The following is a 53,757-nucleotide window of genomic DNA, read 5'->3' on the forward strand; positions in this document are numbered from 1 at the left end:
CTGGGAAAGGTCGCAGCAGGTCTGCGGTTTCAGACATATTATCCGATTACTCCTGCCGCGGACGAAAGCACCTATCTCGAAAGATATGAACGTTTCAGCACTTCCAATGGCGATGGTGAGAAGGGGAACATTGTTGTCGTGCAGACAGAAGATGAGATAGCAGCAGTAACCATGGCCATCGGAGGTGCGATAGCCGGCGTGCGCACCGCAACATGTACTTCAGGGCCGGGATTCTCACTCATGGCTGAAGGCATCGGCTGGGCAGGGATTAATGAAGTACCAGTCGTGATCACGAATTACCAGCGTGCGGGTCCTTCAACGGGAATGCCGACCAGGCATGAACAGGGCGACCTGAAATTTTCGATGTATGGTGGACATGGTGATTTTCCGAGAATTGTTCTGTGCTCAGGAGATCTGGAGGAATGCTTCTATGACGCGAACAGGGCATTTAATTACGCCGAGAAGTACCAGCTGCCTGTTATTCATCTGATTGACAAGGCTATGGCCAACAGCACTGCAGTGATGAATTATTTCGAACCTTCGAAGATGATCATTGACAGGGGCCTGTTCCTCGGTGATGGAACTCCCTTTGTGATGAAGGAAGGGGAGGTTTACGAACGCTTCAAATTCACAGAAAACGGCATCAGCCCGCGCGTTCCTGCAGGTACGCCCGGTGCGATTTTCTGGAATACCGGCGATGAACATACTGAACTTGGGCATGTTACCGAAGATCCTGTAATCAGGAACAGAATGATGGAAAAGAGGATGGGCAAACTCTCCCTTGCGCTTAAGGAGATACCGCAGTCGGAACAGTTCAATTATTTTGGCGACAAAAATCCGGATTTGCTCATTGTCAGCTGGGGTTCCACGAAAGGATCAATACTGGAGTCAATGGAGAAGATTCGTTCCGAAGGCCAGAAGAAACTTGGCTTTCTGCAAATGAGGCTGGTCCATCCGTTCCCATCGGAATCGGTAATGAGCATTCTGAAAGGGGCTAAGAAATTTGCAGTTATGGAAATGAACTATGTTGGCCAGCTTGCCGATGTTATATGCGAATACACTGGCATCTCATCGAATTTCAGGATTGTAAAGTACAATGGCAGGCCGATTACTGTAGACGAGGCATATGATTCTATTAAGAAAATACTTGAAGGGAAATCAGAGGCGAGGGTGGTGCTGACACATGGAGCTTAAACTTGCAGATTACAGAACTGAGGTGCACAACGACTGGTGCCCGGGATGCGGAGACTTCGGAATACTGAGCGCCGTGCAGATGGCGCTGGCGGAATCTCACCTGAATTTGAATGAAACGGTAGTTGTGAGCGGCATAGGCTGTTCAGGGAAGACGCCTCATTACGTAAACGTAACAGGTGTGCACACGCTTCATGGCAGACCGTTGCCGTTTGCAACCGGCATAAAACTCGCAAATCCGCATCTGAACGTGGTGGCTGTCGGCGGAGATGGTGACGGCCTGGGAATAGGCGCGGGCCATTTTGTGAGCGCCGGAAGGAGGAATGTGGATATGGTCTACATTATACATGATAATGGTGTTTACGGCCTTACGAAGGGCCAGGCGTCTCCTACGCTGAAACTGGGTACGAAGACAAAGGGACTCAATTTCCCCAATATTACAAGCAACATCAACCCGCTGATACTGGCAATGGCATGCGGATATACATTTGTTGCCCGTGGCTACTCGTTTAATGTACAGCATCTCAAGAATCTGATTAAGATGGCAATGGAGCACAAGGGAACAGCCTTCCTTGATGTTCTTCAGCCTTGCCCAACATATAACGATATCAACACAAAAGAGTGGTATAATGGAGAGGACAGGGCAGGAGAGAACAACGGCAGGGCCTTCCCCCGTGTATACACACTGGAAAGCGAAGGGTATGACGGAAATGTGAACACCGAAAAGGGGAGAGATGCAGAAACCGTCATGCTGGGTGCGATGAGGAGGGCCACGGAATGGGGGGAAAAGATACCTATTGGCGTATTTTACAGGAATGCCGAAATTCCGACCTATGAGGAAAGGATCAGCGAAAGGATACCCGAATACATGAGCAATCCTCCTGCAAAACAGCGCCTGGCCGGAAAGGACAGGAAACCGCTGGCTGACATAAGGGAATACATGGACGAGCTCAGCGTCTGACCCCAGTTATCTTACTGACCACTGTAGCTGCCGAAGAACCAGTCAACAGTGCTCCCCTGGTGAATTGTTTCGTGCAGCACACCGTACAGGGCCAGCGAGCCGTTTACATCATACTGCCAGTAGAGACCGAGTGTATTGCTGTTGGAAACACCGGCTATAGATGTTATGAAATAGTCAGAATATTCAGGATAGTAGGTTTTCACTATCATAAGGCCGTATCCCGCGGTAGATCGCATAATTCCCGACGATTCGTTCATCAGCACCCAGACGTCAGGAGTGCTGACGGTCACGTTCTCAAACACATATGTCGTGATATTTGATGCCTCTTCAGTGAATTCCCATTTACCGCCGGTCATTCGCCAGAAAACCTTGTATTTGTAGAAACTGTGAGGATGCCCATTGTTGAAATCAATGATCAGTGTTGCTCTCACTTTATGTCCGGCAACAGCTCCGGGAGTTAAAACGGAATAGGCAGCTATGGACAGTATGGCAACAGCAGAGACGAAAACAGCAAGAGCTGCCTTTCTTCTTCCCCCTGTCAAGAGTTTCGTCCCCCTAGTTTCAACTATAGGCCGGGTTATTTTCGCTGAAACCCAGTTCTCCCTGAGGCCTGGATTTTGAAAGGGCATCCTTAATCGCGTTCTCTATTTCGGTCGCCTTCTTGTAGAGCGGTTTCGGATCCAGCTTTATGAGTGGCAGCATGTGGTCTAGCACTTCGATAGTTCTGGCAGCCGATCTCGCACCCGGATAATTTGCAGGCGTTTCTGCGAGTAGTGAAATGACGTTCCTCCTGCTGACCGATCCCTTGTGAAGCAGTACGCCTGACAGGCCGCCAACCATCCCGTCACTCATCTGCTCAACGCCGAAATCCTTCAGCATGTGTCTTGCCTCCAGCGTGCTTCCGACGCCAAAAATCGACGGCTCTGTCTGAGCGGTGTCAGATGGTGTGTTTATTCCTTCGAGTGAAATTATCGTGGAACTCCTTTTCCTCGCGCTCCATTCAAGAATACAGTTAGCAAGCGCATCCATTGTGTCCGGCGGAGGTGTGAATTCTGAGGTTATCACAATGACCTGCTGGCATTTCTTCTCAGGTCCGCAAACATGGTCTCCACCATAGATCCTGACGGGCGGATTTGGAACACCGTCGATTACGACCGCTGTAGGTATGAAAAATCTGGAAGAGATGTATCCTATGCGCTTGAGATCCAGTTGCCTTATCACATGGTTGGCAACGATGGAACTAACAAGTCCTATGGTCGGGAAACCCACAAGGACAAGGGCTTCGGTTATTTCCATCCTCGTTTCTTCAACAATTGTCAGTTCGTCCGATAGTGATTCCGATACATTTGACGCGGCCGGCAACATATTGTCATCCATAAGTCTATCACACTTGTTATTTCATAAACTATTCGTCGTTTTTGAGCCGGTAAGTTCGGAATGTGCCGAAAGAGCATCAGACGGAAGAGGTGCTGTGTTCCCGTCTGCCAAGCCCTTTCATCTTCTCCATAATTTCTATCAGGCTTTCGACTTCATTGCTGCTCAGGAGGTCAAGCTTTGACTGGACTAGCTTCAAGTACAGCTGGTTCGCCTCTCTGAATACCTGCCTGCCGGACACCGTTGTCGACACATAGATAAGCCTCCTGTCCCCCTCCTTCCTTGTCCTCTCCAGCAGACCTTTCTCTTCCAGTCTGTCAGTAAGGAGCGTGACACCTGCCTTGGTCAATATCAGTTCTTCAGATATGGCCACCATCGTCATAGGACCGTTTTTCTCCAGAATGGAAATTATCTTGAACTCGATAAATGAGATCCCGCACTTTCCAAGTTCCCTGTCAAAATCCCTCTTCATCATCCTGGCCGCGTCTATGAAGTTAGACCATGCCTTCATGGATTTTTCCGCCCTAGACATGGATTATTTAGACCCTCCTCTGTTTGCACCTGTCTCGTCGGATAGTTTTCCGGCATCCTTATACTTTCTTGCAATTTCCCTGTACCTCGTGTGCAGTCTTTTCACGGTCCTGTTTTCAGCTGCAATATCCGGCCTGGCATCTGTATTCTCTTCAAGATCGTATATGTATACCTTCCCCCTCAAGAGCGACACTATACCCGCTATGGCCGAAAGTATCGCGCTTACCAGAAAAGCCTCGCGTAGCGCATTCATGAACGGATTTGCAATCACGGACGGAAACCAGTGCTTCCCTGTAAGCAGGGCATATGTTGCGGGAGACAGGGATGAAGTCAGCGAAGGGTAAGCTGCCAGCATTGTCAATATAGGATTATAGCCAAGAAACGCCGAGAACAATTCGCCTGTCGCCGGCAATGATCGAATTATTGCAATCAGCTGTGAAGAGGCGCCGGCTGAGGCGAGGGCTGAAGAAATGGCGCCGGGCAACGAGGAGGTGAGAGCATCGATAATTATGATGAAGAATATCGCGAGACTCACAGTCTGACCGGAATTCTGGAGCGTTGCCCTCATGCCTGAAGCTGCGCCCCTTTGTTCGGGCGGAACGGAATTCATTATCGAGGCAGTGTTTGGCGCGGCAAACATACCCATTCCTATGCCCTGCATCAAAAGCAGAAGACCAAATTCCCAGTACTGGAAATCATATGGCAGGAGAAGAAAGAGGAGGAAAGAAAGAGTTGCAATGCCCATGCCGGCAGTTGACAGAAACCTCGCTCCGTGCCTGTCAGACAGCCACCCGCTCAGTGGGCCCATTATGATGAAGCCGACCATCATCGGCAGCATATAGATGCCTGCCCAGAACGGTGTCGACGAATAGCTGTATCCATGCAGCGGAAGCCAGATACCCTGAAGGAGAATTATGAGCATGATCATCATGCCGCCTCTTGCAATTGCAGCAAGCATGCCCGCAAAGTTCGCAGCCGTGAATATCCTTCTCTTGAAAAGTCTCAGGTTGAACATTGGCTGTTCAACCTTCAATTCAACAAACGGGAAAATAATGAGCAGCGCCAGGCCTCCGAAAACAGATGCGGCAACCCATGGACTTGACCATCCCATGCTGGCTTTTCCGTAAGGCATCAAACCATACGTCACACCAATTAAAAGCAGTGTCAGGCCCGCGGCGAATGTTGTGTTGCCGGCGATGTCTATCCTGCTCTTCCGCTCAGGCTTTACCAGTTCCCTGAGTTTATAGTATGACCAGAGCGTTCCGAACAGCCCGAACGGAACGCTTACGAGAAAAACATATCTCCAGTCATAGGATGCGAGAACGCCGCCGAGAATAAGACCGACAAGTGAGCCCGCGAGAGCCGCAATCTGGTTTACGCCGAGTGCCTTACCGCGTTCGTTGTGCGGAAACGCGTCAGTCAGAATCGCAGCGCTGTTGGAAAAGAGAAATGCTCCTCCTATGCCCTGAACGATCCTGAAGAGTATGATGAAGTTGGCTGCAGTGTCCCCCCTCCCGGGGGTGAGAGACAGTGCAATTGAACCGATTGTAAAGATGGCGAAGCCCATGTTGTAGAGTTTGACCCTTCCGAATATGTCAGACAGTCTCCCGAATGTCACGAGAAGGGTTGCTGTAACAATATTGTAGCCAAACAATATCCAGAGAAGGTACTGGAACGAGGTGAGCGGATTTATGCCTATGCCCTTGAAAATTGCAGGGAGCGAAATTAAAATTATTGTGCTGTTTATCATCGCCATCATAACACCAAGCGTGGTGTTTGAAAGCGCGACCCATTTGTATTCAACCATAACAGTTAAGTGTTTAACTACCTACTATTATAAATCATTGACGAGCCTCAACTTTGTTTTACTGAAGCAGTTTTATAGCTTCATTTCCCCGCACTGATTTTCTTTTTAACGATTCCTGTACCACTGAAATCGGTAAACGCTACATTTTTCGCATGTGCTTTCAGATGTTGATTCTCTGATGTGTCAGTGGGTTGACACGAAAGGTCTTATTCAATATGCGGGGCAATCTTCGCCACGTTTGCCTCGGGCATTTTACCGAAAAAGCGGTGATACAGGTAGACATTGAAGAAGTTGAGGACAACTGCCATCTCGAAAGGGATCGAAACGGGATAGGCATCCTGGATGGCACCTGATGACAGGGAAGCGGCAACCGCGGGAAAGAGCCGCGCGGATTGATTGGTTCCCGTGGCAAACGATCTGGACTGTTCGCTCACCAGGTTCATCATCAGCGACTGCTGCGAGGGAAGAGCCATTGCGCGGAATGCAGTAAATGCAAGATAACTTAAAGAGGCAAAGAGCGCATTTATTGCAAATGGAAACACCAGCATGAAAAGAGTCGAAACGACTCTTGTCGATATTATGAATTTGACAAATCCAAGTCTGGCTGTAAGATACGGCGTCAAAATCATGGAGGAGGCCGTAATCACTCCGCCCGCTGCGAACAAATCACCGACTTCTCCGTTTGTCAGCAGGAACTGGTGTCTTAGAATTATCGGGAGGAAGGGTATGATAAGCCCCTGACTCGCACCGTTGAGCATTCCTGTTGCTGCAAATTTTCTTATGAGGCTGTTGTCTTTCCTGTCAGTAATTGTCTTCCGTTCAGTTCTTTTCTGCGGCCTGAATGCCTCCCGTATTGGCAATACAGCCACAAACGACAGAAGCGAAAACAAAAGCGCGATGGCAAAGAGCATGTCGTAGTTGCTTATGTTTGAAAGTAATGCGCCTGCAGAGCCTGCAACGCTCGACACGATGGTGAATGCAGAAAAAATAAGTGTGCGGTTTGAGCTGTTTGTCTTCTCAGCGAGAAGTGCGGTCTGCATGGGGGCAACAGAGGCTCCCACGCCTCCTCCTACAAGTCCTCCGGCTATCCCAAATCCTCCGAGCGCCGCAGAAACTGCGAGCAGGATGAAATTCGAGGTGCTGAGCATTATCAGAACTGCGGCCGGAAGAAATGCAAGCGTAAGCAGAAGAAGCCTTTTCCTTCCATGAAGATCCGCATACCTGCCGATGCCGAGAGTCAGGAGTGGAGTGAAAAGGGCCCCTATGCCGAACAGCACTCCGATGAGCGTCAGTGAAAGGTGCAGTTGATACTTGTAGTATAGGCCGATTATTACGGAAAGGATTCCGCCTGCGAGACTTCTGGCGACCCTTGAGGTCACAAGAAGATATAGGTCACGGTTTTCCGTAAGTTTGCTCATTTGAATTTGTCCAGTTTTGCATTCCGGTTGAAAGTGCCTGGCTTGCTGATTTTAGTGTTACCTTTCTTCACCGCACTTCGGCTTACCGCAACCTTCCGCTCAAAAATTCTCTTTCCCATGAGTGATTCCAGAAGCTGTACTGCTATTTCGGCCGTCTTGTTCGACTGATCGAGTATGGGATTTACCTCAACAAGTTCCGCGGAGGTAACTACACCTGAATCATACAGCATCTCCATTGCAAGATGTGCCTCCCGGTATGTCAGGCCGCCCGGAACAGGCGTCCCTGTTCCAGGGGCTTCCCTGGGATCAAGGACATCGATATCAAAACTCATGTGTACATCGTCAACGCCCCTGGCCGCAATATCTATTGCTTCCCTCATCACCCTCGCGATGCCCAGCTCATCGACTTCTTTCATGGTGAAAACTGTTATTCTGGACCTCTCGATAAGCTCCGACTCCTTCTCATCTATGCTTCTGACGCCGACCAAAACAGTGTTTTCCTCTATTGCCTTTGGTTTTATTCTCTTGAAATTTGCCAGCTTCGGATGTCCATATCCCAGAATGGCCGACAGTGCCATTCCATGAACATTTCCGGAAGGTGTGGTTTCCTGTGTGTTGAAATCACCGTGCGCGTCAATCCAGATAATTCCTCTTCTGGTTCCATGGGATGCAAGCCCACCTAATGTGCCAACGGACACGCTCTGATCCCCTCCGATCACCAGAGGAAACATTTTTCCGGATACACACATCGATACCTGTTCAGCAATATTTTCACACATTTTGAGAATGTCATCCAGATATCGGATTCTCTCGTCGCCATGCCTCGCAGTAGATCTATCGGGTCCGCCCACGTTGCCGAAATCGGTTATCTTGTGCCCGAGTTCCGCCAGCCGCTTGTCCAGGTCCGCTATTCTCAGGGCAGTAGGACCCATGTCCACTCCTCTCCTCTTCTGTCCAAGATCCATCGGAACGCCGATTATGCCAATATCCGTAATCTCACCCCGCTTCCCATGACGATTCAGTATCCATTTTGAGTGTGCCGGGTCATGTAATCAAACCCGATGCCCTAATAAACGTTGTTAGAAGCCTCACATGAGATTCGCTGAAAAAAATTTCTTCAGACGTTCCCATGCGTCCTTTGCGGCCTCCTCGTTATAATTTCTGCCTGTGTTATTGAAGAAGGCGTGGGCAGCCCCCCTGTACACCACTAACTCAAATATCTTGTCATAGTCGACAAATGCCCTGACAAGTTCGTTTAGATGCTCATTTATCCTCTTGTCCAAGGCGCCGTACAACCCGAGAATGGGGCCATTCATGTTTTTTACCCTGTCGATCGGCTCCGGATTCTGGCCGTAAAAAATTACTGTCGCGGCCGTCTTCCCGGTGCACCCCAGTTCGGCAGACATTGCCCCGCCGAAGCAGAAACCGGCACTACCGATATTTCCTGAATGAATATTTGGAAGCGAATTGAGATAGTCTACCCCTGCAGACAGTTCCTCGGCAAGTTTCTGCCTCGGCAAATTGAAGAGAACGCCCATCAGCGACTGAATTGCGTCTCTCTTGGTTTCGTCGTACCTGGCCAACTGCTCCTGGACATAACCCATATCCCTCTGTTTTTCAGGAGGCAGAGACATCATGAACTGCATGGTGAGCTGTATGTTCTGCTGTGTCATTGTCTGCGGTACATGCTTGCTGGAAAACAGATGCGGTGCGAGAACCACATATCCTTCTCTTGCAATCCTGTCAGCCACATCCTTTGTGTGATCGTTCAAACCAAAAATCTCATGAATCAGTACAATGCCGGGATGTTTATCACTTCCGGCAGGACCGGTAATGTATGCATCTATTTTACCCGTGCTTCCATCATATCTTGTCATTTCGCCCCTGATTTTTTTTTCAGACAAAGAATCACCTTTCTGTTAACCCAATTGTAAATGCAGATAATAGTTTTGTGCTGTAACAGTCAAATGTCTAACTTCCTGCTTCACCAGCCAGCCGGAGAATTGTTCGAGTTTAGTGTTTTTACATTGCCTATTGGACATGACACCGGGGGTTGCTCAAATGGCGTAATTTTCTTTTAAACTTGGGGATTGCTCCGCCGCATGCATGAAAGGTGATAGTTTAGTGCCCCAATGACGGTGTTATGTTAACGGCAGTCGGCTTGTCAATGTATTTCTTTCTATTGTAGTCTATAAATTAATTTGAAATCCACAATCAACGAACAATTTGCCGGAAAGGTAATGTCGTCTGAAAATAGAATGTCCTGTCGTCCTCCCCCCGTAATTCTTTTTGAACACAATTGTGGTTTAAAAATAAAACTATATTATAACAACAAGACCTAAGTTTAAAATACCACTATTCCAAAAAAGTTAAGAACTGAACTAGTGATCATACAGCTCCAAAAGTGCAAATATGACTGATGAGGGGAATATGGAATGACAAAATATGTGCTTGTTTCAGATGCTACATTAAGTTACGACTATCGTAATTTTCCTCTTCTTGACTTCCTCCCGTGTGCTCCCTCCAACGTCCTTCCTGAAATTTTCTACGATTACCTGAAGGGATCATTTTCTCCCTCACTTCCGGATGGGAGGGTAAAGTATGCGCCTTATTCTGTCAGAAAGCTTGAAGCTGCGCTTTTGACCAGGCACAAAAGGGAAGAAGTTGCCGTCGCCCATGAAGATCACCTGGGGAATTTTATCAAAGACGATACAGAGGTCATAGGAGTAAGCACGATGGACCCTCTTGGAACTGGTCCTCTTACAGTATCCTACATGATACTCTTCGAAAGCACGGGTTATCCGTGGGTCAGACGCGAATGGTACAGGCTGATGGAGAAGATAAATGCAGTTAGGAAAGGAAAGAAGGCAAAACTCGTTGTTGGCGGTCCGGGCGTTTGGGAATTCACACTTTTTCCGGAAGAACTGGAAAAATGCGGCATCGATTATGCATTTCAGGGAGAATCAGACGATATTGTCTGTGACCTTTTCGATCAGATTTCTTCCGGGCAGGTTGACACCGGCAGGTTTTACAGCGGTTACCTGAGCTTTGACGACAATTTTCATCGTGCATACAGGGATAATGCTCGCTTCATAACCAGAAAACCTGGAACCAAGAACTATCCCACCCTGGAGGATATCCCCGAAATTGTGGAACCGACAATGAAAAGCATGACTGAAATAATGAGGGGCTGTGGCGTCGGCTGCGATTTCTGTGAAGTTACTCTCAGACCATCCAGATACTATCCCGTGGAGAAGATAGTGAAGGAGATCGGTGTCAATGTTTCAAAGGGGGGCTACAGCAATGCCTGGCTCCACACAGACGAGATTTTCGCCTATAAGCATGGCCGTCTTTTCGAGCCGAATGAGGACGCGCTTATCGATTTATTCAGGAGTGTTATGTCTGTGCCAGGCATCGAGAGCGCAAATCCGACCCACGGAAGAATTTCGATACCTGCTGCTTATCCGGAACTCATTATGAAGCTAAGCGACATACTAAAGGCAGGGCCTTCAAACTGGATCGGAGTCCAGGTTGGTGTAGAAACAGGGAGCGAAAGGCTTGCGAAGATACACATGCCGAACAAGACACTCCCGCTGAAGATAGGGACAGACGGAAGCTGGCAGGACATAGTATGGTGGGGTGTCCATAATTTCAACAGGTACCACTGGAGGCCGGCATTCACCTGCCAGGTCGGGCAGAGGGAGGAGACGGATGAAGACAACTGGGAAACAGTTGAGTTGATTAACCGCCTCAGCAACTCCATCGTCGACCACAGGGCATTCGAATTCACAATCACTCCAATGCAAAACGTACCTCTTGGTTTGATAAAGAGCAGACAGTTTTCCCAGATAGAACTTAATGAATCACAGCTCGCTGTATACTATGCTTCTTACCGTCATCTTGCAAAAATGGCTGCGAGGGATTCTGCACCTTCAAGTCATGGTGGCCTCCTTTCAAGGCTGGGCACCTCCAGCATAATATCTATTGGAGGATGGCTTATGCTCAAAGGCATAGAGCACATCTGCAAAAAACGTGGCCTTGATTTGGATAAGGTCAAGCGCATCGGTTCTGAAGTTGGAGACACATTTGCGAAACCGGTTCGTATTATCTCATGATAAGTTTAGCGACTTCACTTTCCTGTCCGCACGTTCATTCATCAACCTTATTAAGCAGTAGTTAATCGCGCAATGTGGAAATAGAGCGGTGGCTTGGTGTTAGAAAAATCATTCAGATCGCTTGGCGTACTTTCGCAGAAGAGGAGCAAAACGATCATTCTTCTCTGGATTGCCGCAATCATTTTCCTCGCTCCCTTTGCAGGACTGCTTTTCAGTGAAACTTCATACAATCTCGCATCCGGAATTTTTCCTTCCAACTCCATGTCTTCCCAGGCACAGAAGCTTTTGAGTGATAATTTCCCGTCTTCTGTATCGCGGGCCGGCGATCAGAGCCTGGTCATCGTTACAACTGGTACAAACGTCAACCAGAGAAGTGTTGTTGACCATTTTATTTCAATGGACGGCCTGCTTGTTTCCTACCTCAACAGCAGCAGTCTGAAAGGAAACATAACATCTATTTTCACAGTTGAGAAAAACACCATGCTGCAGCTGTCGTATGAAGCAAAAGGCGAACTCGCAGGAACTTATTCTCTGCTTAACACAACAACTAATGGCATCATGGCATTAAACAGTACACTGAACAGGACACTGGAAATGGTATACGGCATACCAGCCCTCTTTCTGCACTACCTTAGTGCAACGGGCGGTAACGTTACCCTGGCAAACAGTGAAGTCTTGAAAAACATTTCGGCGGAAGGAAATCTGGTCAATCTGTATTACACTACTTTCTACGGCTACTGGAACACCTCTGATATTTCCAACCTGACAATGAGAACGTATTATTCAATAAGCCAGGACATACTTAATACGAGTTCACAATACTACCAGTTTTCAGTAACATATGGGCTTCTCCATCAGATTTCAGTGTCCATTATGCAGAATTTTTCACTTTCAGATTTTTCTCTGTCTACAAGTTCTGACCTCGGTCATTTCTTCTCATACGTTTACAACTTCACCGAGATGCAGTTTGTTCCTTCCCTTTCATCAAATTCTGAAGTGAACAGCCTTGTAGTATCCGGATTGGATCTGACAATACAGGACTTTTTCAATGTCTCGTATTCCGTCCAGGGATTGCAGGCCACCGGAGCATACGGATCGACAGCTGTCAGGCTGGTTTCTCATGGTATCCAGGCGTCACTTGAATACAATCCCTTTGCTGCCGCTCAGCCGCAATATCTCACGCCATATCTCAGTCTCCTGAACAACACCAGTTCGGTTTCGAATCTTGCCAATCAGACAGTTTCGTTATCTGGTTTCTCCCAGTATCCATTCATTCCGACACCCTATGTCTACCATCAGTTTGTGGGGTATGATAATTCAACCGTCGTTTTCATTCTCACAACATCAGGAAAGCTTACTTCCGGGCAGTCTGTTCACATATCTTCCCTGGTTGGCGGTGAAGTTTCGCCTATACCAGGAAGCCATTACTATCTGGCCGGTTCGACTGAGCAGAACAATCAGCTCTCATCGGAAACGCTTACTGGTATGATAAGGGCTCTGATAATCGGCATCGTCCTTTCAATAATAATCGTCGGAGTATTCTTCAGATCGGTAACGGCCGCATTCCTGCCGCTCTTGATGTTTGGCATAAGTGCACTTTCCGCATTTTCTGTCAACGGACTGGTCTACAAATACATCCTCCATTCCTCTATTTCATTCATCACTCCGACGCTTCTGCTCATTCTGCTGCTGGGACTTTCAAGTGATTACGTTGTCTACATGATGTCGAGGTTCAGGCGTGAGCTCAGAAAGGGCAACAAGTTCCCGGCAATAGTTTCCACCCAGTGGGCCGGTCATGCTATTTTCACTTCCGGCGCAACAGTTGCCCTTTCTTATGTTGCACTCTACGTGTCAGGCGTTCCTCTGTTCAGTGATTCGGGCATTACAAACGCAATAGGGGTATTGCTTGCGGTGCTTGTGTCAAACACTCTCCTGGTAGCACTGCTCAATATATTCAGGGAGAGGATATTCTGGCCATCCAGGCTGGGTTCAAACAGGCCAGACAACGAAACCACAATGTACAGGATTTCAACCTTTGTGATAGGCAACAAGGGCAAAATACTGGCTGTTTTTCTCGTTGTTGCAATTGTCGGTTCATACGTTTATGCTTCAACACCAACCAACTTTGATGTCTTTGATCTGATACCGGCCAGCAGCGGAATCAAGGCAATCGAGGTTGTCAATTCCGGCTTCCATGGGGATCTGTTCGATCTCGGATACATAATATTGCAGTTTCCATCGCCTGTTCTCAACGGGAACACATCTTTCAATGACACAGAGATGCTGCAGATAACATCGATCGAAAACACGCTTTCAGAGAACAGTCACATTGCGCAGATTCAGGGTCCGACTTACCCGTTCGGCAGCTATGTTCCGTTCAATCTGAGCAATATCCCCTCAGCCTACAAATCTGAGTATGAGTCGCAGATGCTGTCTTTTGTAGGGAGCAACACAACCTATGTGCGCTTAACATTTGAGCTCTCATCGCTCGCCTGGAGAAGTCAGTCTTCTTCATTTGTCAACTCCATGCCTGCATTGCTTTACGGAAGTGTAGGCGGAAACTTTAAATTATTCATAGGCGGCCTGACCGAAGGTTTTCTGAACGCCTACTCTTTTACGAGCCTCAGTTTCGCAAAACTTGTTCCGGTTCTTGCCTTTGCGATACTTGCAGTTCTTGCAGTCCAGCTTACTTCCATTTTCACACCGGCAAGACTTATTGCGATGGTTCTTGCATCGGTTGTTGTAGCCCTCGCAATAACCTATATTGCACTTTACTACACCCTGCATCTTCCGATACTGATATTTCTCCCGATGTTCACAGTAATCACGCTTCTAGCGGTTGGACTCGATTATGACATCTTCATGGTCACCAGAGTCAGGGAAGAAGTGATAAATGGTAGAAGCGACAGGGATGGAATAAGCACAAGCATAATTGAAAATGGAGGTGTAATCGTAACACTGGGCTCACTCCTCTTTGTCACATTCGCCTCACTAATTTTTAGCGGCATCGGCATAATTCAGGAAATAGGTCTGGGTCTCGCAGTGGGGGTGCTGATAGATACGTTCGTCAGCTGGCCGTTTTTTGTCCCTGCGGTCATGCTTTATCTCAGGAAATACAACTGGTGGCCATCCAGGATAGGCAAGCCTATGCGGGTGGTTTACAGAAACCTGAAGAATAAGTGACAGCCCGGTTGGTGGGCGTGCAGGCATTCAATCGTCGTAGGCAGGTGCATTTTCGCTTCTGCCTTCGATGTGGTTTGCATATCTGGCAGCAACATGCAGGAAATCGGCAAGACGGTTTATGTATCGTAATATCTCCGGATTGAACCCTTCTTTCGATGAAGCCGAAACGAGGCGCCGTTCAGTTCTCCTCGATATCGCCCTTGCCATGTGCAGGGATGCTCCTCCCCTGCCTCCTCCGGGCAGTATGAACGTTTTCTGTTCAGGCATCCTCGCAAGCATCCCATCTATTTCCCTTTCTAGTCTCTCGGTCATTACCGGCTTTACATGAGGTATGCCGGGTATGTTCTTTCCTGTTGAGTTAAGATCCGCACCAAGTGTAAAAAGTTCGCTCTGAATCCTCTTCAGTATGGCAGACAGCAGACCATCCTTTACGTCTTCAATCGAAATGCCAATTGCACTATTCAGTTCATCCACTGCACCGAGTGCTTCCACCACCGGATCTGTTTTCTTCACTCTCTCTCCGGTTATCAGGCTGGTTTCGCCTTTATCACCGGTTCTTGTGTAAACCCTGGGCATACGGAAATTATCCTCTCACAACAGCGGTATGAGATAATGATCCACCGATATTGCTCCTGCTCCGAGGAAGAAAAGAGCAAGACCGACTGCCAGATATGCGACGCTGCTCTCATATCCGTAAAGATATCCTTTTTTCATTACTCGGGCATACAGATATAAGGCACCAATTGCCTCAAGCGCCACAAGCAGTCCGATAATCTGCGTTCCCGCCCCCAATATTAGCAGTATCCCTGCAATGAACTGAAAATAACCTACCAGCAACGTTACGGGCCCGGGAATACCCCTCCCCCGCATGCTGTCTATGATGCTCTCCCTTCTCGACCCCATTTTGGGATAACCATGCGCAATCAGTGCAAATCCGATAGCGACTCTGAGCACAAGCAGGCCATAATCCTGCAGACCCTGGATGATTAAATATGAACCGGCCAATCGAACACCTTTTAGAACCCGAATGACTGCGAATGTCATGGCTGTATATTGAACTTTTGGAGTATGAACTGTCACCTCAGGCAAGCAGTGTCTGCCTGCTCCCGTCTTAGAATGCCTTGCGGTAAAACTCCAGGCTTATCGGAAAATGAAAACCGGCCTTCCGGATTAAACGGCCTCTACGCCTATGCAGCAATGCACTTTCCGATGTATTTAGTTTACAGTTACAGGCACCACACGGGCTCACTGCTCAATCAGGAAAGGAAACCTTTGTCCTGACAGGACGGGCCGAAGTTTCTCCTGATTCCTGCACCTGAGCATAAGCTATGTTTGTGAAATGCAAAAAGGGTTCTGTTGCGTCTTCGGGACTCAACGTCGAACAGGTGCCTGAACCTCATTGGGTGCCGAACACGAATATAGTACGGTATTGGAGCCGCATTGAAATAATTTTATATAGTAGTGCAAACATATTTTTATTCGGAATTGTGTTTTTATGAAGCGGGACGAAAAGATACTGAGGGTTGCAGAAGCAAGGACCTACGACGTCGGAACCGGATTAGTGAGGCTCGACAGCCAAATAATGCGTATTCTCAATCTTTCACAAGGTGACTATGTCCAGATAACGGGCAGAAGAAGAACAGCTGCCATACTCGGCTCCAGCCTGCCGGAGGATGAGAACCGGGGAGTTATCAGAATGGACGGAATACAGCGCAGAAATGCTGGCGCATCCCTGGACGATAAAATAGGCATCACCAAGATACTTCCCAAGCAATGTAGCAAGGTTACCGTTGCGCCCCTTGAAGAGCTGAAGCTTTCAGGTGCAGAAGAATACGTTTCAACCGTGCTGGACGGCAAGGTAATTTCCAAGGGGGACGTATTTCAGCTCAACGTAATGGGCAATAAGGTGGAGCTGATGGTCACAGGGTTTGTGCCGAGCGGTCCCGCGGCTATAGTTTCTCGAGGTACCAAGATTATCATATCTGCGAAAGCCGTAAAGGAGCCGGTATCGGCAGCCTCCAAGGTTTCCTACGAGGATATTGGCGGCCTTGAAGGCGAGGTCAAGAAGGTCAGGGAGATGATAGAACTCCCGCTGAAACATCCTGAGCTGTTCGAGAGACTTGGAGTTGAGGCACCGAAGGGCGTTCTACTGCACGGTCCTCCAGGAACGGGAAAAACACTGCTGGCGAAGGCAGTTGCCAGCGAGACGAATGCAAATTTCACCAGTATCGGCGGCCCGGAGATAATGAGCAAATTCTATGGCGAGAGTGAGGAACGGCTGCGTGAGATATTCAAGCAGGCTGAGGAGAATGCTCCGAGCATCATATTCATCGATGAGATAGACAGCATTGCACCCAAGAGAGACGAAGTTACAGGCGAGACGGAGAGGAGAGTGGTTGCCCAGCTGCTCGCACTCATGGACGGGCTGGAGAGCAGAGGCAAGGTCGTCGTAATAGGGGCAACGAACAGGCCCAACGCAATCGACGCAGCACTGAGGAGACCGGGCCGTTTTGACAGGGAGATAGAAATAGGTGTTCCTGACAAGAAGAGCCGGCTGGAAATACTTCAGATACACACGAGGGGCATGCCGATGTCTGATGATGTAAATCTTCAAAAGCTGGCCGAAATGACCCACGGGTATGTGGGTGCAGATCTCTGGGCGCTTTGCAAGGAGGCCGCTATACGATCGCTGAGAAAGATTCTTCCTGCAATCGATATAGATTCAGACACGATTCCTGCAGATGTACTGCGTTCACTTAAAGTAACAATGGATGATTTTACGGCGGCCTTCAGGGAAATGTCGCCTTCTGGTCTTCGTGAAGTTCTCGTTGAAAAACCAAACGTCACATGGGATGATATCGGCGGTCTTCATGAACTGAAGGAAGAGCTCCAGCAGGCTATAGAATGGCCAATGAAATACGGAGTCGCATTCGAAAAACTGGATGTCCAGCCTCCAAGGGGGATTCTACTGCATGGTCCTCCAGGAACGGGAAAGACACTGCTGGCGAAGGCTGTCGCTCACGAAAGTGAAGCAAACTTCATAAATGTAAAGGGACCGGAATTCCTGAGCAAATGGGTGGGCGAAAGTGAGAAGGCCGTAAGGGAAACTTTTCGCAAGGCGCGTCAGGCCGCTCCCTGTGTTATATTTATAGATGAAATCGACGCGATTGTTCCGATGAGAGGCAGTGGGGTTGGTGACGCTCAGGTTACCGAAAGGGTGGTCAGCCAGCTGCTTACCGAGCTCGACGGCCTTGAAGAACTGCACGGCGTTTCCGTTATAGCAGCAACAAACAGACCTGATATCATAGATCCTGCACTTCTCCGGCCCGGAAGATTCGACAGGCTGATATATGTCCCCCTTCCGGATCAGGCTTCCAGAAAGGCGATTCTTGCGATACACACAGGGAAAAAGCCTCTTTCAAAGGACGTCTCCATCGAAAGACTGGCTGAAAAGATGGAAAACTACACAGGCGCAGAAATTGCAGCAGTCTGCAATCAGGCTGCAATGATTGCCATGAAAAAATACATTGATCAGAAAGGAAAGATCGATGAAGAGTCCCTTTCAGCGGTGAAAGTAACAAATAAGGACTTTGATGAGGCAATGAAAAAAGTTAAACCGCTGTCAAAGGAAGATATCTCCCGCTACGCAGAAATGAGCAAGAAATTCAAATCTGATGAACCATTTCCGGAACCGTGAATAAGGTATACAGGGGAAGACTGGTAGTTGCGGGTCTTTCTTCTGGTTCAGGAAAGACCACGGTCGCTATGTCTGTAATGAACATTCTCCGCAGGAAAGGAATACCGGTGGCGCCCTTCAAAGTTGGCCCCGATTTTTTAGATACTAAGTATCATCAGGTGGCAGCCGGCGCGCAGTCGACAAATATTGACGGTTTCATGACAAACGCCAGGTATATAACAGAAACCGTTGCTGCCAGTGAAGCGCGAGGAATGCTTTCTGTTGTAGAGGGAATGATGGGTCTCTTTGACGGCGTCAGAGCAACGGGCGATTTTTCAAGCACAGCCTGGATAGCCAGGCTGCTGAGCGCTCCGGTCATTTTATGCATGGATGTGTCGGCGACGATGAGAACTGCAGCCTACACCGCCCTTGGATTGAAGAGGATATCAGAGAGCTTTGGAATCGAAATTGCCGGTGTTATACTCAACAAAGTCGGAGGAATGGCACATTTTGACGGCTGCCGATCTGCCTTTTTGAACGCCGGTATTGATGTACTCGGCGGTCTGCCATATTCGGCTTCCTTCAGCATTCCTGAAATTCACCTGGGACTGAAGGTTCCAGCAAACATGCGTCGAATACGTGCACAAATCGATGCAATGTCGGACGAACTGGCTGAAACCTTCGATTTGAAGAAGTTGCTCCTGATCGCGGGCAGTGCACCGGAGCTCAGGACCGCAAGATCATCGCCGGCAGTAAAACCTGTGGTAAAGATAGGTGTCGCTTCAGATCCGGCATTCAATTTCTACTATGCAGACAACATTAATCTTCTGAAATCGGCGGGTGCAGCAATCTGCAACTTTTCGCCTTTGCAGGACAGCAGTCTCGACGAGTTCGACGGCCTATACATAGGAGGAGGATATCCTGAACTATACGTGCCGGAAATCACCGGGAACGGGCGAATGCTGAATAGTCTGAAAGAGAAGGCTGAAAGCGGGATGCCGATTTATGCCGAGTGCGGTGGATTCATGCTACTCTGCAGAGATATAAAGATCGGCAGGACAAAGCACAGAATGGCCGGAATATTTGACGCCACTGTAGAAATGGCTTCAAGCCCGGTGATAGGTTACAGAAAAATAAGAACTCTGTCTGAAACGCCTCTTGGGCCACCGAAAACAACGTCGCGGGGGCATGAATTTCATTATGCACGTATAGTTGACGGAGGATCGGGAAAGAACGATGCACCGTTTGAGGTCCTGGCCGGAAAAGGGGACAAATGGAGCAATAAGGGATACGTTTTTCACGGTACTGTAGGCTCGTTCATCCACATACATTTCGGTTCAAACAGGCAATTGGCAAAGAACTTTGTCGGTGCATGTCTGGAATACAGTCGCAGTTAAACAGCGAATCAGACTGATTTTTGCCAGGGTGCCGCGGTTGAACCGGCGACCCGTTAAATCATGCAAATCCGAAGTTTTGTGGATACGTGCGTTTTGCCATTGGCGCCTGTTGGATCAAAAAGATTGCACCCATACGCAGCCCCACATTACTGCAAGCTGCCTTGAAAACATGAACACTTCCGATACCGTTACCTATTTGTATGATTTTAATTCTGAGAATGAAGCATGAAGAATTTGACCATACATGACTTCGATGGTAACAGTTACCGCGGAGCCGAAAAGACAGTTGTGCTGTTTCATGCCAGATGGTGTCCTTACTGCAGAAAATTTGTTTCCGGTTATGAAAAACTGGTCAGAAATCTGCCTATGGATGCGGCTCTCGCCGACATATCAGACACCGAAAGTGAGCTATGGGATAACTTTTTGATTGAAGTTATTCCCACGGCAATTATGTTTGAAAATGGCAAAATTGTTTCACGGCTTGACGGTATACCAGGTATAGGCCTCCGAGACGCAGATTTTAAAGTGTTTGTGGGTGATGCGTCTCACGGCTGATGCATAAGCCGGGTGCCTGTCAGTGACTGCGGTGTGATATTGATGGCTGAAAACAATGAAGAAATTCTGTCAATGCTCAGGAGTGAAATTTCGAACATCTACAGGAAGATCGAAGCGCTGGAAAACTCCGTGGATTCTTTTTCAAAAACCGTTCAGGAGAATAACAGGATGCTCACCTCTCTCGTGTCCGCCTTGCAGCAGATGGGCGTTCTTTCCCAACCCTATGTCAAGTCTGTAGAGAAAGGGGATAAGCCGGCAGACCGTGCATACTATTGAATTCTAGCTAATCCCTGCTCTGAGATCATACCTAATTTTAATTGCCTTTCTAAATAAAAGCCCGTTGAAATTCATGAAGTTTCTGTTTTAATGTTTCTCGGCATTTCACCAAACAGCCGAGGCGTGAAATTGCCGTAAAACAAAAACATTTCCGAGAAGCTCGGTCGTATGTGATGTACGGCGATGCAAGCCTGCATTCATATGTTGCGTCTGGCTGCACCATAAATTATCATTATGAATCCGACAAAACCAAGTCCCAGCGCAACCCAGCTCGATATCTGATGCGGACCGATCAGCGAATTAATGGTCGGAAAAAGCTGGTAGAAATCGAAAAGAGGAGAGGCTACGACGAGCAATACTATGCCGGCGGCAATTATGAGCAGATCGGTTCTGTCATCCTTCAAACCAGGCTCACCCCTATGAGTCCGTACGCAAACGCATACAGTATTATCGGAAACAGCAGCGTGATCCAGGACATCTTCAGTTTGGCTCTTCTGGCAAGGATAAGCGATACAAGAAACAATATGAGGGAAAGTGTTGTGAAGAAAAGCGCAATTGTTTCGAGTCCGACGAGAAAGTTGTAAAAATTGCCGAATATGGGTGATGTCATTGAATGCGTTTGTTCGTGGTATAGGGCAACAACAGGCTCGATCACAGCAGCAAACATAATGACTGCTATGGAACCGATTATGAACACTATCATGGACAGGTAATATGCCATAAGTGCATTATTTTCCATAACCACCACCTGCAAAAAACCTCATCGCCATCAGTAATATTGACGCTGTAAGAATGAATTCTACACCCAGCATTATTGCCCATGCCGACTGATATCTTACCGGGTTCAGCAGGGAGATATACCACATGCCAAACGCTATCACAACCTGCACTGCAACTATGAGGTAAAGCAGCCTGTTATTCACTGCTTCACCGCCCGCGAACTCAGATCCTTCTTGGCGTGCCTCATAGCGTAAACCGGCACGATAGAGCAGAATGTCAGGGCATAAAGCATCAAGAGCGTCAGTGGTCTTGTTTGAGACAGTCCCGGCTGCACGTAACCCCACAGACCAACGACCAGCCAGAAGAGGATGATAAATACTCCCATGAATGTCATCATCGGTCTCTCAAGCGGTCCGTTCTCCTTGTATCTGTCGATAAATGGTACGAGTATGAGGTATAGAAGAAGTGCAAACACCAGCGGGACTCCCCCGGTAGAAAGTCCGAATCCAGCTACATCCATCAGTTTATAGACAGGCATCTCGTACCAGTCAGGAAACGGTGTCGTTCCGTATACCAGCTGTCCATATGCAGGCGGCAGCGTCTGTGGAATGAGTGCCGACGCAATCAGAACACCCGCAACAAAAACCATCCCTATGAAGGCTGTGTAGAGGAGGTTTACCGGAAACCAGGGGATCTTCTTCTCATTATCGCTGGCGGAAGGATCGTATGGTCCCGATTTTTCATAAAGGAAAAAGTGGATGAAGACGAGAATCAGCAGTATAACGCTGAGTATCGCAGCATGCAGAACAAGCAGATGTTCCCATGACTCCACAGTCGTACCATTACCGACCAGCACTGAAATCAGCCAGCCTGCAAGCCCAGGCGCCAGCCTGCCGATTATGCTACGCTGAAGAAGTATTTCCGAAACGTGCAGACCAAGAACGCTCTGTACCGACTCCGTAAGCATGTATCCCATCGCCGCAATGGTATTGACGAGGAGGAATATCACAACACCGATTATCCACTGCAGCCATCTCCACTTTCCCCTGTATGCGCCTATGAAATACTGCCTGAACATGTGCAAATAGACCATCGCCACCATTGCATATGCCATGAACAGGTGTGATGTCAGGAGTACTTCCCCGAACGGAACGGTGCCCATCAGCATAAGTGTTGAACTGTACGGACTTCCAGGCTGATAGTAGTAGGCAAGCAGTATTCCAGTGGCTATCTGGTAAATTAGTGCTGTGGCAAGGAAGGCACCGGTCCAGTAGTCGATGCGAAGCTCGTGCTTTCTGATTGGCCTTAGGTTTATTGAGAATGAACCCTCCATTGGCGCATCGGGTTTTGCCAGTTCCATCAGATTGTACTCATTAGGTTCCCTCAATTTTAATCACCACAATCCAGTTTCAGAAACTTCCAGGCCACGGTCCGTTCGAACTGCTGGCCACTATCGTCATGTACAGGGGTTTGTCGGCGGGTTTAATTTCCTGAGGCAGTGAAGGAAGAGGCGGTCCCTTGTACAGCGGAAGCAGGGTCCCGCCGGAAAGATTCTCATCCATAACCCTGGAACCATATTCCTCGCCTCCGGGCTCCTCAAGATGTGTTCTTATAACCGCATTCACGGGGTTAATACCTATTGCATAAACATTGTCATCTGTATCAACGTAAAGAAGAACCTGCGGAAGCGAATGATTTGCAGGACTTGGCGCAGGTCCCGAATTATAGAGGTTGTGTGGCCCCCTGGTAGGGTCATACTGGCTTCCATGGCACTTGCAAAACATGAGTCCGTACGGAGGCCAGTTTGTTTCATTATAGCCGATTAACTTTGCTTCAAACGGAATGCTGTTGTGCGGATGATAATCAAGCAGCGGAACAACGCAGCCCAGATGCTGGCATATGCCGCTGAATGCTGTAATGTTGTTTCCCGGTCCGGCCCCATTGGGTATCTGAACACCATCAAGTTTCACCAGTATGTTGGGTTCGTCCTGCAGCGGATAATTGAACGCCATGATGGGATACGAACTGCTTGCGGTGGTTGCGGGAGGAATAAGTGCCGATTTAATCGGTTTCCCCGAGCTATCGACAAGGACGGCCACCGGATAACCGTCAATGACCGGTGTGTATCTTGTTTCAGGTGTAATAAACGTCTCAAAGGACAGTGCACCGAAAATCAGTGCTCCAGCGGATGCACCGGCGGCTTTAAGGAATGTTCTCCTTGTCTCGTCTTCAGGTGCTTTTCCGTCATTTTTAGTCTCCTCTTTTTCATGCAGTTTTTCATTTTTCTCAGGCATCTGACCGTTTCTCCCCTGAATAGGTCGATGTTTGTTATGCATCGCTCTTATTTATTGTATATCAATATGATTCCTAAAATGTTCAGGATTATCCTTATATGGAATCATATTCAACCTGAGATCACCGGGGCGCATGGAAGGTAAACGCCCGGAAAGAGATGAACTGAACGGCTATGCAGCAACCGGCGATTGCGCAAGAAGGTGGATGAGTGAAGATTGGTTCGGGTAGAATTGTAAACCGGCTCCTTTCTATCGCGATTCTCGTTATCACTTTAATACTGAGCTCATCCAATCTGGGAAGGAAATGACATCGCGCGTCATTTGACATTTAGATTTGTGATATGAATGGCTGACAGAGAAGGCAGTTACGATGGGTCCAGCCCCTTCGTTGTCGTCTGGGAGTCAACGAAAGCCTGCGACTACGCTTGCAAGCACTGCAGAGCGAATGCGATAAAATACAGATCCCCGGACGAACTTACCACATCGGAGGCGAAGCGTCTCATTGAAGATATATCGGATTCCGGTGTAAAGTTGTTCGTGATCAGCGGCGGAGATCCAATGAAGAGAGACGATATTTTCGAGCTGCTTGCGTTTTCTTCGTCACACATACGGACTGCGTTCTCTCCCAGCGGTGCACGCATTAACAGAGAAAACGCAAGGCTGATAAAAGAGGCAGGCATTGACACTGTTTCAATCAGCCTCGATGGCACAGAAACGGTGCATGACAGTTTCAGATGTTTTGAAGGTTCTTATAAGATGTCTGTCAGCTCAATAGGCTATCTGAAGGAAGCGGGCATCAGTGTGCAGATAAACACCACAATAAGCAGATTCAATATCGGCTTGCTGAATGAAATCAAAGACATCGTGCTTTCAATGCATGTCTCAATGTGGGATATTTTCATGCTTGTGCCTACGGGGAGGGCAGGCGTCGGCATGATGATTTCCCCGGAAGAGGCAGAACTTGTGATGCGAACCGTCGCTCAGTGGAGGATAAACGGCATCAACGTCCGAATGACATGCGCACCGTACCTGGTCAGGATTATGAATGATTTTGGTCTTTCCCCGGTAAAGCCCGACTCTTTAGGAAGGAAGAGTCTCAATGGCGCAAGAGGATGCATGGCAGGAAACGGTTACGTGTTCATAAGTTCCGACGGTTCTGTAATGCCATGCGGCTATCTTCCGGTCAGAATCGGAAATGTAAAATCAGGAAAACTTCTGGACATCTACAGATCGGATTCAATGGCGAAATTCAGGAAACCGGCAGATCTGCTTGGCAAGTGCGGCATGTGTGAATACAGAACGGTTTGCGGCGGCTGCAGAGCAAGATCGTTTTCAATTTCAGGAGACGCATTCGGCGAAGATCCTTTCTGCGTGTACATGCCAAAGGGGTTGCGATATGCATGATTGATCTTACAAAGCTGATGGCCGGAAAGCAGGGAAGAAACGATTCCATCCGGTTTCCTGAAAACAGTACGCTAAAACCCAGGGTGATGGTATTCAATGTAACGCGAAATTGCAATCTGCACTGCGCCCACTGTTATTCCGGTTCGGGTCATTCACATTTCAGGGATCTGCCATTGGGGATATGGCTCGATGGACTGAAGAGTGCTGCAGATCTGGGCGTGAAGCACTTATTGATTTCAGGAGGTGAGCCATTATTCAGAAAGGATGTCTTCATCATAATGGAGGAAGCGAGAGAATACGGCCTGACACTAACTCTTTCGACGAACGGAACCCTCCTTGGCTCACAGAATATTCAACGAATGAAGAGGCTTGTTGATTACGTCGGAATAAGCATCGACGGTCCACAGCTCATCCATGATAAGTTCAGGGGTGTTGATGGCGCATTCAGAAGAACCATGGAGAACGCACGCGGTTGCAGGGAGGCCGGCATCAGGACGGGTTTCAGGTTTACACTTACAAAGTACAATGTCGATTTTGTAGACTTCATGCTTAAACTGGCACAGACTGAAAGTGTCGACAGGATATGTTTCTATCATCTTGGATACGTCGGAAGGGCTTCCTCTCAGCTTGACATCAGCAATGAGCAGAGGCTGGATGCCATGCTGAAAATCGCTGCCGCAGCGTCAACTTCGGAGTTTGAAATACTGACTGCAGATAATTCTGTTGACGGCATACTTGCCTATCTTCTGACCAGGTCCGAATCTGTTTACGCCTTACTCAGGAAAAATGGCGGCAACAAATCGGGTGAACGGATTGCAGACGTCGATCCTGACGGCAATGTTTACCCCGACCAGTTTACACGGCTGAAGCTTGGTAACATCGGTGAGCTCGAGAGCATATGGGGCGGGACGAACAGGATTGTCGGGGAACTGGGAAACAGGAAAGACCGGGTCGTTTGCGGCTCATGCCGGTACTTTGAAGTATGCAATGGCGACTCAAGAGGGAGGGCCCTTGCATCGAGCGGAGATATATGGGGATTCGATCCTTCTTGCTATCTCTCAAATCTGGCATCTCATTTTACGGACTGTTAGAATGCTCACCTGATCATTTCATCCGGGGACCGGCTGTTATCCCGAAGATATCTGCATACCCAGTCTTCAGGTACCGTATCAGACTTCATCCTCGCAATTAAATCCACAGCATCATCATCCTCAATGTTGTCTTCTAGAAAACCGTATATCGTTTCCTCCTCTCTTCGGATGTGAAAGCTGATCAATCTGGTCACGCTTTGCGCCTTTTTGAGCACGTAGCCGACATCCGATCTGTGAAGTCCGGATGCAATCCTGTGGGCAAGTAGCCAGATCGCGGCATGTTCATATTCCAGTCCCCTTGCTATCCTGATGTGTTCCGCATCGACGACAGCCGGGAATAACACTTCCTCCTCGGCAAACATGTGATTTTTCAGTCGTTTTCGAAAACGAAGGAACTTCTCCTCATCAACACTATTCTCTTTTATCGATCCTATGAATTTGGAAAGCTCATCGGTGATTTCGCCATGTTCCACTGTTGCAATCTCCATAAGCAATGTCAGACACACCTGCCAGATGCGGCCATGGATAAAGTGATGTGGGCGAAATAGAATAATTTATTGCCTGAGATGTCAGCTAAAACAATGTTCAGATGCCGAAACATAAGGCATCTGACTTAACACGTTTGGTTCAAATCCGCTCTGTATATCCGCAGCTACGGAGCAGAAGCCAGGTGGCTTGCTATTGCAGGCGCCGCAATTGCCACTGCTGCGAGCGCCGAAAGTGCCATGAACAGGATAAATGAATATGTCCAGTACAGCCAGGATTTTCCGACCTTGGGGGAAACAATCGCCTTGTCTACGGCAATGGAAGCAGGAAGGGCAAGAATTCCAGATATGCCGAATCCTGCATAGAGAAGAAGCATGGCCAGCGGCTCCTTAGTCATCTTGAGGTTGTATGCTGTGATGCCGTAGAAGATCACCGTGAGGCCAAACATGAATGAAAGCATGCCTGTGTATTCAAGTTTCCTGTTGAAGTTGACTGCAACAGCGATTGACATCAATATTACTCCAAGCAGGGTAAATGCATCAAAGAAGAGTATGTCGTAGCCAAGTCCTCCGAAATTCGGAAGCGGCCAAACCAGCTCTCCCGCGATTCCCATTATGAATATGAAGAAACCGAGGATTCCCAGAGGCACCGAGAGTGCCCGGAGGCGATCCATGAATTCTTTGTTCTCTCCTTTTCTGTACGCCATGACCAGCGTTATTGCCGCATAAACGAGTATGAAGCCCACGAATGCGAGTATGAACAACTCGAGTCCGAGGTCATCCACGAAGGGTTGAAATGCCATTTTTTTCACCTCAGATCCAGGAGATCGCGGCTGTCCACTAATATCTTCGTGACATACTATAACTATAATCAGTACCTGCCCCAATCGGAAGCGTTTGCCTGATACAGTGCACCGAATTCGATTCCGTTCTCTGAAGCATTTCAACCAATTACGCATTGAAGAACCATGTCCCGGAACACTCCGGGAAACTCATTGGAATCGGGTTTATTTCACAATCTCCACGTAGGGAAATTTGTGACTTGGATTCTCAATGAACCTATTCATCATGATCTGTACTATGAATTCATATTCCCTGATAATGTTCTGCATACCGCTGAATATCAGCGGGCCTATGATATCGGCACTCTTAGAACGCTCGGCCTGCTCTTTAATCTTCGCATTAACAGTCTTCAGCTCGGAAACGCACTGCTCCTCAAGAGCTAGTGCGCTGTCGAGAGCAGCTGATGCTGCTTTGAGGTCGTGTTCAAAGAGACATTTTGAGGTATTTGCCGACAATTCCCTGAACATCGAAAGAATCCTCTGCGTGCTCTCATCATAAACTCCCTTTCCGGACCTGGGAAAGCCTGCAGAAAGGATCTCGTTAGATAAACCTTCAGAAATGTCTCCAACAGATTCCAGGGCTGCAGCAATAGCTCTGTCGCCTAGCATATGTCTCGGATCTTCTATTCCTATCTGCTTTGCCATCTCTCTGTCTTTGGCTCCCAGGAGCAGCAGCCTCAGTATCAGTCTGTAAAGTCTATCGATTTCCATTTCCATCGCACTTATCGAACTACGAGACGCTTCGGACGATTTCAGTACATTCTCAAGAGTCCGCTCGACAATCAGCGAAGAAAGGAGGAAGAGTCTCCTGATCATGGAAAGAATAGGGAACTCCGGCGGACTTATGAAACAACCGATCACAATCTTCTTCTCATCCTGTTCCATTACGACGACACCAGTCAGTTTTTCGACCGCCTCCGTTACCTTTGCTGCCTGATCTTCAGATATTTCGTTCTTGGACTCGACGCGAATCGTGTTGTAGCCCGCGATGTAACATCCTATTATCGTTCTCTTTATCATCTCTGAATCAGGGCAACTGTCAGCATGAAGGATACAGGTTGTAGGCGATGCTGAAAAGTCGTTTCCCGAGGGTGTTATCACAATATTTCCGTTTTCTTCAAAAATCATGTTGAGCAGACTGCCTGCCTTGATGCCCTTGGAGGTTGCCCACTCCTTCGGGATGGAAATGCCGAGACTTGCATTTCCCAACTTCTGCACTCTCCTTACTTCCCTTTCCAAATTAATCTCCTCTACCGCGTTCAGCGAGAAACACGATTCAGGGATTGTTTCTGTGCGTACATATTTATTGTCATTCATGTTTTCATCTTCGCTATAGCCTTCCGCCCGATGTCATCTTCATTAACAGCGAAACTGCCTGCTGCCTGCGAATCTATGTCCTTACCTGAGCTGTCATCACTCACTGTCTTCTCAGGCATGGACGGTACCGCAGGGCCTGCAACCCTCCTCCTTTTCTCATCCAGATACACAGGAACATCGCAGTCCCGGATCAGCATATCCATTTCCTTCCTGTTTGGTCTGGTCCCGGAAAGAGCAGCGAAGAGCGAATATGTCTTTGCAAGCTGGCTGGGTATTGACAGTACATCCCTTACAAATTCGGGCATTTCAGACAGCATATAGGTTATTGCCGACGGCAGAAGATCTCTCTTTGGCCAATTCATATTTCGCGCTTTGCCGGTATCGATGAGAAACCGGCGGATGTAGAACGAATACAGTCCCAGGTACTGAAAGAGCTGAATTATAACCGGATTCACCCTCGTCTTCATTACCGGCGTGAAAAAATCGAATCGATCCCAGTCAAGTGTAAACAGTCTGTTGTGCTCTACCGCTTCCCTGAAAACTTCGGTTCCGGGAAGGGGAGTGTATATCGTGAACTGTGCAACGTCCGCACCCCTTCCCGCCAGGTTGAATCCAAGCCTCACTGTCGAAATCATGTCTCTGATCCTTTCGTATGGCGCACCCATCATGAAACTCAGAAGAGTGATCACACCGTTCCGGTCAAGCTCGCTGACAGCTTTTTCTGTATCGCTCTGTCGGATTCGTTTGCGCATCTTTTTCAGTACTTCCCTGCTGCCGGACTCAACTCCCAACGCCGCTACTCTGAGACCGGCCTCTACCGCAGGCGGAATGAATTCAGGATTCCTTGCGATCGCATCAGCTCTCATCTGCGCAATCCACTGAATTTTTATCCCACGCTCCGTGATATATTCGAACAGCTTCATTCTGTCTTTCAGGTTTTGGGGAAGCAGAAATATGTCGTCCGTGAAAAAGATCCAGTTGTAACCGAACCTCTCAGCAAGTTCCATTTCCTCTATTATCCTTCGATTTGATTTGTTCCTCCTCCGGAAGCCCCAAGTTGGAGTCACCGAGCAGAAATCGCATCCGTAAGGGCAACCTCTGGAAGTTTCGATGCAGGCAACTGTCTCATTCTTTCCAAAAGTTAAAAAACGATATTTTTCTCTTTCAATGAGATCAAATGCTGGCAGAGGAAGCTCGTCCAGTGAAGGGATAAGTTGTCTTGGACGAGTTCTTAAAATTTTTCCATCTTTCCTGAAATATATTCCGGCAACATTTTCAAGACTTTCCCGGTTGCCAATTTTCTGAACTATTTCAGCAACCGTTCTATCTCCCTCCCCCAGCACAACGATATCAAATCCATCTTCTAAAATCTGTTCGGGCAGGAATGTTGCATGATGGCCGCCAACAACAACGGTAAGCCCAGAATCCAGCGATTTCAGTCGATTCATTATCAGCCTGGCATTGTTATATGCTGCAGTTGCGTGAACTGTGATGCCCACAACGTCAGGGTGCATGCTTATCGCTTTTTCCACCGCCTCTTCAACTGTAAGGCGATCAGCTTCCATATCTATGATTGAAACGCTGTTTCCCTGCACTGCCCTTATTGACGATGCCAGCTGAACAAGACCAAGCGGTATTGGCAGGAAGCCCATTTTGGTAAGGTAGAGGCTTCCGCTTCTGTTGGATGGTCTGATTAGAACTGTCTTCATTCCGGAACACACCTCCGAATCTCTGATTTGCCCTCAGGTCTGATTAGCTTCTGCATGTGTAAAGATATAGAGTAGTTATAATACAGACTCTATGGATTGGTATTCAAAAAGAAATCAGTCCGGTATTTCAGATTCATTTCTGTCTGGGCTTCTGAAATTCAGCCGCCTGAAGTCCTGTCAGGGAAGCGCCACCTCTGACAAACAGGCCTAGCTGTTTCTATCCTCGCGTGAATCGTGAAAAGTTTTAAGGAGTTTGTGAAAACTGTTGTGCTTACATTTCGGCAACCTTATTCCAGAAGCCTACCTTCCTCTCTATCCTGGAGTCAATTGTGTATGGATCAGTGCCGTGCGCTGCATTAAGTGAGAGCAGTATCAGGAATGCGATTGTCATTACTATCTGGCCGGCATCTGTATAACCTGCTGTAATCGGGCCGCCGAAAGCCTTCAGTGTGGACCATTCCAGTGTCGAGTATATCATTCCTCCAATATAGGCGGTTTTCCTGGCAATGCCGAAGAGAAGTGCTGCTGCCAGCAGGGATTCAGCAATAATTATCGTGTAATAATAGACCAAGGGTGCCGTCGTCACCTGTGATATCCAGAAACTGTACCACCCGTTAAGATAGGCAGGCTGACCAGAAGCAGCTCCGATCAGCGTTGTTTTCAGCGACGAAGGTGTGTTGTATGCGATTGCCATGTATGTTTCTGCAGCAAATACTATTCCGAATAGGATGGCCGACAGCCTGCTGATCTTCATTGCATTTCTGCCGAAGAAGCCAAATTTAGATCCGCGGCTTCCCGACCTGATTTCTGCGATTTTTGACCAGTTTCTGTATTTTCTTTCTATCAATTTATCAAGCGTGTATATATCAGGGCCGAATGTTGCATTGAGTGCTATAATGAGGAGGAAACTGATCGCGTAAACATCTGCAGCCCCTGTTACGAGCGATCCTGGACCGTATGGGCCTCCGAACCCTTCTGGAACGCTCCAGATTATAAATGCCAGTATTATGCCGCCAAAATATGCCAGTTTCCGGGCAAACCCGGCAATCAGTGCAAATCCCAGTGAGAGTTCCAGAATTCCAGTCATCCAGGTGAAAAGTATCGGGTTTGATACAACAATATGATACCAGAACGAAAACCAGCCATTCAAATAAGAGGGCTGCCCAACGCCCGCGCTCTGGATGGCGGAAGGCATATAAATGTAGAGATTATTCCAGAATTTAAAGAAGCCGTCGTAGAGCCAGAGTATGCCGAACACTATTGCGGATATTCTTGCAAGTAGCAGACTGTTGCGCCTGATGTTGCTGGACACCACAGTATCCGGGGACTCTTCATTGGCATTATCATTCATTCCTCTGCTCTTCTTGTGTTCAACTTCTTCCTGCACTTTATAACCTCCTGCTGATTTTCCTCATTTTCCGTTTCCTTGGTGACCACAGATTGACTGTGGTTATCTTCAAAACAGCCTCATTATATTAAGTACCATACATATTTGTTAAAAATTGAAAACCTGAAATTGGTATGCTTAATTCTGCTCTAGGCTCTTAAATCAGGTGGTATCCGGCGGTGGCATATGGTTATTTCCCGTATATTGAAAAGCAGCACTTATGAAATCGTCTTTTTCAGTTATTTCTCTAACTGAAACCTTTGTTTTTCCTGAAATATCCCTGAATGCGTCCGCATTCATGAGGTGCGACTTCACGAATTTTCTGTTCAGGCCCCCGTTATCGGTTATTTCGTATATCACCAGCAATCCGGTCGGATTGAGCCTTCTCATTATAAGCTCAAGCGACCCTTCTCTGTCGCTCCAGTGATGGAACGACAGGCTTGAATATATTAGGTCAAATTTCATCTCTCCTGGGATGTACCTGCTGCTTCCCAATCCAAATCTGATTCTCTGGTCAATTCGGTGTCTTGAAGCACCTCTGTTTGCAATATCGACCATATATGTGGACGGATCTATGCCTATTCCGAAAAAATCATTTCTTTTAAGCGCTGCGGAAATGAGTATGTGTCCCGTACCGGAACCGATATCCAGAATCGAGCTGAATTCTCTCTTCAATATGTCTGAGATGACAAAATTGTAGAATCTGTTCATTGTGGGAATCAGTCTTGAGATTCCATAGAAATGTGAGGTGATGAATCCAAATTTCTCTTCACCGCTAACATACAAATTGCCACTTGACATTAAAACCTCAATGGAGACTCCTTATCCAGATGTGAATTTCCAATGCATTTATCTTCTATTTAAGACGATGCTGTCACTCCAGTGTATTGTGGTGTTTCGCCTTGTTTTGACCACTCTTCAGAAAATTGCAATACCATGACGAGTATTATTACTGAAGGCCCGAGTATTATTCCAATTTCCTGCGCGATTTGTGCAAACAACCTGATTGAGCGCAGGATTCAGTTTTTCCCGCACTAACCGCACCTAGGCAAACTGGACCCAGCGGGATTTGAACCCGCGGCCTCCTGCTATTCTGTCACACTAAATTGCAAAGCAGGCGATCTTCCGGGCTGATCTATGGGCCCACATCCGGTGAGAATTTTGTCGACGCATATATATGTTTCATATGCAGATACGAGGGAACTGAATTGGGCTCATCCCCATGTCCGATGGAGAAGCCGTCAGTTTGGACGGTGCTGGATGTCACCAGGTTTGAACACTGGCAGGATCAGATATACTATAGATTCAGGACCATTTCAAACAATCAAGGAAAGAATTGGTTGGGGAATGATCGCGCTGACGCCTGCAAACCTCACGATTTTTCTCATATCATATCTTCTACTGCATGAGAGTTCTGGCCAGATGCTTCTGTTCTTCAGCTACGTTCTGGGTATCACACTGTCAATCACAATCGCAGGATTATACATTGTTATTGTCGAAAAATCAACCAGGCAAGGTGACATGGTAAAAGTGAATGACCTCAGACGACATGGCGCTATATGCAGCGTATGCGGCGCCATAGTACCTGCCGGTGCAGCTACCTGTACCATTTGTGGCTCAAAACTGCTCAGAACCTGTGGTTTCTGCGGCCTCCTGATCGGTGATAGAACAAGAGTTTGTCCAAGGTGTAAAAATCCTTTGTGAAGTATCACTTTCTTCTCATGACTGTTATGACATAAATTACCACGGCGATTATAACCACATCAGCAATGATGAATATTGTCAGGTACGGAACAGGACTCACTGAAGTGACCAAGTTGAATACAACGGGCCTGGAGGTTATCGCGGCCGAACTGCTGTTTATGCTGAGGGTTGCGCTCATTGAATACTGCCCTGCCGAGAACAGGCCCAGCGCCGATCCCTGCACAAAATCCACCGAAACCACATAGCTGACATATCCAGTTGTCCCTCCGTAGCCGTATATGGTGGAGGCGCTGCCGTTGTGGAAGACCACATTTCTCACAAACGTACCGGTACTGATTATGTATCCGGTGCCGTTGAACACGGCAGACGAAACCGATGCACCATTCGACTTGAAGACCGACAGTGTTATCGTGGATGCATAGGTTATCTTCGTGATCCCTTCAAGATTTATGGTCACGTAAAACGAATAAGTATGGCCAAGAACCATCGTAGAAGGCAGATTATTAAGCGCAACAGTCTGCGCATTGGCAGGCGGTGCAGCAATCTGTATTATCAGTACTGCGACAACAGCTGTTATTATTACAGCTATTATCCCTTTTCTAATGCTTGAGATCAAGGCTCAGACTTCCTAAGCTGTACCTTAGCCTAAGATAAGTCACTGTTATATATATTTGTCATCGATCTCAGCAGGACATAGAATATAAGAAATCATTTTATCCATGTCACGCTATCCCGGATGGCGGGGTGAGGATGTGCTTCAGGAAGCATCTGAACTTATCGGAAGACAATGTTACACAAATTTGGGAATATATCTGGGCAGTGTTACCAATCTTGTTATTGACGTGGAAGGGGCCAAGATCGACGGGATATTTATCTCAGACACGAATCCGCTTCTCGTTGAAGGCAGCAGACCAGCGCTTGTGCCGTATCGCTGGATTGGCAACGTTGGGGACATCATATTGTTAAAGCATTTTCCGAAGAGGGTTGGAGGAAAGGAAAAGTCTGTTTCCTAATCTTCCCCGTTCAGAACCCTCTTCTTCCTCTCAGACGGTATAATTTTCAACCTGCCGTGCATCTGGTCATTTTCCCAGTACCCACCGAACAGCCTATCCAGAAAAATGGCAAGGGCTGACACCTCCGAATGGGGTTGGTTACCCACAGAGACGTTCAGGTCGGCAAGTCTGTAAACATCGGCCGGAATCTTTTCGGAACCCACGATTATGAGCAGGTTTGAGTGTGTGTTTATTTTTTTCATTGCACCGGTTAATTTTTCGCCGTACATCGTGAGATGCACTGTCAGGCCGTCAAATCCACTGATCAGACCTTTCCAATCAGGGGAATAATTTACGGAAAAATCGCCTCCGAAATTTTCATCCACTTTTCTGATGCGCTCAATAATTCCTGCGTCAGGGATAGTGATAATCATCGAATCTGCGCCGAATGCTCTCGCGACCAGTGCAACATGTGTTGTTATCCTTTTGTCTCTTTCAGGACGATGGCCAAGTCTGAGAACGGTAACATTTCTCTTTGCTGCTTCATACATAGAACGCATTCTCCTCTGTTTGAAGGGGAACATTCATTTCAGGGATATAACAGCCTGTTTGTCGCTGATACACAAACAAGATAAATTGATTTCAATTTTTCGGGCAGCCGAAATGCTATGTCGCCAGTGCATATCAATTATCATCGGGTCGCAGTCTCACAGGAGAGAAAAGAACTGTCATCCGCAATTCTACGAATGTGAGGAATGTGTGCCTTGGGCCCATTTGAGCCGCAGGCAATTAAAGCTCTTCCTTCAGCTTTTCAACTCTGTGGCCCCTCAGATCAAGTCTTACGGATCGTTTGACTATGCTTTTAAGCATCGTGGAGGTCATACCCAGACTCTCCGCGACATCTCCTGCAAATTTGCCTTCCTCCCCGATCTCATCGAGGATACGCTTTTCAATTCTTTTGAATTCAGATTCCGGCATCATGGCAATGGAAAGTACATCACTAATCTCATATACGGGCCAGGTCACGCTGATGTGAAATGACGAATAGTATGTATGATATGCCTTCTCTGGCTGAGGCGATTTGTTAGATGACTGCCATCGCGTTTCCACAAGTTTCATTTTTTCCAGAAATTTAAGCGCCTCTCTTCCCTCTTTTCCATATTTGTCTTCAATTTCCTTAGCTGTCTTCCATTCGAGTGTAACTTCCTTCAAAACCTGTCTCTTTGCTTCAGTGTCAACAGCTCTCAACATAGGTACAAGGTCCGACGGCTCGTTTATGACCTTCATTCGATTCATGACAACCACTATCAGCATAATGCCTATAAATCGATATTGTGCTGCCCGGCATGACTTGCCTTAGGTGTGAAAGTTTCAGAGTAGTATGTGTGCAAGTAGCATGGAGGCGGCAGGCAGGACAGCCATAAGGAAGTCATCATCTATGCTCCTGAATTTCAGTTTCTCTGATAACCAGGAAACAGTCGAGCCGGCAAAACCCATTGTGAATGGAACATCTGCAGGTGAATAGTGGTACAGCAGTATCAGGGTGAAAATCGCAAAGGAGATGGGCCATATCACATTTGCCAGCTGTCTGTGTCCGCTGTGCCTCAATTCGCCGGCAAGCGGATCCATGAACGCCAGCCCGACAAATGCCGCCAGTGCGATTGGGAAAGGGAAGAACAGGACCACCATGCATACACCCATAAACGCCCATGAAAAGCTGCTGAGCCTGGAATATTCGTATGATCTGAGTCCTGCAATCTTGATCCTCAGCTGCAATCTGAATGCCTCAAACGCAAGGATTGCGATCATCAACAGTATGAGTGCCTCACGCTTTGGCAATCCGGGAACTATGTATTCGGGGATGAAATAATAGATCGGTGCAAGTACTATCGTCATGTGCACAATGCGTCTGACGATTCTTTCTCTGTCCACGTGTACTGATTTTGCCATTGGTGATAAAACTTTGTCCATCGCTACGTTTTCGGTAACACAGGATTTTCCCGGCTTTGTCACGGCGTGTAAGTTAGATATCAGGCAAGACAGTACTTTATGACTCCGAAACTTCGATCTGTCAGTAATTTCAAAAAGATTAAATCCATTGGGCATGATATAAAAACAGTCATTATTCCTGAGGGGGTGACTGTAATAAAAATATGTGTAAACACTCAAACGCCGCTTGTCAGATTCAAGATATCGGCACCAGATCTCGTCGAGAAGTACGGGAGTCTGCCGGACGTAATAGATCTGGAGATGCTTGTACAGGGGGAAGATTATGTATATTCGCCCGGCGGCGTTACAGCGATGGTATACCCTCTCCTCAAAGAAATGAGCTTAAAGGGTCTAATAGAGAATGCAATGTGGGTAGCCCTTTCTCCAGAATCTCCCATCCGGATAATCGGTAATGGCATAACATTCGTTAATATAGACCTGACAAGAAGCGAATCCGAGAAGTATGTGCGTTTCAAGGACAAGCTCTGGAATGAAATTCATGGAATTGAAAAAATGAACTTTGTTCCTTCAGAATATCTGTCGTTCAACGTTTACAGCTGGAAGACCGCTGACGTTCTTCTGCAGAATTTTGAGAATTTCGATATCTATTATATTCATGATTTCCAGCAACTGCAAATAGGTAATTTTGTCGGACCGTTTGCGCCCGCAGTTTTCAGGTGGCATATACCTGCAAATTTCGACAGTGTGTCTGACAGGATTCGAAAATTTGTTATAAGGAATATGGAAGCATATGATGCCCTGATTGTCAGCACTAAGAGGGATCTTGAGGCACTCTTTCGTTCTGGCTACCGCGGCATTGCCAATCAGGTCTATCCCTATATCGATGAAAAGGAGTGGTTTGAGCCGTCATCCCAGGAGATAAGCGAATTCCTTCAGCTGACGGGCCTAAATGAAGATGACAGGTATTTCCTGGTTGTAGCAAGAATGGATCCGATCAAGGGACAGGATGTAGCCATACGCGCATTGAAAAAGCTACATGAATCACTGCCTGATGTAAAGCTTCTGCTTATTGGAAACGGAAGTTTTTCAGGCAGTTCGACTGGTGGTCTTGGTTCATCTAAAGCCAGCAACTGGCGAAAGAATATTATGAAGCTGATATCAGAATTCAACCTGCAGCAGTCAGTGATACTGGCAGGACATATGCCAGATAAGCTTATGCGTGCCGCCTATGCCCTATGCGACTGTGTCATATTGCCTTCCAAAGCAGAGGGTTTCGGTCTTGTTACGGTCGAAGCCTGGAGGATGCGTAAGCCGGTGATAGTCAGTACAGGCGCCGGCTCATCCGAGCTCGTAGTGGATGGCATAAACGGTTACACGTTTCCTTCAGGCGATTATGAGGACCTGGCTGAAAGGATGAGAGATATTATAGTAAAGGGAAACGGCACCGAATTGGGAACTATGGGATACGAAACCGCAAAACAGTGCTATGTTGAAAACGCGATCAAAAAACTTGTTCCCATATTTGAAAGAGCGATGTCAGGCTATTGAAATCTTTTTGCCGTCTTCTGCAGCAGTCACTTTTTTAGTATTTCGGCAAGACCGCCGTGCGGGAACCGGCATTGTCTTTCCGTCACGGATGATGGTGAAAGGTGTTGGCTCACACCTTTCTGCTTTCAAGAATTGTTTCAACAAGTTTACTGACCCCTTCCCCTCCGGGGCTGTCTACCGTTAAGTCGGCTCTCTTCCTTATTTCCTCAACAGAATTACTCAAAGCCGTCTTCAGGAAGGGGGCGCGATACAGTGAAATATCATTTTCCCCGTCACCTACAACAACAGTCCTGTCCGCGTCTATTCCCAGTTTGTTGAGCGCATGCTGCAGACCGACATCTTTGTCAACATCGGAAGGAAGAACCATTCCGGAATCGATGTTTCTCACCAGTTTTGCAATATCGGACATTTCACTTACGGCTGTTTCTGCCTCATCCATGTACCCCTTCTGAATGTATGATATCACCTGGCCCATAACGAAATGGACATGTTTTTCTTTCAGTCTGCGTGCAATTTTCTTTCCCAATGTCTCAGAAAGTTTCTCAACCGATCCGTCTTCAACCACAACAGCCCCGTTCTCTGCAACCATTGCATCGACCCTGCTGAATCGAGAACTCATGTTTAGCATGAATGGCAAGCCTCTCCCTGAAACAATAATGATTTTAATCCCTGCCTCTGAAGCCCTGTCTATTGCTCTGATAGTGTCCAGATGCAGATTGAGACCAAGATCGGTCAATGTCCTGTCATAGTCAGTAGCTATTGCCTCCACATCCGCAAGTCTTCCCTTAATTTCTTCTTTTTTGCTCATTGTGGACATATTTTACTTCCTCTTCCTATTATCTTTTGCCATGTATTCCAGCAGTCTGGCTGAAACTCTTCCTCTAGGTGAAGATTTGTTTTCAAAATTGTTAATCGATATATATTCACTGAATGCCTTTCTGTATTCGGCACTGGATAACCCGTCTGTTTTGCCGCTGTAGTAACGAAGACGGGAGAGGTGAGATTGAATTTCAGAACGGACCGATGCTGTCACCCTCACAAAATCCTCAGGACGTTCCCTGGACAGCATTACCAGATCATATAACCTGAATATCCTTTCAAGCTCATTAATCGGCTGTCTGCTGTCATCAACCCTGATATCGACGAACCTGTCATTAAATCCCGCATAACCTCCCCCTTTCCTGACTATCAGAAGGGCAGCAGACTGCATTCCCCTTCTGTCACCACCTGCTTTCTGGGCTGCCTTCAGGCAACCGATCAATTTTTCGGGGAAATTGCTGTCTGAGTTCTGAAACCAGTCGGCCATTGATTCGACTGTTTTGGAACTCACGAGAATATTGCCTTGTGCCGCGAAGCTTTCGCCGGAAATTCCGCCTGCCCAGTCGATGCATTTTTTGCCTGTGAATGTGGCGCTTCCTCCATTCCTGTCAACTAAACCAACCTGTCTTTCATCCTTCTGTCTGTCATTCGATATTAACTTCTGGAGGACCTTCTCGGCGCTTAAGCCTCTCCTGAACAAATCCAGAGCACTCGGTCCATAGGATGTATTGGCGTAAGCCTGGGTTGCAATGGCTCCGGCATCTGAAGAAGCCCATGGAACAACTGAACCCACAGCAATGAATTTAGACTGGACAGCAACGCCGTATGACCTTGTTTCTCTGTCGAATGCAACTATGGAATAGGTGGAGAGGCGAGGTATTTTTCTCGATTCAGATGTCATCTCCCATTCTGGCTCTGGTTTCATATCGTTCAATCTTCCTCCCATGCAAGGGCATCAACAGTCCTGTTTCTGTCAGATAGTCTCTTTTTCCGGTCTGATCTGAACAATGATGTGTCCAGAGTGAATATGCCTAGTTTCTCGCATTCGCCGACCGCACTAATCCTCGTGTACAGGATATTCCTGTCCTCTCTTCTTTCCATCTCTACCAGGGCACTCCGTCCGTCAAAATGTCCGCCATCTTTGAAGTTTGCAAACGCTATTGGCATTCTGTTTTCCAGAACCCTGGCCTGAACGTAAATGTTCCAGGGTTCGATTCCTTCTTTCTGTATCTTGGACGGCACTGCTAGCATGTCACAATCCGAAAGTGCGAACTTCCTTACAGTTTCCGGGAAGTCGATATCGTAGCATATTGCAATGCCAATTCTGGAATTCCTGTAGTCAAAATAGTTGACTTCGTATCCTGGTTTGAATGACTGCGCTTCAGCTTCGAACAAATGAAGTTTTCTCTGCTTTGCGAGCATCTCGCCGTCTGGACCAAAGGCATAGCACGTTATGAACATCTCTCCGGCGAATGACTCGAAGAGAGCTCCCGTAAGGACGACGGAGCTGTAGTCCCTGGAAAGAGATGAAATTTCATCCAGAAATTCATGTCTGTCGTCCTTGATTATGTTCTCCTCCTTTATGGGCATCCATTTCTCTGGAAGTACGAGTAAATCGGTCTCATTTTTCAGTGCATTCTCAATTTCCGGCAGTGCGGCCGCGATCTTTGTCTCGCTTATCTGAAGGAGGCCAATTTTTATTTTGCTCATATTTCACCTTGTTGTCATCCGCGTTATGCAAATGGATGGCATTAAATGTAATCTTATTCAGCGGCTCAGATTTTTCGGGCGATGCCCGTTTGCGCAGATGCACAGTGCGTAACCCCCTCCGGCAAACATTGGTTATGCGAAAAACATATGCTGGCGTGCATCTTCAACGGCACGGAATATTTGGTTCGTGTGCATTATCGGCCGTTTGTGGAAGGTGGTGATGCGCACTGATCGCGTCTGAACTGAACGCACACAGGCTACAATATGTCATGCTCCTGCGAACGGAATGTCCGCTTGGTATCCAACGCCATCAGGGGCTAGAATCGGGTATTATGGTACAGAACCGCTGTTGGACCTGTCTGGTCGAGCAAATTCATCCAAGCATGGGATCTGAAAGCGTGGATGATGTGCAGTCATCGCTCCCAGACGTGGCCCCTGTCCCTGCGGAAATCGATTATGTGCCAGAAGATTGTAGGGCATTCGTCGCTCTTCCGATACAAAAGCAGTGCAGCGTGCCTGCGGTCGTATTCAAGAAGCTGCGGCACAGTGTCTGAAAGCACCTTTCATCCTTTGTCTATCTGAAATGGCCATAGTTGCTTGGTTGCGCCACGCAATGTATTACTTGACGCGGGAGGAATGCATTATTCACCTGCGGTGGAGATGTGGCGGATGTATAGGCTCCCGGATGAAAACCGTTCTCACAGGTGTAGGCCGCAAGAAATGCGGCGGACCGCGGCAAAAGTGTTATTAATCTTAATGAGTATTAACAACGATTTTATCAATGCCAAAAGCATACGAACGTATAGAAAAACAGTACACAATGGCTGAAGTTCTTTCACTTATGAACCCCCTGATTCAGAGATGGTTCAGCTCAAAATTCTCAGAACTCACTGAACCTCAATCCTATGCAGTGCCCCTGATACATTCAAAAGAGAATATAGTGGTCTCGTCTCCGACAGGCTCTGGAAAAACGATGACTGCCTTCCTCTCGATAATCAACGAACTCCTCAACATACAATCCCAGGGCAAACTTGAGGATAGGGTGTACGCAGTTTATGTGTCGCCACTTCGCGCATTGGCAAACGACATCAACAAGAATCTGAATCAGCCTCTTCAGGAGCTTACAGCCCTCGCCTCCGAAATGGGAATTGATGCTCCAAAAATCAGGGTTGCAGTCCGTTCTGGAGACACATCCTCATACGAGCGGCAGAAGATGGTCAGAAAGCCACCTCATATTTTCATCACAACACCCGAATCACTTGCGCTTACGCTTTCCTCTCCTGTTTTCAGAACCAAATTCAACCGTACCGGCTGGGTAGTGCTTGATGAGCTCCATGAAATATGCGACTCGAAACGAGGCGAATTTCTCAGTCTGACTCTTGAAAGACTTGCTGATTACTGCGAAGATGATTTTGTGAGAATCGGTCTCTCTGCAACCATGGCGCCCATAGTCGAAATGGCTGCATTTCTTGGAGGCACAGACATGGCAGGCAGACCAAGACCGGTTAAGATTGTAGAGATAAAAGCCCAAAAATCTCTCGATCTGGGTGTTATCTGTCCGGTCAGGGACCTAAACGCTGTGCAGGCTGACATTGCCAATGCAAAAATGTATGATGAACTCGTGAATCTGATCGAGAAGCATACGACCACTCTTGTCTTCACAAATACGAGAAGCGCGACTGAATCAGTGGCATATAAGCTCAAGGAAAGGGGTCTCGTAGGCATTGAAGCCCATCACGGGAGTCTTAGCAAGGTCACCAGAAAAGATGTCGAAGATCAGCTGAAATCAGGACAGCTGAAGTGTGTCATCAGTTCAACCTCGCTGGAGCTCGGTATTGACATAGGTTCAATAGATCTTGTCTGTCAGATAGGTTCTCCGAAATCCGTCGCCAAAGGCCTGCAAAGGATAGGGAGGAGCGGTCACTCAATCGGCAGGATGTCCACCGGCAGACTGCTAGTCTTCGATACCGATGATCTGGTTGAGTGCGCTGTGCTTACCCGCTCAGCGATGCTGAACAGAATAGACAGGGTCGACATACCGGAGAACAGCCTTGATGTGCTGGCACAGACAATAGTCGGCATGTCGCTTGAAAAGAAGTGGTCCATCGATGATGCCTACGCCCTTGTGAAACGCTCGTATTGTTACAGAAATCTGCCCAAGAAGGATTTCCTTTCGGTGCTCAGGTACCTTGGAAGCAAGGGTGAGTTTGAGAATGTCTATTCGAAGATATGGCTGGACGAATCGGAAGGTGTGTTCGGGAAGAAAAAAAGCGCCCGGATGATATATTTCCTGAATCTCGGAACTATAGCGGAAGAATCATCATATGATGTTGTCAGTGAAAGAGGTGTTCCTCTGGGGCAGCTTTCCGACAAATTCGTCGAACGTCTTTCTTCAAAGGATATTTTTGTTCTTGGAGGAAGGAGCTACGAATATATCCGGGCAAGAGGAATGACCGTTCTCGTAAAGGACGCCAAGGGAAGGAAACCGACGGTTCCGTCATGGACAGGTGAAATGCTTCCCAGAAGCTTTGATCTTTCAGAAGATGTCGGACGGTTCAGGGCCGAAATGGAAAGTATGCTTGATAAATCCGACACGGAGTTGATTGAATACATAACGGGAAATTACAGTGTTGACAGCTGGTCGGCGAGGAGCATTATCAATTACCTTAGGGAACAGAAGGCCACTATTCCGGTCATTCCCACAAACACGGATCTTGTCATCGAGGGGGTTATTCACAGTGATAGCGGCAAGAGGGCGATAATCTACCATTTTCCATTCGGACGGAGGACGAATGACGCTCTCGCTAGGGGTTTCGCAAACGCTATTTCACAGAAATATAAGTGCAATACGAGCGTTTCAGTTTCTGACGACAATTTCCTGATTAGTGTTCCAAAGGAGATACCGCTCAGGAACGTTCATTCTCTGCTTCATTCCAGAGATCTGACTGCTGTCCTGCTGTCAAGCCTTAAGGATTCCGAATTATTCAAGCAGAGATTCAGGCAGGTCGCCGCCAGAAGCTTCATGATACTTCGCAATTATAGGGGCAAGGAACTGTCTGTCTCCAGACAGCAGCTCAGATCAAGCACACTCCTGGACCAGCTCGGTGAAATAAAGGATTTTCCTGTTGTGAGGGAGACATATAACGAGATCCTCAATGACGTAATGGATATCGAGCATGCTTCCGCCATATTGAGAGACATAGAAGAAGGAAAGAGGAACATCCACGTTTTCGGCTATACAGACACCCCATCGCCATTTTCACACAGTATACTCCTTTCTGGAATTGCCGATGTCATACTCATGGAAGACAAGAGCTCAATGCTCAGAGAACTGCACAGAAAGGTTCTGTCCCGGGTAATGGGGAAAGATCAGAGGGCGTATGAGTTCGAGAGCGATGTCGTCGAAAAGTACTTCCAGTCAAAATGGCCACGAATAGATGAAATGGAGCAACTCCCTCAACTGCTGAGAACTGTCGGACCGCTGATTATGCTGAAGGAGCGGGGTACAAACATACATCTGTTTACTGAAAAATCGCATGATGTCGTAAGAGAATGGGCACTCTCGCTTCTGGAAAAGGGACAGCTGTCAACGATATGGCTTGACGACATTTACTTCATACCCTCCGACGAAGAGGATGAATTTTCATCACTCTGCAAAAAACGCGATCTGTTGCCTGATGAGAGCTCTGCGACCGAAGTGCTCTCAAGCAAAGGTCTCAGTGTCAAAGAATTGTCAAAAAAACTCTCGCTGCCGAATAACGAAATAAACGAGTTGATGCACAGGCTTGAAAGCCTCTTTCTGGCAAAACGCCTGAAAATGGACAGTCATGACGGCTGGATTTGGATTAGAAACCATCCTTCCCAGGCAGACGTTGAAAGGAGCCTGGAAAAAGTACTGGTACGGCAGCTCGAATATTTCGGTCCTCAGACTTCCGAGGAACTATCATACAGGTTCAGGTGCAACGCCATAATACAAAAGGCCGAAGAGCTGGTGTCAGAGGGACTCGTTTCAAAAGGTTATTTTGTTGCTGAGGAGGTCGAGCAATACATGCTCACGCGGGATTACCTGGCGCTCAGGAACACGGGCATCAAAGTTTACGATTTTGCCACGATCCAGAGGTACCTTTTCAGGAAGAGCATGCAGCCACTGCCATCCATAGAAGATTATTTCAGCAAGTTTTGCACCGCGGGAATGATACTCGACGTGTTTAACCGCGTTCCCACATTCAGCCGTGCCGAGTGGGAGACGCTTAGAAGCCGGGAAAAGATAGTTTCAGGCCGTTTTCTCAAGGGGAGGGTGAGATACGTACATGAAAACGATGTACCGCTGTTCGTGAGCGCCTATCGTGACGATTCCATTTCTGAGGAAGATATGCTGGTTCTGGAAAAATTCAGGCAGATGGGTAAGGCAACTTCTCTTGCCATCATTCAGGAACTGAAGATAAACAGGGAGAGGGGAAGGGAGATCATAGACAGGCTGGACAGGGGGCTCTGGCTCAAGAGGGTATTTGTCGAGGGAGAAGAATGGAGTGGAAGAAATGTTTACTCATATCTGGAGTGCAATACGACAGTCGCGGATGCCAGACAAAAAATTGTCGAACGGATAATAAGAGGGCAGGGTCCTATCAGAGCAGGCGAAATCAGGTCACAGACTGGATTCTGGGAAATGGACATTGATGGCGCCGCAGAAAAGGCGGGCGCCATAAGGATAGTCGTCGGAGATGCTTCAAATCAGATGTACGTGATGCCTGAGGAACTTGGCCTGATAGAAGAGGCCGGACCGATGGAAGAGCACGGTTATATTCTTTCGATGCTCGACCCGTATGTACAGCCTCTCTGGGCCGAGGTCGCATCCAAGTACGGCGAAGGATGGTTCTACCCTATAGTCAACAGGGGGAGAGTCGCAGGAATGGCCGAAATATGGGTTATGGCAAGCTGCGTTGAGGTAAGGCAGCTAAACATGTCTTCGGAAGGAGAAGTCCCTTCGGCGGTATCGGCACTGACCCGTTTGAATAAACTGTATTCCCAATTCGGCCTGGATGTCCTCCGAATAAGGGAATTCAATTCAGAACCCATCGAAGAGCTGGATGTAAACCTATCCGAGCTGTTTACGGGTTCGAATTTTAAGAAGGTTAACGAAATGCTTGTCCTCGGAAACATTACAGATCAGTCATTCGACAGAAAGAGGATCATTTCTTTCACACTTCAGAGACAGCATATCGAGCAGCAGTTTTCTGAAATAAGCGAAGCTATCGGCTTTCTGATGGGTTTGAGAAGCAACTATGAGGCAGTGCTAAGGATAAAGAGAATTCTCTCTCTTGAGTACGAACTCAGGGACAAGCGACTGTTGTTTGCCGAGATAATGCCTGAGCACTCGGCCTATACGAACCAGCACTGGGCGTCCGTATGCAGAGCAGCGAAGGCAAAGAAACTTAGCAAGGTGGAAAATCATGTGCTTGATATAATCAAGGAATTTGGCCCTGCAGGCAAAAAACAGGTAATGCAGTACTCGAACATGTCAAAGAGTTCAACGCAGGTGGCCATCAGAACGCTTTTCAGGAAGTCGATGATTGCGCTTGACGGAAACAGGCAGTATGTGGCAATACCGGAGAACAACATGACCCGCACTGAAAGCCTCAGATGCATTATGGAACAGCTGTTCAGACAGTTTGGCGCCTTGACTGCAGAGCAGCTTTCGAGAATGGTAAAATCGGAACTGAACATGAAACAGCTGCGTGACATGCTTTTCCAGATGGAATCAGAGGGAAAACTCATCAAAGGTTACCTGGAGAAGGGAAGCGACTCCCTGTACTGGATTCTCGCTGAAGATCTGAAACAGCTGAGAAGAGCCCGTTTCTCAAGACGCTTCATCTCGACAATGGACGACAGGCTCTCTCTGCTCTTTGCCGATGATTCGAAAAGAATGTTCGGGCTGACCTCCGCGAATCTAGTATTCGCTGGTCCGGAACTTGTGGGCGCATTCAAGGGTCGCATAAAGGAAAACGAGGTCAAAGTCGACAAATTTGAGGGAAGACCGGAGATTAAGGAACTCATGCTGGATCTCGCTTCAGAAATGGGTGTTGTGGTAAAGAGGAAAGGTACGCCCAGGGAGGAGGAATGGGACGTTGTGGGTTTCTACGAAAGAACGCATCCGGGCCGGTAATTCCACAAAATCCGATGAACAACTATTTGTTATAGCTAGTGGATTTAGACACCGTGACGGTTCTGGTAGACGGGCTGGGAAGACGTATCAGCTATCTCAGAGTTTCAATTGCCGACAGCTGCAATCTGAAATGTGTCTATTGCATGCCTGCATCGGGAATGCACTTTACCAGAAGAACGGAGCTTATGAGCCCGGAAGAGATAGGCATCATAGTGAGGGCAGCGTCCTCTCTTGGTACAAGGACAGTAAGGATTACCGGAGGGGAGCCTCTTACAAGACCCGACGTTGCGGAAATAGCGTCAAACATCTCTGCAGCACCTGGGGTCGAAGATATACCTATATCCACCAACGGCATCTTCCTGCTGGACAGGGCGGATGATCTCGCATCTTCCGGGGTGACAAGGGCCAACGTGAGCCTGGATTCTCTGAATCCTGAGAAATTCAGGGAGGTTACGCGTGGCGGAGACGTAAAACGGGTTCTTGCGGGAATCAAAAGAGCGGCAGCCGCCGGTATGAATCCGGTTAAAATAAACACTGTGCTCATGAAAGGAGTGAACGACGGCGAGCTCATCGAGCTTGCGCGGTTTGCGCTCGAGAACTCTTTTCCAATACGTTTCATTGAGATGATGCCTCTTTCGAGCAATGTTGAATTTCAGCCTGAGCTGTTCTTTCCTGCATTCAGGGCAAAGGCGCTTCTGGAAAAGAAATTCAGTCTGTATTCGGGTGAAAAATCAGGTGGACAGGGCCCTGCGGTGTATTACGGCGTCGATGGATTCCAAAGCCCTATCGGTTTCATAACGCCGCTCAGCGGCAATTTCTGTGAAAGATGCAACAGGGTGAGGATTACATCGAAGGGGAAATTGCGCATGTGTTTATTCGGAGACGATATGTTCGATCTTCTCTCCGTGATACGAAATGGCGGTGGAACTGGAGAAGTTGCGGCTGTGATAAAGCAGTGTATTCGGGCGAAACCTGAAAAACACCATCTGGGAGTAGGAAAGACAAGCAGCGTAACGCTCGAAGCAATGTCGCAGGTTGGCGGCTGATACATTCTATTAATTACTCGTAGAGAAATTCGATACAAAAAGTATATGTGCCTTAGGGCAAAATTGTATGGACTGAGGATTAGCCCAATGACAGGTCCGGATGATATTTGTCCCGTCTGTGATTCAAAGATAAGCCCTGGAGCGCAGAACTGCGATGTATGCGGTGCAGATCTCATGCTGCTCAGAAACAATGGAGCAGCAGTGTACGTGTGCCCGGAATGCGGAAACGAGCTGCTTGAGCAGTCAACAAAATGTCCCAAATGCGGCGTCGAGTTTACCAGGGAGGAGGCACCTTCATCATCAGAAGAAGTGATATTTCAGTGCCCTGTATGCAATGCTGAAGTTCCCTCTAATGCAAATAAATGCCCTTCCTGTGGTGTAGAATTTCTGAGTGAGGAGGATGCCGGCGCGGCCGGCGAAGTGCCCGTAAGCGTGAACTCTGTGCCGGCAATTGAACCTGTCACTGCGCCGGATCTTTCAGAATTCAAGCTGGAAAAGGAACCGATGAAAGCTGAAGATGTAATTGGAGAAGTAGAGCAGGCCTTTGGGCATAAAGAAAATATTCAGGCAGCCGAAAGCGCTGAAGTCAGTCAGCAGGCAATTTCTAAAGCCACGCCCACTCAGCAGGCTCAGGTTCATACGCCGTCAATGGAAAACAGGGTCACTCAGTCAAATCAGACAAGTGATTTGACAGGCGACAAGGGAAGCAGACGGAAGGGGCTGTTTACATTCATCAAACGGGGCAGGAAACAGGACGAAACCGGTATCGTTTCCGATGCGCCTGGATCTTCAACCGCCCAGCATTCGCCAGGCTCTGCCAAAGAGGAGCAATACCTCCCCCCTCCGGCTGTCCGGACCGCAACAGAATTTGACAATTCGGCTATGAGATCGATGGTTCAGAATATAAGATCCGTTCTGAAATTCGCCGGAGATGTCAATGCGGATATAACAGACGGCAAACAGTATCTTGACAGGTCGCTTGACTATCTTCAGAAGGGTCAGCATCAGGACGCTGAAAAATTCATCAAACTCGCCAAAACGTCCCTGGAGGAATCCGTGCAGGGTTATTTCAGCGAAAAGATGGAAATAATGAGGAAGCAGCTTGAAATCGAAAATTTCGGCCAGGAAAGAAAGAAATTCCTGGAATCAAAAGTCAGGGACGTATCCTCTCTATCGAAAGCCGGTAAATATGATGAAGCACAGTCGATTGTCGTCCAGTTCCAGTCTGAACTTTCAACCAAAGCATCCCAGTATGGCGAGGCACAGGAAATGTGCGACGATCTCGAGCTGCTTCTAAACTGTGCGGACGACATCGGTCTGGACTACGACGGCTCAAGGATGATATTCAGTGAAGCGAAAAAACAGCTTGCAACAGGGGATTGGAGTTCCGCGCTCATTCTTGCAAAGCAGTCCAGGGAGTCTCTTATGCGTACAATTCCATCGAAACTCTCCAATGAGATGAGCAGGGCCAAGAATGATATTATTGACGCAAAGATAAGCGGTTTTCAGGTCGGGGAGATGATTGCTCTGCTTAAACAGGCAAGCGCAGCGTACAACGAGGGAAAATACGATGAAGCGCTGCGTTACATAGCTCACCTAAGGAAACAGTTTGACGGTATCAGGTCGAAAAATAAAGAGGGCCCGATGCAATAAATACGATTGCACTCATTTCCTTTGCCGCAGAAGCGCAGACAAAAGGTATTTACATCACATTATAATGACGCTTGGGAGGGCCCATAGCTTAGTCTGGCGGAGCGTCTGGCTCATAACCAGATGGTCGTCGGTTCAAATCCGACTGGGCCCATTCTCAAGTCTGCTGTTACCCTTATTTTCCCTTGTTCCTGCCGATTGCCGGGGAAGTCGTAATTGCCATAGCTGGTGGAAGGGAAGAGGTTGCAAACCGGCTGTTGTTGTACATAATACGCCGATTGCTCCAACGGTAGGTTGTTTTCAGTCACATGGTACTTCTCAATCGGTCCTCGTGTTATTCCGTGGTTATTTATGCCGGCCTATCTTGGCTGTTTAAAATAGGCAACTACCCTAGGTCTTGTCAGGTAGTAGAGCAAAACAATGCCTATTATTGTTCCAACAGGTATGACGAACAGTTCCAGCACGGCGCCTATCATCATTAAAATCCTTCCCCAATTCCTTCCGGTTAGGAAAGCGATGGCAAAGAACAGTGGAAGCAATGAGATGGCTAACAACAGAATGACGATTCCCGGAGCAAACAGCGAAATGAAGGTAGCTACAAACAGAGTTATAAAAAAATCGACAATTGCAAAGATTATCTGGACTATGCCAATTATCGTTACTCCAGTCGGTCTCTGAATCCGTGCAGGTGGATTCGGTCCGAATTGGTTTGAGCCGCATTGCTGGCAGTACATAACACCCGCAGGATTCAGATGCCCGCAAACCTGGCAGTATTTAACTTGTGCGGCTGCTCCCTGGGACGAAGCTGTCTGGGATATGACAGCAGGAGGAGCAGAAGTCGAGACGTTAATTGCTGCGGATGTCAGCCCCTGCCTGTCGCTCTTGTTCAGAGCTTTTCCACATGAGTTACAGAATGTATCGCTGTCACCAACAGGTTTTCCGCACGCAGGACAAAACGGCATGACACGTAAGCTGTCTCTTGATTTATATATATTTCGCACATGGGATAATACAGACTGCTTCCTTCTGAGTTTTTGAAATCGATTCGACTCATATCGTACCTGATGCCAGTTTTTTGCCTGTTTGAGCCTGAGTAAAGAATCCGTTCCATTCAAATCACTCTTCTGTTTTTGGAATTCGTTTTAACTTCGACAGCAGGCGCAAATTGGAAAGTTGCCAGGCTCGATAATCTTCAATTACATTTCGATAAAATAGTAATTTAACGCCGGGGTTCAAATCGATAAAGCTGTCATTCATTCCGGCTTTCATAGAAATGGCTGAATGCTGTCAGAGGATGTTACGCGCGCTTTCACTGTTAATCTGAAGCAGCTTTCATTAGGGCACCGTGAAGATTCGCCTATCTCACATTTCTGTTAAATAGTCGAAACCGAATTTCAAGACATGAAGGAGGACTCCATATGAAAGAAGGAACGGATACAACAGAAAGCATTGTTAATAATGTCAATCTCAAACTCATAGAACGCACTAAAGATAGATCGAACCTGGGCGGGGGCCATTTTCCGGTCGAGAAGACATTACAGGGTGAATTCAGGTTCGATGGCAGTCCAATGTTTACGGGCGAACTAAAATCCGAGTCGGCCTCGTTCATTGTCGGCGTTGATGAACCATCGGTGCTGGGCGGGAGAGGAGTTTATACAACCCCGCTGAGCTATCTCCTCTTCGGCGTCGTTTCCTGTTTTGCCAATACCCTCGCGATCCAGTGTGCCATTGAAAATATAAAACTCAAGAGACTCCGTCTTACAGGAAAACTCACTTACGACATCGGTCCGGTCCTGACAGCGTACGACTTTCCGCTGATCAATAAGCTGGAGATAGAAGTAGAAGCGGATACCGACATAAGAGCAATAGTTGAAGCATCCAGACCTAAATGCCCTGCGCTCTATGCCATTACGCATTCCATTGAGAGTACCGTAAAAACAACAGTTGCGAATTAGCCGCCTATTTTATACCAACCTTTGAACCGGATCTCAGATAACTGTCCGTACCTGAAATCCAATCCTGCCTCGGGGGGCTGAATATGTCGACGTCTATTGTATCCTCAACAGCTACCGCCTTGTGTACGCTATTTGGCGGGATAACAAGTGTTTCCCCTTCTTTTAATATGAATTTTTCTCCATCTATTTCGAATTCGAGAGCTCCTTTCATTATCCATGTTATCTGTTCATTCTCATGATGATGTGCCGGGACTACGCATCCTTTTTTGAGCAAAAGTTTGGCAACCATCGCCTTCTCGCCATAAACCATCTGGCGCTCGATAAGATCGCTCACGTGCTCCTTCTTAACGGAATCCCAGTGCTGTCTCTTGAGGTTCATTCTTCTAGGTAATACCATGTCAATATTTTACATTTTCTCAGGTCTGACCAACGCGGTTCATTTAGAATGCTGATCGAATTTCTACTCGCCCAATTCATTCTATCAGCCGCTTATCATCACGCGCTGAAGGGAGCAAATGTATACAGGCATGAATCAGAACGGGAATCGCACATATCCCCCATCGATCTGTATGTTCGTGCCTGTTATGTAGGACGCATCATCCGAACAGAGATATGCAACGAGCGATCCTATCTCCTCCGGTGCGGCAAACCTTTTGACAGGTATAGACCGCATTATGCCATTGAGCGCTTCTTCATAGGTTATTCCTCCCTCTTCACTCCGGCTTCTGGCAATATTCCTCACCCTGTCAGTGAGGACGTATCCCTGCGAAATGCTGTTGACTGTGATACCCATGGAGGCTTTTTCAAGTGAAACAACTTTAGCCAGATTCACCAGCGCAGATCTCAAAGATCCAGAAATCGAGAAATTTTCGATGCCCATTTTCGTCGTCATTGAAGTCACAAAGACAATCCTCCCTCCTCTTTCCCTCATGTCCTTTAATGAAGCTTTTGTGAGGTAAATTGTGGACCTCAGAAACATTGCAATGTTTTCATCCCAGTCGGCGTCTGTGAGATCCTCAAAAGGAGCGAGTTTAGGGTCGCCGTAGTTCATTATCAGAAAATCTATTTTACCGAGGCTCTCGTGCACAAAATCCATCAGCCTCTCCAAATCCCTTCTGTCACGGAGATCTGCCTTGCAATATGATACCTGATTTTTTGTCTCATTCTCGATCTCAACCGCAGCATCACTCAATTTAACAGAATCTCTCGAAAAAATAATTACTCTGCAGCCTTCTTTGCTCAGAACGCGGGCTATTCCTTTCCCGATACCTGAACTTCCTGCGGCAACAACCGCGATCTTTCCGCTTATATTTTTCATGGTGTTTGCATGCCAGTGTTTCTTTAAACTGTTTACTAACTGAACTTGTATCATGTCTTCTGTCTCCATGACAAGTCAGAATTTTGCTATCTGAAGGAACAGATTTGAACAGACTGAAGACATTCCAGACAAACAGCAGACAGAGAGGACAACTTTTGGAAGAAATTGTGTTAAATCAAAGTAAAATTATTATATTGACACAAATTATCAGTCCACATGGATGTCAAGAACATCATAGACCTTACTGCTGAAGTCAGGACATATATGCCAGTCTGGGTCACAGCTCCTCTGCCGAACATCAATCCGATTGGAATAGTGAGCAGAGACGGATACAATTTTGAAACTATTTCAGCAGGAACACATACCGGAACCCATATAGACGCTCCATACCATTTTGATGAAAACGGGAGAACAGTAGATCAAATAGAATTGAAAACACTTGTCGCAGAAGGCATCTGTTTACAGGTAAAGGCTAACGAAAAAAAGGAGATCGGCCTTCAGGAACTCAAATCGAAATGGAAAAGGGAATTTGACGGAAAGATCATTCTTCTGAATACGGGCTGGAGCAAGAAGAGAGCTTTTACAAAGGAGTTTCTTATGGATTTCCCCGGACTCGGGATGGACACCACGGATTTCCTCATAGAACACAAAATTAAACTCATTGGAATTGACACACTTGGAATAGATCCCTATGTCCACAGAGATTTCGAAGTTCACAAGGCATTGCTTACCAGGGACTTCTGCTTCATCGAGGATCTTGCCAACCTCGATTCACTGGTAGAGGGGAAAAAATATCTAATCGTGGCACTACCACTCAAGTTAAAGGGAGCTAGCGGCTCAATGGCCAGAGTGGTTGCGCTGGATATTTTTTAGTCATGCGCATTGTTGGAAACCACTTAAAAAGCCACTTAGATACAACGAATAAAGAAAGGGGGTAATTAGCAGCAGGAAACTTCAATACCATATGTGCTTATGTAGGGTCAAATGAAGTTGGCGGATTGGGCGCGGGAACAAAGCATAGATTACAAGACGGCCTATCGTTGGTTCCGTGCAGGGCAATTGCCCGTAATGTCTGAACAGATGCCAACTGGAACCATTCCCGTCTATCCCACTCCGAAGAATGAAGGTGGTGTTGCCTTGTATGCAGGAGTCTCTTCACATGACCAGCG

Annotated in this window: 48 protein-coding genes and 2 tRNA genes (1 of these 50 cut by a window edge); 19 read left to right on the forward strand and 31 right to left on the reverse strand. The window is 47.4% G+C overall.

Annotated elements, in window-relative coordinates; translation table 11 throughout:
• Together KIS29_04480 and KIS29_04485 are read left to right on the forward strand one after the other, a co-directional pair.
• Positions 1 to 1,194, forward strand: partial view of a 2-oxoacid:acceptor oxidoreductase subunit alpha gene (locus KIS29_04480; protein ID MBX8639580.1) — the 3' portion only. 750 nt of this gene lie to the left of the window's left edge; the window shows 1,194 of its 1,944 coding nt (coding positions 751-1,944); the start codon falls outside the window, past its left edge; its stop codon occupies positions 1,192 to 1,194.
• Positions 1,184 to 2,152: a 2-oxoacid:ferredoxin oxidoreductase subunit beta gene (locus KIS29_04485; GenBank protein MBX8639581.1), complete on the forward strand. Its 969-nt coding sequence runs from the start codon at positions 1,184 to 1,186 to the stop codon at positions 2,150 to 2,152. The genes KIS29_04480 and KIS29_04485 overlap by 11 nt, the downstream gene beginning before the upstream one ends.
• An 11-nt stretch (positions 2,153 to 2,163) precedes the next feature.
• On the opposite strand, the gene KIS29_04490 is transcribed toward KIS29_04485, so the two are convergent.
• The 7 genes from KIS29_04490 to KIS29_04520 all read right to left on the reverse strand — a co-directional run bounded on the left by KIS29_04490 (position 2,164) and on the right by KIS29_04520 (position 9,186).
• Positions 2,164 to 2,694 carry a DUF4430 domain-containing protein gene (locus KIS29_04490; protein MBX8639582.1) on the reverse strand — a complete coding sequence of 177 codons (531 nt, stop codon included), beginning with the start codon at positions 2,692 to 2,694 and terminating at the stop codon, positions 2,164 to 2,166.
• A gap of 19 nt (positions 2,695 to 2,713) precedes the next feature.
• Entirely contained in the window at positions 2,714 to 3,529 is an 816-nt protein-coding gene (locus tag KIS29_04495) for a PAC2 family protein (GenBank protein ID MBX8639583.1), read from the reverse strand.
• Between the two features lie 76 nt (positions 3,530 to 3,605).
• Positions 3,606 to 4,058, reverse strand: a complete 453-nt coding sequence (locus KIS29_04500) for a MarR family transcriptional regulator (GenBank protein MBX8639584.1) — start codon at positions 4,056 to 4,058, stop codon at positions 3,606 to 3,608.
• 3 nt (positions 4,059 to 4,061) lie between these two features.
• Entirely contained in the window at positions 4,062 to 5,864 is a 1,803-nt protein-coding gene (locus tag KIS29_04505) for an MFS transporter (GenBank protein ID MBX8639585.1), read from the reverse strand.
• Between the two features lie 206 nt (positions 5,865 to 6,070).
• Positions 6,071 to 7,282, reverse strand: coding sequence for an MFS transporter (locus KIS29_04510; protein MBX8639586.1), 1,212 nt, complete (start codon positions 7,280 to 7,282; stop codon positions 6,071 to 6,073).
• Complete coding sequence (gene rocF / locus KIS29_04515) at positions 7,279 to 8,277, reverse strand: arginase (protein ID MBX8639587.1); 999 nt, start codon at positions 8,275 to 8,277, stop codon at positions 7,279 to 7,281. The genes KIS29_04510 and rocF overlap by 4 nt, the downstream gene beginning before the upstream one ends.
• A 93-nt stretch (positions 8,278 to 8,370) precedes the next feature.
• Positions 8,371 to 9,186, reverse strand: a complete 816-nt coding sequence (locus KIS29_04520) for a dienelactone hydrolase family protein (GenBank protein MBX8639588.1) — start codon at positions 9,184 to 9,186, stop codon at positions 8,371 to 8,373.
• Between the two features lie 531 nt (positions 9,187 to 9,717).
• On the opposite strand from KIS29_04520, the gene KIS29_04525 reads away from it, so the two are divergent.
• Together KIS29_04525 and KIS29_04530 are read left to right on the forward strand one after the other, a co-directional pair.
• Positions 9,718 to 11,397 (forward strand): B12-binding domain-containing radical SAM protein, encoded by a 1,680-nt coding sequence (locus KIS29_04525; GenBank protein MBX8639589.1) that lies wholly within the window; start codon positions 9,718 to 9,720, stop codon positions 11,395 to 11,397.
• A 96-nt stretch (positions 11,398 to 11,493) separates the two neighbouring features.
• Positions 11,494 to 14,580, forward strand: coding sequence for an MMPL family transporter (locus KIS29_04530; protein MBX8639590.1), 3,087 nt, complete (start codon positions 11,494 to 11,496; stop codon positions 14,578 to 14,580).
• 27 nt (positions 14,581 to 14,607) lie between these two features.
• Here KIS29_04530 and KIS29_04535 read toward each other — a convergent pair whose 3' ends face one another.
• Together KIS29_04535 and KIS29_04540 are read right to left on the reverse strand one after the other, a co-directional pair.
• Complete coding sequence (locus KIS29_04535; protein ID MBX8639591.1) at positions 14,608 to 15,156, reverse strand: cob(I)yrinic acid a,c-diamide adenosyltransferase; 549 nt, start codon at positions 15,154 to 15,156, stop codon at positions 14,608 to 14,610.
• Positions 15,157 to 15,171: 15 nt separating this feature from the next.
• Positions 15,172 to 15,585, reverse strand: coding sequence for a DoxX family protein (locus tag KIS29_04540; protein ID MBX8639592.1), 414 nt, complete (start codon positions 15,583 to 15,585; stop codon positions 15,172 to 15,174).
• Between the two features lie 490 nt (positions 15,586 to 16,075).
• On the opposite strand from KIS29_04540, the gene KIS29_04545 reads away from it, so the two are divergent.
• From KIS29_04545 to KIS29_04560, 4 genes are all read left to right on the forward strand, one after another.
• Positions 16,076 to 18,277 carry a CDC48 family AAA ATPase gene (locus KIS29_04545; protein MBX8639593.1) on the forward strand — a complete coding sequence of 734 codons (2,202 nt, stop codon included), beginning with the start codon at positions 16,076 to 16,078 and terminating at the stop codon, positions 18,275 to 18,277.
• Complete coding sequence (locus KIS29_04550) at positions 18,274 to 19,653, forward strand: cobyrinate a,c-diamide synthase (GenBank protein MBX8639594.1); 1,380 nt, start codon at positions 18,274 to 18,276, stop codon at positions 19,651 to 19,653. The genes KIS29_04545 and KIS29_04550 overlap by 4 nt, the downstream gene beginning before the upstream one ends.
• 225 nt (positions 19,654 to 19,878) lie before the next feature.
• Positions 19,879 to 20,208 (forward strand): thioredoxin family protein, encoded by a 330-nt coding sequence (locus KIS29_04555; protein MBX8639595.1) that lies wholly within the window; start codon positions 19,879 to 19,881, stop codon positions 20,206 to 20,208.
• A 42-nt stretch (positions 20,209 to 20,250) separates the two neighbouring features.
• Positions 20,251 to 20,484, forward strand: a complete 234-nt coding sequence (locus KIS29_04560) for a hypothetical protein (GenBank protein ID MBX8639596.1) — start codon at positions 20,251 to 20,253, stop codon at positions 20,482 to 20,484.
• Between the two features lie 197 nt (positions 20,485 to 20,681).
• Here KIS29_04560 and KIS29_04565 read toward each other — a convergent pair whose 3' ends face one another.
• From KIS29_04565 to KIS29_04585, 5 genes are read right to left on the reverse strand one after another with little or no spacing between them, the layout of a single operon-like run.
• The gene (locus KIS29_04565; GenBank protein MBX8639597.1) at positions 20,682 to 20,888 is read right to left on the reverse strand and encodes a hypothetical protein; all 207 of its coding nucleotides are present in this window, start codon (positions 20,886 to 20,888) and stop codon (positions 20,682 to 20,684) included.
• Positions 20,885 to 21,223, reverse strand: coding sequence for a hypothetical protein (locus KIS29_04570; GenBank protein MBX8639598.1), 339 nt, complete (start codon positions 21,221 to 21,223; stop codon positions 20,885 to 20,887). Before KIS29_04570 ends, KIS29_04565 begins: the two co-directional genes overlap by 4 nt.
• Positions 21,213 to 21,407, reverse strand: a complete 195-nt coding sequence (locus KIS29_04575) for a hypothetical protein (GenBank protein ID MBX8639599.1) — start codon at positions 21,405 to 21,407, stop codon at positions 21,213 to 21,215. Before KIS29_04575 ends, KIS29_04570 begins: the two co-directional genes overlap by 11 nt.
• Positions 21,404 to 22,564, reverse strand: a complete 1,161-nt coding sequence (locus KIS29_04580; protein ID MBX8639600.1) for a cytochrome bc complex cytochrome b subunit — start codon at positions 22,562 to 22,564, stop codon at positions 21,404 to 21,406. The genes KIS29_04575 and KIS29_04580 overlap by 4 nt, the downstream gene beginning before the upstream one ends.
• Before the next feature lie 49 nt (positions 22,565 to 22,613).
• On the reverse strand, positions 22,614 to 23,498 hold the full coding sequence (locus tag KIS29_04585; protein ID MBX8639601.1) for a ubiquinol-cytochrome c reductase iron-sulfur subunit: 885 nt from the start codon (positions 23,496 to 23,498) through the stop codon (positions 22,614 to 22,616).
• A gap of 345 nt (positions 23,499 to 23,843) precedes the next feature.
• Here KIS29_04585 and KIS29_04590 point away from each other — a divergent pair, with 345 nt between their 5' ends.
• Positions 23,844 to 24,902 (forward strand): radical SAM protein, encoded by a 1,059-nt coding sequence (locus KIS29_04590; protein ID MBX8639602.1) that lies wholly within the window; start codon positions 23,844 to 23,846, stop codon positions 24,900 to 24,902.
• Positions 24,899 to 25,993, forward strand: a complete 1,095-nt coding sequence (locus KIS29_04595) for a radical SAM protein (GenBank protein MBX8639603.1) — start codon at positions 24,899 to 24,901, stop codon at positions 25,991 to 25,993. The genes KIS29_04590 and KIS29_04595 overlap by 4 nt, the downstream gene beginning before the upstream one ends.
• A gap of 5 nt (positions 25,994 to 25,998) precedes the next feature.
• On the opposite strand, the gene KIS29_04600 is transcribed toward KIS29_04595, so the two are convergent.
• The 7 genes from KIS29_04600 to KIS29_04630 form a co-directional block, all read right to left on the reverse strand.
• Positions 25,999 to 26,487, reverse strand: coding sequence for a hemerythrin domain-containing protein (locus KIS29_04600; GenBank protein ID MBX8639604.1), 489 nt, complete (start codon positions 26,485 to 26,487; stop codon positions 25,999 to 26,001).
• Between the two features lie 158 nt (positions 26,488 to 26,645).
• Positions 26,646 to 27,281 carry a DUF981 family protein gene (locus KIS29_04605; GenBank protein MBX8639605.1) on the reverse strand — a complete coding sequence of 212 codons (636 nt, stop codon included), beginning with the start codon at positions 27,279 to 27,281 and terminating at the stop codon, positions 26,646 to 26,648.
• A gap of 204 nt (positions 27,282 to 27,485) precedes the next feature.
• Positions 27,486 to 28,559 carry a hypothetical protein gene (locus KIS29_04610; GenBank protein ID MBX8639606.1) on the reverse strand — a complete coding sequence of 358 codons (1,074 nt, stop codon included), beginning with the start codon at positions 28,557 to 28,559 and terminating at the stop codon, positions 27,486 to 27,488.
• Positions 28,560 to 28,633: 74 nt separating this feature from the next.
• Positions 28,634 to 30,346, reverse strand: coding sequence for a B12-binding domain-containing radical SAM protein (locus KIS29_04615; GenBank protein MBX8639607.1), 1,713 nt, complete (start codon positions 30,344 to 30,346; stop codon positions 28,634 to 28,636).
• Between the two features lie 271 nt (positions 30,347 to 30,617).
• Positions 30,618 to 31,733: a DoxX family protein gene (locus tag KIS29_04620; GenBank protein ID MBX8639608.1), complete on the reverse strand. Its 1,116-nt coding sequence runs from the start codon at positions 31,731 to 31,733 to the stop codon at positions 30,618 to 30,620.
• Between the two features lie 162 nt (positions 31,734 to 31,895).
• A complete protein-coding gene (locus KIS29_04625; protein ID MBX8639609.1) occupies positions 31,896 to 32,534 on the reverse strand; it encodes a class I SAM-dependent methyltransferase in 639 nt (212 codons plus the stop codon).
• A gap of 253 nt (positions 32,535 to 32,787) precedes the next feature.
• A tRNA-Ala gene (locus KIS29_04630) sits at positions 32,788 to 32,878 on the reverse strand.
• Positions 32,879 to 32,993: 115 nt separating this feature from the next.
• Between KIS29_04630 and KIS29_04635 the strand changes: the two genes are divergently transcribed.
• Positions 32,994 to 33,437, forward strand: coding sequence for a hypothetical protein (locus tag KIS29_04635; GenBank protein ID MBX8639610.1), 444 nt, complete (start codon positions 32,994 to 32,996; stop codon positions 33,435 to 33,437).
• Between the two features lie 4 nt (positions 33,438 to 33,441).
• On the opposite strand, the gene KIS29_04640 is transcribed toward KIS29_04635, so the two are convergent.
• Positions 33,442 to 34,053: a hypothetical protein gene (locus KIS29_04640; GenBank protein ID MBX8639611.1), complete on the reverse strand. Its 612-nt coding sequence runs from the start codon at positions 34,051 to 34,053 to the stop codon at positions 33,442 to 33,444.
• A 103-nt stretch (positions 34,054 to 34,156) separates the two neighbouring features.
• Between KIS29_04640 and KIS29_04645 the strand changes: the two genes are divergently transcribed.
• The gene (locus tag KIS29_04645) at positions 34,157 to 34,450 is read left to right on the forward strand and encodes a PRC-barrel domain-containing protein (protein MBX8639612.1); all 294 of its coding nucleotides are present in this window, start codon (positions 34,157 to 34,159) and stop codon (positions 34,448 to 34,450) included.
• On the opposite strand, the gene KIS29_04650 is transcribed toward KIS29_04645, so the two are convergent.
• The 3 genes from KIS29_04650 to KIS29_04660 form a co-directional block, all read right to left on the reverse strand.
• Positions 34,447 to 34,980 carry a tRNA (cytidine(56)-2'-O)-methyltransferase gene (locus KIS29_04650; protein ID MBX8639613.1) on the reverse strand — a complete coding sequence of 178 codons (534 nt, stop codon included), beginning with the start codon at positions 34,978 to 34,980 and terminating at the stop codon, positions 34,447 to 34,449. The genes KIS29_04645 and KIS29_04650 overlap by 4 nt on opposite strands.
• A 238-nt stretch (positions 34,981 to 35,218) precedes the next feature.
• A complete protein-coding gene (locus KIS29_04655; GenBank protein MBX8639614.1) occupies positions 35,219 to 35,725 on the reverse strand; it encodes an ArsR family transcriptional regulator in 507 nt (168 codons plus the stop codon).
• A 75-nt stretch (positions 35,726 to 35,800) separates the two neighbouring features.
• Complete coding sequence (locus KIS29_04660; GenBank protein MBX8639615.1) at positions 35,801 to 36,379, reverse strand: hypothetical protein; 579 nt, start codon at positions 36,377 to 36,379, stop codon at positions 35,801 to 35,803.
• A gap of 186 nt (positions 36,380 to 36,565) precedes the next feature.
• On the opposite strand from KIS29_04660, the gene KIS29_04665 reads away from it, so the two are divergent.
• The gene (locus KIS29_04665) at positions 36,566 to 37,927 is read left to right on the forward strand and encodes a glycosyltransferase family 4 protein (GenBank protein ID MBX8639616.1); all 1,362 of its coding nucleotides are present in this window, start codon (positions 36,566 to 36,568) and stop codon (positions 37,925 to 37,927) included.
• Positions 37,928 to 38,036: 109 nt separating this feature from the next.
• Here KIS29_04665 and KIS29_04670 read toward each other — a convergent pair whose 3' ends face one another.
• From KIS29_04670 to KIS29_04680, 3 genes are read right to left on the reverse strand one after another with little or no spacing between them, the layout of a single operon-like run.
• On the reverse strand, positions 38,037 to 38,735 hold the full coding sequence (locus KIS29_04670; protein ID MBX8639617.1) for an HAD hydrolase family protein: 699 nt from the start codon (positions 38,733 to 38,735) through the stop codon (positions 38,037 to 38,039).
• A 12-nt stretch (positions 38,736 to 38,747) separates the two neighbouring features.
• Complete coding sequence (locus KIS29_04675) at positions 38,748 to 39,671, reverse strand: DUF1028 domain-containing protein (protein ID MBX8639618.1); 924 nt, start codon at positions 39,669 to 39,671, stop codon at positions 38,748 to 38,750.
• A gap of 5 nt (positions 39,672 to 39,676) precedes the next feature.
• The gene (locus tag KIS29_04680; protein MBX8639619.1) at positions 39,677 to 40,456 is read right to left on the reverse strand and encodes a carbon-nitrogen hydrolase family protein; all 780 of its coding nucleotides are present in this window, start codon (positions 40,454 to 40,456) and stop codon (positions 39,677 to 39,679) included.
• Between the two features lie 781 nt (positions 40,457 to 41,237).
• Between KIS29_04680 and KIS29_04685 the strand changes: the two genes are divergently transcribed.
• The 4 genes from KIS29_04685 to KIS29_04700 all read left to right on the forward strand — a co-directional run bounded on the left by KIS29_04685 (position 41,238) and on the right by KIS29_04700 (position 49,469).
• Entirely contained in the window at positions 41,238 to 46,619 is a 5,382-nt protein-coding gene (locus KIS29_04685; GenBank protein ID MBX8639620.1) for an ATP-dependent helicase, read from the forward strand.
• 53 nt (positions 46,620 to 46,672) lie between these two features.
• Positions 46,673 to 47,665, forward strand: coding sequence for a GTP 3',8-cyclase MoaA (moaA, locus tag KIS29_04690; GenBank protein MBX8639621.1), 993 nt, complete (start codon positions 46,673 to 46,675; stop codon positions 47,663 to 47,665).
• Positions 47,666 to 47,752: 87 nt separating this feature from the next.
• Entirely contained in the window at positions 47,753 to 49,318 is a 1,566-nt protein-coding gene (locus tag KIS29_04695) for a zinc ribbon domain-containing protein (protein ID MBX8639622.1), read from the forward strand.
• 77 nt (positions 49,319 to 49,395) lie between these two features.
• Positions 49,396 to 49,469: transfer RNA gene (locus KIS29_04700), tRNA-Ile, on the forward strand.
• Positions 49,470 to 49,674: 205 nt separating this feature from the next.
• Here the strand turns inward: KIS29_04700 and KIS29_04705 are convergent.
• Positions 49,675 to 50,277 (reverse strand): zinc-ribbon domain-containing protein, encoded by a 603-nt coding sequence (locus KIS29_04705; GenBank protein MBX8639623.1) that lies wholly within the window; start codon positions 50,275 to 50,277, stop codon positions 49,675 to 49,677.
• A gap of 456 nt (positions 50,278 to 50,733) precedes the next feature.
• Between KIS29_04705 and KIS29_04710 the strand changes: the two genes are divergently transcribed.
• Positions 50,734 to 51,270: an OsmC family protein gene (locus KIS29_04710; GenBank protein ID MBX8639624.1), complete on the forward strand. Its 537-nt coding sequence runs from the start codon at positions 50,734 to 50,736 to the stop codon at positions 51,268 to 51,270.
• 4 nt (positions 51,271 to 51,274) lie between these two features.
• Here KIS29_04710 and KIS29_04715 read toward each other — a convergent pair whose 3' ends face one another.
• Together KIS29_04715 and KIS29_04720 are read right to left on the reverse strand one after the other, a co-directional pair.
• Positions 51,275 to 51,649, reverse strand: coding sequence for a cupin domain-containing protein (locus KIS29_04715; GenBank protein MBX8639625.1), 375 nt, complete (start codon positions 51,647 to 51,649; stop codon positions 51,275 to 51,277).
• Positions 51,650 to 51,802: 153 nt separating this feature from the next.
• Entirely contained in the window at positions 51,803 to 52,588 is a 786-nt protein-coding gene (locus KIS29_04720) for an SDR family oxidoreductase (GenBank protein MBX8639626.1), read from the reverse strand.
• A 216-nt stretch (positions 52,589 to 52,804) separates the two neighbouring features.
• Between KIS29_04720 and KIS29_04725 the strand changes: the two genes are divergently transcribed.
• The gene (locus KIS29_04725; protein ID MBX8639627.1) at positions 52,805 to 53,461 is read left to right on the forward strand and encodes a cyclase family protein; all 657 of its coding nucleotides are present in this window, start codon (positions 52,805 to 52,807) and stop codon (positions 53,459 to 53,461) included.
• Positions 53,462 to 53,757 lie beyond the last annotated feature (296 nt).

The organism is Candidatus Sysuiplasma jiujiangense (genome assembly GCA_019721075.1).
Lineage (GTDB): Archaea > Thermoplasmatota > Thermoplasmata > Sysuiplasmatales > Sysuiplasmataceae > Sysuiplasma > Sysuiplasma jiujiangense.

What these genes read in the sequence shown, in the direction of transcription:
- KIS29_04500 (MBX8639584.1), bottom strand. Translation starts at nt 4,058, where the DNA reads ATGTCTAGGGCGGAAAAATCCATGAAGGCATGGTCTAACTTCATAGAC.
- KIS29_04555 (MBX8639595.1), top strand. Translation starts at nt 19,879, where the DNA reads ATGAAGAATTTGACCATACATGACTTCGATGGTAACAGTTACCGCGGA.
- KIS29_04715 (MBX8639625.1), bottom strand. Translation starts at nt 51,649, where the DNA reads ATGAACCTCAAGAGACAGCACTGGGATTCCGTTAAGAAGGAGCACGTG.
- KIS29_04615 (MBX8639607.1), bottom strand. Translation starts at nt 30,346, where the DNA reads ATGAAGACAGTTCTAATCAGACCATCCAACAGAAGCGGAAGCCTCTAC.
- KIS29_04685 (MBX8639620.1), top strand. Translation starts at nt 41,238, where the DNA reads ATGCCAAAAGCATACGAACGTATAGAAAAACAGTACACAATGGCTGAA.
- KIS29_04570 (MBX8639598.1), bottom strand. Translation starts at nt 21,223, where the DNA reads ATGGAAAATAATGCACTTATGGCATATTACCTGTCCATGATAGTGTTC.
- KIS29_04495 (MBX8639583.1), bottom strand. Translation starts at nt 3,529, where the DNA reads ATGGATGACAATATGTTGCCGGCCGCGTCAAATGTATCGGAATCACTA.
- KIS29_04710 (MBX8639624.1), top strand. Translation starts at nt 50,734, where the DNA reads ATGAAAGAAGGAACGGATACAACAGAAAGCATTGTTAATAATGTCAAT.
- KIS29_04590 (MBX8639602.1), top strand. Translation starts at nt 23,844, where the DNA reads ATGGCTGACAGAGAAGGCAGTTACGATGGGTCCAGCCCCTTCGTTGTC.
- KIS29_04720 (MBX8639626.1), bottom strand. Translation starts at nt 52,588, where the DNA reads ATGAAAAATATAAGCGGAAAGATCGCGGTTGTTGCCGCAGGAAGTTCA.
- KIS29_04670 (MBX8639617.1), bottom strand. Translation starts at nt 38,735, where the DNA reads ATGAGCAAAAAAGAAGAAATTAAGGGAAGACTTGCGGATGTGGAGGCA.
- KIS29_04645 (MBX8639612.1), top strand. Translation starts at nt 34,157, where the DNA reads ATGTCACGCTATCCCGGATGGCGGGGTGAGGATGTGCTTCAGGAAGCA.
- KIS29_04505 (MBX8639585.1), bottom strand. Translation starts at nt 5,864, where the DNA reads ATGGTTGAATACAAATGGGTCGCGCTTTCAAACACCACGCTTGGTGTT.
- KIS29_04650 (MBX8639613.1), bottom strand. Translation starts at nt 34,980, where the DNA reads ATGTATGAAGCAGCAAAGAGAAATGTTACCGTTCTCAGACTTGGCCAT.
- KIS29_04605 (MBX8639605.1), bottom strand. Translation starts at nt 27,281, where the DNA reads ATGGCATTTCAACCCTTCGTGGATGACCTCGGACTCGAGTTGTTCATA.
- KIS29_04485 (MBX8639581.1), top strand. Translation starts at nt 1,184, where the DNA reads ATGGAGCTTAAACTTGCAGATTACAGAACTGAGGTGCACAACGACTGG.
- KIS29_04525 (MBX8639589.1), top strand. Translation starts at nt 9,718, where the DNA reads ATGACAAAATATGTGCTTGTTTCAGATGCTACATTAAGTTACGACTAT.
- KIS29_04625 (MBX8639609.1), bottom strand. Translation starts at nt 32,534, where the DNA reads ATGTCAAGTGGCAATTTGTATGTTAGCGGTGAAGAGAAATTTGGATTC.
- KIS29_04585 (MBX8639601.1), bottom strand. Translation starts at nt 23,498, where the DNA reads ATGCCTGAGAAAAATGAAAAACTGCATGAAAAAGAGGAGACTAAAAAT.
- KIS29_04660 (MBX8639615.1), bottom strand. Translation starts at nt 36,379, where the DNA reads ATGGCAAAATCAGTACACGTGGACAGAGAAAGAATCGTCAGACGCATT.
- KIS29_04705 (MBX8639623.1), bottom strand. Translation starts at nt 50,277, where the DNA reads ATGCCGTTTTGTCCTGCGTGCGGAAAACCTGTTGGTGACAGCGATACA.
- KIS29_04535 (MBX8639591.1), bottom strand. Translation starts at nt 15,156, where the DNA reads ATGCCCAGGGTTTACACAAGAACCGGTGATAAAGGCGAAACCAGCCTG.
- KIS29_04695 (MBX8639622.1), top strand. Translation starts at nt 47,753, where the DNA reads ATGACAGGTCCGGATGATATTTGTCCCGTCTGTGATTCAAAGATAAGC.
- KIS29_04675 (MBX8639618.1), bottom strand. Translation starts at nt 39,671, where the DNA reads ATGAAACCAGAGCCAGAATGGGAGATGACATCTGAATCGAGAAAAATA.
- KIS29_04595 (MBX8639603.1), top strand. Translation starts at nt 24,899, where the DNA reads ATGATTGATCTTACAAAGCTGATGGCCGGAAAGCAGGGAAGAAACGAT.
- KIS29_04580 (MBX8639600.1), bottom strand. Translation starts at nt 22,564, where the DNA reads ATGGAACTGGCAAAACCCGATGCGCCAATGGAGGGTTCATTCTCAATA.
- KIS29_04635 (MBX8639610.1), top strand. Translation starts at nt 32,994, where the DNA reads ATGTCACCAGGTTTGAACACTGGCAGGATCAGATATACTATAGATTCA.
- KIS29_04725 (MBX8639627.1), top strand. Translation starts at nt 52,805, where the DNA reads ATGGATGTCAAGAACATCATAGACCTTACTGCTGAAGTCAGGACATAT.
- KIS29_04510 (MBX8639586.1), bottom strand. Translation starts at nt 7,282, where the DNA reads ATGAGCAAACTTACGGAAAACCGTGACCTATATCTTCTTGTGACCTCA.
- KIS29_04545 (MBX8639593.1), top strand. Translation starts at nt 16,076, where the DNA reads ATGAAGCGGGACGAAAAGATACTGAGGGTTGCAGAAGCAAGGACCTAC.
- KIS29_04560 (MBX8639596.1), top strand. Translation starts at nt 20,251, where the DNA reads ATGGCTGAAAACAATGAAGAAATTCTGTCAATGCTCAGGAGTGAAATT.
- KIS29_04680 (MBX8639619.1), bottom strand. Translation starts at nt 40,456, where the DNA reads ATGAGCAAAATAAAAATTGGCCTCCTTCAGATAAGCGAGACAAAGATC.
- KIS29_04655 (MBX8639614.1), bottom strand. Translation starts at nt 35,725, where the DNA reads ATGAATCGAATGAAGGTCATAAACGAGCCGTCGGACCTTGTACCTATG.